The following is a 56,427-nucleotide window of genomic DNA, read 5'->3' on the forward strand; positions in this document are numbered from 1 at the left end:
AGCAGTGCCGGCGGGTGGCTGCCGTTGGCGAGGTGGACGTCGCCGGTCGCGGGGTCGACGCGGGCCAGCAGGACGGTCGCCATGATGTCCGGGTCGAACGGTGTGAGGGCCGCGTTCGCGCGGGCCACGATCGACCCGAGCGCGTGGCCCTCCAGGGCGAGGGTACGCACGGCATGGGTCACGGTCAGGGCGCTGCGGGTACTGCGGACGCCATGGCCGAGGGCGTCGACCACGGTGATGTGGACGGTGCCGTCGGGGAGCATGAACCAGTCGTAGAGGTCACCGCCGGTGGGGGCCTCGGTGTCGGCGGGGGCGTAGTGCACGCCGAGTTCGACGCCGGGCACGTCGAGGACCGGCGGCCGCAGCGCGTCCTCCAGTTCCCGCAGGACCCGGCCGTGGGCGCGGCGCAGTTCCTGGTCGCGCTCGTCGAGCTGGACGTAGAGGGCGAGCACACCGTTGTTGGTCTCGGACAGCTCGTGCTTCAGCAGGCGGTGTTCGGCCTTGAGCGCGTCGATCTGCGCGAGGGCGACGCCGAGTTCCTTCAGGAGCAGGCCGGTCTCGCCCTCGTCCGTGGGGTCCGAGCGCTCCGTCGGCGTCCCCGCGGCGGACTGCCCGAGCTGCACGGTTCGCCCGTCTCGCGCGGAGCGGGGCCGCGGCGCACGACCGGCCGCGACACCCCTCCGGCCGGGCCCCTCGGCCAGGTCAGTCCGCACTGTCCGGTCAGTCTGCTCTGACGGGCCAGCCTGCTCTGACCGGTCGCTCCGGTCGCTCCGGTCGCTCCGGTCCAGGGGGATCCGCCAGGTGACCGTGCGCGGCGAGGTGCTGTGGGCCGCGAGCGGCAGCTCGCCCGCCGCGGGGGCGTCGGCGCCGCAGTCGGGCCGGTCGAGCGTGACGACGAGCACGCTCCGCTGCCCGTCGGGGCACTGCTCCCGGCCGGCGCTGAGGGCCACCGCCCGGTCGGTGCCGATGGCCGGTTCGGCGACGATGGTGGCGGCGAGCGCGAGCCGGGCCCGTACCTCCGTGTCGATGTGGTGATCGGCGGCGAGCATACGCACGGCCTGTCTGAGCGCGGGCAGCGTCCGCAGGTCGGTGGCGATCATCGGGGCCTCTGCAGGGGTTGTCTGGCGACGAGGACGGTCGCGTCGTCGCGGGAGCGGCGGTGTCCGTGGACGAGGGCGGTGGCGAGGAGAGGCGGCGGCAGCCGCAGCAGGAAGGGGTCGGGGGCCCGGGTCCACCGTGCGTCGACACCGTCGGTGTGCAGCACGGCCGTGGTGCCGGGTGGTACGGCGAGGCGGCGGACCTGCGGCGTCGGCATGTTCCAGCCGACGACGCCCGGCTGGCCGGTGAGTTGGCTGCCGACCTCGTCGGCGGACAGCAGTACCGCGCGTACGTTGCCCACACCGCAGTAGAGGACGTCGCCGTCGTGCAGCCGCAGCACCCCGACGGCGGCGCCCCTGGAGTGGCGCAGGGCGCGGTTCGTGGCGCCGAGCAGGGCGGGCAGTTCGGCGTCGGGTGTCCGGTGGAAGCAGCGCAGGGCGAGCTGGGCGGCTTCCTGTGCCTGCGCTCCGTGGCCGAGGCCGTCGACGGCGAAGGCGGTCAGGCCGTGGTCGCTCCTTGCGATGGCGGAGGCGTCGCCGCAGTGTTCCTCGCCTTCGGCGGGCAGCCGCAGCGAGCCCACGGGCCGGTCGGCGGCGCCGCCGGTGGGATCGGACAGGAGCCGGGCGCCGACGAGGGTGCCGTGGTGCTGCCGGGTGCGGATGGTGAACGAGGTGGCGATGCGGCTGACGGCGCCGAGGCCCGCGCCGAGCGAGTTGGTGGTGGTGTAGCCGTCGACCAGACAGCGCTCCAGCTCGCCCATGCCGGGGCCGCGGTCGGCGGCGAGGATCTCGATGCCCTCACCGGCGGTGAGCGGCTGGAAGTAGAGGCTGCCGCCGCTCGCGTGTTTGGCGATGTTGCTGGCGAGTTCGGAGGCGACGACGGCGGCCCGGTCCGGCATGGCGCCGGGCAGCCCGCAGCGCCGGGCGAGGGTGCGGGCCGTGGCGGCTGCGAGGTGCACGGCGCTGAAGTGGTCGATGGGGACGGCCCTGGTGGGCTCCGTGAGGAGGGTGCCCGAGGGGTCGTGGGTCATGGGGCGCGCCTGTTGTTCCAGCGTGTGGCCGTGACGACGGTGCCACGCCCGGCGGTGGAGCTGAGCGTGAACTCGTCCATGAGGCGGCGGGCGCCGCCCAGGCCGTGGCCGAGTCCTGCTCCGGTGGTGAACCCGTCGGTGAAGGCTTCCTCGATGTCCTCGATGCCGGGCCCGTCGTCCTCGACGGTCAGCCGGACGCCGGTGGTGCCGAGCCTGCGGACGATGTCGAGGGTGAGGGTGCCGCCGCCCCCGTGGACGTAGGCGTTGCGGGCCAGTTCGCTAGCGGCGGTGACGACGCGGGTCTGGTCGACGATGCCGAAGCCGGCGTGCAGGGTCGCGGCCCGTACCGCGTGCCGGATGCTCAGCAGATCCTCCTCGCTGGCCACCGGGTGGGTGCTGGATTCGGTGGAGTGGTGCGCAGGCACGACCTTGTCGGCGCGCTGCGGCGCCCGCGTCGTGCCCGCGTGGGATCCGGTCACCGCGCCTCCCCGGCACGCGTGGGGGCGGCCCTGTGCCAGCCGAGTGCGGTCAGGCCCTGTTCGGCGCTGAGGGCCGTCTCGACGCCGGACAGCTCGATGCCGAGCTCGACCAGCGTGATGGCGACGGGCGGCCGCATGCCCGCCACGATGACGCGGGCGCCGAGCAGCCGTGCCGTCGTGGTGAGGTGCGTCAGCATGCGGGCGACGAAGGAGTCGATCAGCTCCAGGCGGGAAATGTCGATCAGTACGCCACGGGCGCCGGTGGAGCTGATGGTCTGGGTGAGCTCCTCGGTGAACGCCATCGCCGACTTGTCGTCGAGCTCGTTCAACAGGCCGCTGATCAGGACGTCCCCGAGCTGCAGGATCGGGACTCCGGCGGAGGGGTGTCCGTTCACCGGCCGTCCGTTCCGTCGGGGCCCGGCGCATCGGTGATCTTGATGGCGGCGGCGAGGGCGTCGGCCAGGGTCGCGCGGGTCAGGATCGTGGACAGGTCGATGCCGAGCTGGGCGATGGTCTGCGCGATGGGCGGCCGGATGCCGCTGATGACGCAGTCGGCGCCCATCAGGCGGACCGCGTTGACGGTCTGCAGCAGATGCTGGGCCACGGCCGTGTCGACGGTGGGGACGCCGGTGATGTCGATGATGGCGACAAGCGCCTCGTCGTCCTGGATGGCCTGCAACAGGTTCTCCATCACGACCTGCGTGCGCGCGGTGTCCAGGGTGCCGATGAGCGGGACGGCGAGAACCTGGCGCCACAGCCGGACGACGGGCGTGGACATCTCCAGGAGCTGGTGGCTCTGGCGGTGAATGATGGCTTCGCGGCCCTCGACGTACACCTCGAAGGAGAGCGCGCCCGCGACGTCCAGGAGCTGGTTGATCAGAACGGCGGCGGCGAGCAGTTCGTCGCTCTCCCGGGTGGCGCCGCGCAAGTGCTCGAGCAGCACCTGCTTCAGGGCGAGAACCGCGAGCGAGGTCACGGTCGGTGAGGCCCCGCCGCGCGCCCGGCGCAGCGAGAGATCGGTCACGATGCGGTTGAGGTCCCGGTCACTGTATGCGAGGCGGCGCACGGGCGCGTCGCCGTCGAGGGCCGCCGCGAGGGCGGCGACCAGTGCGTCAGCCTCCTCGTGCAGCTCGCTCTCCGTCAGGTCGCTGCCCAGTAGGGCCTGTTCCAGTTGGAGCTGCACCCATCGGTCCGCGATGGCGTCGGCGTTCGCACGCAGCACTTCGGTCACGCGTGCCCGCGCCCCGGAGTCGACGGAGTCGCTGGTAATCGCGGTGTCGCTGGTAGTCACAGACCAAACCTCTCGCATCCGGAGGCCCGTCCGAGCAGACCTCGTGTCCTTGCACTGTCACCGTGGACCGGACCGCCGGGAGAAGCACGCAGCGCCTCCAGCGGCCGCCCGGGGGTCTTGTTCGGCACCCGACAGTTTCCGCTCGGCAACTGTATCCATACGGCAACAATCCTGCCCCCACCGCCCCCGCGGTCCGCAAGTGCTCCTGACTCATTGGCACTTACGAGTGGCACGGGAACGGACGATCGAAGACATACGCGTACGGTGAATGCGCCGGGTCACCGGACGACACTCGCCCCGCGCGTTCCCTCACGCCGTTCGGGCAGGCCCTTCCGTATTTCCCGTCACGGACGATGTATGCATCCGCGTGGTGTGCATCTCGTCGGCACAGTCCCGGAAATCGCTCAGGCCCTCGACCAGACAGGCGCGCGCGGGGCCCGACATTCCGGCGATCACGGCCGTCAGCGCCTTCTCGCGCCTACTGCGCAGATCGGCGAGGTACGTACGCCCGGGTCCGGTGAGGTGCAGCGTCAGCTCCCGGCGGCTGATCCGGCTCTGGGTGCGCTCGACGAGGCCCAGCGCCTGCAACCGGTCGCACAACCGGCTCACGGAGGACGGGGCCGCGCCCAGAATGCCACCGAGCGTGCGCAGGTTGATGCCGTCCTCGCGCTCCAGGACGTACAGGACCCGAAGCTGCGACGTCGAGACGGGGGCGGGCGAGACGGAGTCCCGGCCGCGCTCCCACAGCACCTCGAGGAGTTCGATCACCTCACGTGCCGCGGATGCGGCATCCTGGGGACGCCGCTGCGAGGATGCCGGGTTCACGCCCATGTCTTTACTCTCCGTATCGGCCTGGCCGGGCCATGTGGTCCGGACAGGGGGTTGCTCCCTCTCATCCTCGTACTCGAGAAAGCGGTCGGCAGTGGACAGATACGCGGCAGTCGGGCGCGCGTTGCGCGGCGCGGCTCCTCACGAACTTCCGCAGGCGGCCCGCAAGGCGCTGACCGAGCACTTCACCGCGGCGCAGGTCGAACTCCTGATGGCCGACTACTCGATGACCATACTCCAACCGGTCCCCGCTCTCCCATACACCACGGAACGGATTCCCGTCCACGCCAGCGCCCCGGGGCGCGCGTTCGGCGCGCAGGAGCCCTATGCCGAAGACGGTGACGGTTCCGGCGCGGTCGTCGTGCATCTGCCGGTCACCGTGCGGGGCGACCGCCTCGGTGTGCTTTCGGTCACCCTGCCCGCGGAGGCGTACTCGCCGCAGACGCTGCGCGAACTCACGCTGATCGCCGAGGAGCTCGGGCACGAGATCGTCGTCGCCGAACGCGACACGGACCTGTATGTGCAGGCCAGACGCGTGGAGCGGCTGACACTCGCCGCGGAGATGCAGTGGCAGCTCCTGCCTGGCCGCTCCTGCTCGCGCCGCGAGTACGATCTCGGCGGCCACCTGGAGCCCGCCTACGCCGTCTTCGGCGACAACTTCGACTGGTCGGCGTCGGCCGACCACCTCACCCTCACCGTCTCCAACGGCATGGGCCAGGGCATCTCGGCGGCGCTGCTCACCAACCTGACGGTGCACGCCCTGCGCAACGCCCGCCGCGCAGGACTCGGCCTCGCCGACCAGGCGTGCCTCGCGGACCAGGCCGTCTACGGGCAGCACCGGGGCGCCTCGCACGTCTCGGCCCTGCTGCTCCGCTTCGATCTGGCCACCGGCGCGGTCGGGGTCATCGACGCGGGCTCGCCGAAGGTCTGGCGGCTGCGCTCGGGCAAGGTGGAGCAGGTGACAGGCCTGGAGGCACAGTTGCCGCTCGGCATGTTCGAGGACTCCGTCTACACCGAGCAGCCCTTCCGGGTCCTGCCGGGTGACCGGCTGCTGTTCGTCAGCGACGGGGTGTACGACGTGACCTCGCCCGCCGGGGAGCGCTACAGCGACCGTGAGCTCGCCCGGGCGCTGACGAGCACCCGGCTGCTTCCGCCCGCGGAGGTGCCGCGTGCCGTGCTCGGGGAACTGGCCGGGCACCGCGGAGAGGTGCGGGCCGAGGACGACGCGACGGTGGTCTGCCTCGACTGGCACGGACGGCCATGACAGCCATGACGGTTCTGGCGGCCTCGGCAGCCTTGGCGGCTGCGGCCGCCATGCGACAGGCCCGGACCGTGTGGTCCGGGCCTGCTGCGAGAAGGGTGCGGGTGTCGGCGGCACCCGCGGGTGGCGGGGCGGTCAGGCGCCGGCGGGCACCAGGCCCGCGCGCAGGCGTCCGAGGATGCGCTTCAGGAGGCGGGACACCTGCATCTGGGAGACGCCGAGCTGCTCGCCGATCTCGGCCTGCGTCAGCTCCTCGACGAACCGCATGTGAATGATCTCACGGTCGCGGTCGGAGAGTTCTCCGATGAGGGGCGCCAGGCTGTTGAAGTCCTCGACGAGTTCGAAGGCGGCGTCCTCCGCCCCGATGAAGTCGGCGAGCGCGGCCTCGCCCTCGTCGCTGCCGCCGCCCATGGCCAGCGCCGCGTTGAGGGAGGCGGAGGTGTAGCCGTTGGAGGCCTTGCGGGCCTCGATGACCTCCTCCTCGGACAGCGACATCAGCTCGGCGAGCTCGGCGGTCGTCGGGTCCCGGTCGAGGCGGGTCGCCAGCTCCTCGGTCGCCTTGGCCAGCTCGATCCGGGCCTCCTGGAGACGGCGCGGCACATGCACGGCCCAGGAGGTGTCGCGGAAGAACCGCTTGATCTCACCCACGATGTACGGCACGGCGAAGGTGGCGAACTCGACCTCGCGGGACAGGTCGAACCGGTCGATGGCCTTGATCAGGCCGATCGTGCCGACCTGGACAATGTCCTCCATCTCGTCGCCGCGGCCGCGGTAGCGCGACGCCGCGTAGCGGACGAGGGAGAGGTTCATCTCGATCAGGGTGTTGCGTACGTGCTGATAGTCGTGCGTGCCCTCTTCGAGGACGGCGAGCCGGTCGAAGAACTGCTTCGAAAGGACACGTGCGTTGTGCGGCTCGACGCTCGACGGTGCTTCGATCAGCGGCAGCTCCCCCTCCGCACAGGTCTCTGCCTTCGCCGACTGGACCTCGGACACCATCGCGGCAGCCACGCCATCCACCCTTCTCTTGACGACACCCCGTGTCACGTACAGGGGGCTCGACACGCGTTTGCCCCTGCTTCCCGGTCTCACACCTGCTGATCCCGAAACTTTTTCTCATAGCCGTTTCGACGGCGTCCGCCCCTCCCCCGTGATCCGCCCCGCCGCCAGCACGAGGCGGGCCAACTCGTGGTGGAACACGTCGTCGTGCGCCCCCAGGGGCGGCGCCCCACCGCGGACGACGTCCGAGGTGTCGACGTTGACACAGCCCGAGCGGGGCAGCGCGTCCTCGGCGAGGGCCTCGGCGAGGGTGAGCGTCGGGCACCCCTCGACGCCCTGCGCCCCGTCGTACCCGAGCGCCCCCCAGACCCGGCCGACGCCCCCCTCTGGCGGTGACTCGCCGAGCAGGCGGGAGGCCAGCGGGAACAGCAGCCCCAGTTCCAGGTCGTAGTGCGAGTAGCCGCACACCACCGGCCCGCCGACACTCTCCACCACCTCCGCGAGTACGCCGCCCCCGCGCAACTGCTGCGGCTGATGCCCGGCGAACGCGAAGTGCGAGAAGGCGGCCTGGAGCAGTGTCAGGGAGCCCACCCGGTGCGCGCCGCCCGCCAGGCCCCGGGCCGCGTACGCGACGAGGCGGGCGCCCGAGCCATGGCCGACGAGATGGATCCGGGTGTCCGGCAGCCCTTCCGCGATCCGGCCGAGCGCGGGGGCGAGTCCCCTCTCGCCGATCAGTCCGGCGCGCCGCCTGATCGCGTACGACACGGCCTGGCACAGGAGCTGGTGCGCGCCGTCCCACAGCCGGTCGGGGGCTTCACCCACCTCGGACGAGCCGAAGGGCCGGGTCCGCGGCCCGAGCGGTTCCGACCGCTCCAGCCACTCGGTCGGGGAGTCCGGCGGCCGTGGCCCTGCCGACTCCGACTCCGTCAGAGTCCCCGACCTCGACACCTTGGGCGCCTCGGCGCCGGTGCTCGGCTGCTCGATCCGCTCCGGCCGCCGGGCGGTTCGCTCGGCTTCCTCGCCGGCCTGTTCCAGGGCGTGGGCGAACCCTTCACAGACGTGCATGGCGCTGTCGAAGAGCATCGCGGGGTCGGACTGGGGCAACAACCTGTCGCCCGTGTCCAGGGCGTAGGAGTTCACGTCCGAGAGCAGCGGCGCCTCGACGAGACGGCGCAGCATCATGCCCACGTCGTCCACGGCGCCGAAGCGGACCGGCCGCTCCTCCAGGAGGGCGCGCAGGTCCGCGACGAGCTGCTCCGCGCCGGGGAACATACGGTTGAGGGCGGCCTCGGTGGCGTCGGAGAGGCGGGGCTCGGGCGGGAACCGCATGCCCGGCCAGTGCACGCTCACGAAGCCGAGGGCCTCGTCGTCGGTCACGTCGGCGAACAGGGCACGGAAGCGCTCGTCCGTCTCGGCTGCCGTGTCCTCGTCGTTGTGTCCGGTGTGCGCGAGGACCACGAGGTCACGGACGCCCGCGTCGCGTGCGTCCGCCACGATCCGCGTGCACTGCTTCCCGTCCCCCTCGCCGCCCTCCGCGTCGAACGTGATCACCCGGTACGCCTTGTCGCTCGCCCGGGCTTCCCTGGAACTGCGCATGCGCTCCCCCGAACCGGTCGCGGGCACTGTGCACGCAGCATCCTCGGTCCGGGCGGCGGTGACTAGAGGGGCGCACGCCATCGTGCGTGGGGCTCCGGCGTACGACGGCGTGCCGGTCCTGGCGTCCTGACTCCCCCGGCCGTGCGTCCTCACTCCCGCGGGCCGTCCGCCCGCAGGAGCTCGGCCGCCCGCCGGATCATCGTGGTGGCGCGCGGGAAGTCGCGCACCTCGGCGCCCAGGACGTGCAGGGCGTGCAGCAGGGATTCCGTGGGTACGTGGCGGGCCGCGAGGACGGCGTTGGTCCAGGAGGTGAAGGCGGCGAACAGTTCGCAGTCGTCGACGTACAGGGCGGCGGCGAGGAAGGCGACGATGTGGGCGACGTCCTCGGCTGTGTGCTGTTGCTGCGGCGCCGTGTACTCCCGCAGGGCGGGGTAGCGGTCCGCGAGGCCCTTCAGGGTCGCTCCGACCAGTTGCCCGGACGCCCGGCTGACCAGGGTGTACTCCTGGTCGAGCAGGTGCTTGAGCGGTTCGTCCGCCAAGGGGGCGGCGGGGCGCGGCGGCGGGCCCCCGGTGAGCCGGGTTGCCGCCGAGCGGGCGTCGGCGGCCCAGAGGTCGGCGCCGAGCAGCTCGGCGTGGCGGCCGCCAGGTCCGAAGGCGGCGCCGCCCACGAGCACGGGGACGCCCGCGGCCCTGCACGCGGAGATCGCCGCGTGCGCGGCGGGCAGCCGGGTCGCGAGCGAGCCCGAGAGGGCCACCACGTCCGCGCCGGTGTGGTGCAGATGGGCGACGAGATGGGCGGTGGGGACCTGGGCGCCCAGGAAGTCGACGTGCCAGCCGCGCAGCGAGAGGACCTCGGCGAGGAGACGGGCCGGAAAGGCGTGCCACTCACCGTCGACACAGGCAACGGTGATGCGCGGCCGGGCCGACCCGCCGGGGCGCGGGCGCGAGCCGTCGGGGAACGGGCGCGAGCCGCCATCTGATCCGACGAGGTCCGGAGTCGATCCGTCGAGATGCGGATGCGATCCGTCCGGGTACGGCCGTGGGGCTGCCGGGGAGCGCCGAGGAGGTGCGGCCTCGTGTGGGGGCTCCGGCGCGGCCGTCCGGGTCTCGGCGGTGCGCGGGGAGGGAGGGACGGGTGCGGCGGGCGGGGCGCCGGGTCGTGACAGTGCCGCGACGACGCGTTCGCCGATGGCGGTGGCGGCGTGCTCCTGGGCGACGGTGATGCGGTTGTCCGCCCACTCCTGGCCGACGCGGCGCTGCACGGCGCCGATCACGTCCAGGAGTACGGTCTCGGTGTCGAGGCCCGCTCGCAGCGCGGCGAAGGCGGTCCGGGCTGCGGACGGCTCGTCGCCGGCCACCACCGCGCCCCACAGTTCGTCGGCCCAGTGGGCCGCGCGGTCCTCGGGTGCGGTGACCGTCGGTGTCATCGGGTGTACCTCCAGCGTGGGGACTGTGTGCCGGGGCGGCGTGGCTCCGGTGCCGCGGCCGGTCGCCGCGTCAGTCGCAGGGTGCCTTCCAGGTGACGCGTACGGTCTTCCCGCCGGCGTACACGTACACGTCGAGCGTCGTCGTCAGTGAGGCGGCGAGCAGCATGCCCATACCCCCGGTGCCGTCCTGGGTGTCGGGAGCGCGTGGCGCCGGGGGCCGCGCGCTGGCGTCGTCGACGTCCGCGACCAGGCCGTCGTGGTGACCGTGCATCCGCAGCCGCCACCAACCCGTGGCGTGCCGGAAGGAGTTGGTGCACAGCTCCGACACGACGAGCGCGACATCGGTGGCGTCGACGGCGGGACAGCGGAGGGCCGCGTAGGCGCGGGCCGCCCGGCGGGCCACACCGATGCCGGAGTCCGCCGCCTCCACGACCAGGAGCGCGGGCCGGTCCCCGGGCAGGGGCCGCCACCTTCCCCGGACCGCCCCACGGGCACACATCGAGCAGGCCTCGGTGACACCGCGGGCCGCGTCGCGCGCGGCCACGTCCGGGGAGTGCGTCATGGCGCGCACGCCTCCTCCAGGGAGCCGCAGACCTGGAAGTGCCCGAGGGTCCCGCTGACCCGCAGCAGCTCATAAAGCTGTTTCGGGATCGGGCCGAGGAGCCGCATGTCGTGTCTGCGGCAGGTCCGGATGAGGATGTTGAGCATCGTGGAGTCCGCGAACTCCAGTCGGGTCACGTCCAGTACCAGGCGGAGATTCACAGGCCTTGTCTCCAGAGCGAGTTCGATGTCGGGCTCGTACTCGACGTCCATCTCGCCGACCACGGCCACCACGCACACACCACGCCGTTCGTCGACGTGAACCTCCACCGAGCACTGGGCCGCCGCGTCACCCTGCGTCCACTGCATGGTGACAGTGTCGACCCGTCGGGCCCGCCACGCCCCGGCCATCTCCCCATGGGGGAGGCCTCGAATTCACGTCCGGCGGTAGGCGTCCTTCCGCTTGCCGGATCAGGGCTTCGGCAGGGCCTGCCCGGGGTGTCGCACCGCTCCCAGGTAGGCCGCGGTGCCCGTGCGGACGAGCAGCCGGTCGACCTGGGCGGGCCGCTCCCCCAGGGTGAGCCGTGCTCCGTGCGCGTCGGCACGCCGTCTTATCGCGATCAGCGCCGAGACGCCGTCCAGGTCGCACTGCGTCACGCCCGCGCAGCACAGGACCAGCTCCGTCACGTCGGGCCGGTCGGCGAGCGCTTCGGAGACGAGGGCGACGAGAGCGACGAGTTCGTGCGCCGCGGTGTGGTCGAGGAGGCCGCGGAGCCGGACGGTCAGCCGGTGCGGCGGGCCGTCGTCGCAGAGGTGCGCCGCGAGCGCGTCGGGCGGGCACCGCGTCACCGGCCCGCTCCCTGCTGGTGCCCGTCACCGGCGGGACGGGGCGGATGGGTGTCCGGGGTGCGGGACGAGCGGGCGACCGTGCGCGGGGTGTCCGGGGTGCGGGGAGTCCCGGCGTCCGCGTGCGGGGTGTCCGGGGTGCGGGGCGCGGCGATGACCATCAGGGCCATGTCGTCGTGGTGGCGTCCGCCGAGCCAGTCGGCGACGAGCATCTGCACCCGTTCGGCCATCGCCTCCGGCGGCTTCCCCGCGTACTCCGCGAGGGCGGCGCGCAACCGTTCCTCACCGAACCGGTCGGTGCCGAGTGGCCCGCCCTTGGCCTCGGTGACACCGTCCGAGTACAGCAGGCAGGCCTCTCCGGGCCGCAGCGTGGTGTGGTGGGTGTGCGTGGTCACCTCGGGCAGGGCGCCGACCAGGGTGCCGTGCGTCGGGGCCGTGACTACGCCGCCGTCGAGCCGCACGATGAGGGGCGGCGGATGGCCCGCGCTGGTGAGGCGGAGCGCGACGGTGTCGCCGCGGCGCCTCGCGGAGGCGAGGACGAGGGTGGCGAAGCGGCTGTGCCGGGTGCTGAGCAGGGCGGAGTTCAGTACCCGCAGCAGTTGTCCGTGGTCGGGCTCGACGAGGTGCAGGGCGCGCAGGGTGCTGCGGATCTTGCCGGTGAGGACGGCAGCCTCCAGACCTTTGCCGCACACGTCACCGAGGACCACATGGGTCTCACCGCCGTCCTCGGTCGCGGGGCTGATGTCGAAGAAGTCACCGCCCACCTCGAGTTCACCGTGCGCGGGCCGGTGCCCGCCCGCGTACTCGACGCCGTCGACGCGCCGCAGCCCTGGCGGGAGCAGGTCCTGCGTGAGGAGTTCGGCCACGGCCGTGTGCTCGCTGCGGAGCCTGGCGGTCTCCAGGGCGGCGCCCGTACACGTGGCGAAGGCGCGGACGAAGGCCTCTTCGTCCTCGCTGAAGGGTTCCGCGCCCGCCGCGCGCATCAGGACCAGGGCACCGACGGGCCCACCGCCGCCCGGCAGGGACGCGACCATCAAAGCCCCGACGCCACCACCGGCCCTGGCAGCTCCGGCGGCCCCATCAGCCCCTGAAGCCCCACCAGCTCCGGGAGCCCCACCAACTCCGGCAACCCCGGCAGCCCCGGCAGCCTCGACAACCCCGGCAACCCCGTTGGCCCCCGTGCCCCTGGCACCTCCACCGACCCCGGCGGCCTCAACGCCTCCACCAGCCCCCGCCGCCCCTGCGGCTTCCGCGGCTTCGCCCTCCCCCGCCACCCCGACGAACCCTGGCGCCAGCCACCCCGGCACCGCGCCCGGATCCAGCCAGCGCGACGGAACGGGCGGAAACCCCTCCAGCGCCTCCGCGAGGCCCGGTACCTCGGCGGCGTCACCGGCGAGCCGCCCGTGCGTGACCTCCCCGTCGCGCACGGCGGCGGCGAAGGGCCGCCGCGTGCCCCGGGCCGCCCCGACGACCACGGCGGCGTCCGCGAGGTGCCTGGCGGCGAGCAGTGCCGCGTTCGCCCTGCATCCGCGCAGGTCGAAGGAGCCGGACAACTGACGGGAGGCATCGGCGAGCAGGCGCGCCCGCTCCCGTTCCGTGCGCAGCGCCCGGCGCACGGGACCCGGCCCGGTGTCGTCGTGCAGCCACCACAGCACGTCGTCCCGCTCACCGGCGGCGGCCTCTGCGCGCACGGTCCGGCCCGCCACATTGCCCGCCGCCGCACTGTCGCGGCGGGCGTGGGCCTCCGCCAGCCACAGCGGGGCGTGCCGCGCCAGTTCGGTACCGGCCGACACACCGGGGAACAAGGCCCTCGCCGCGGGGTTGGCCCACCGGACGCGGCCGTCGGCGCCCGCGAGCAGGAGGGGCCAGGGCGCGGACTGCAGGGCGGAGCTCACCGCCTGTGTGGTGCGCTGCCCGGACTGCATGCTGGTGACTCGCCTCACATGCCGGAACGCCATGCCTCCCGGCACGGATCCCTTCACCCTCTCGCTGCTCGGACGGTCCTCGCGCCCGCTGCCCGGATTCGGCCCCGCGCGCGTGCGCCGTGCACGCCCGACCATCCTCCTGACGGCGGCTCCGCACAACGCGCGGAGCGGGCTTCGCGGAACTCACCAGGCACGGCCCCACCGAAACCAGCTATTCGGACGACGAGTCGAACCCTTCTTCGAAAGCAAGCACGTCACCAGGGCAAAGGGTTGTACGCGACACACGTGGTGATCAACACAATGATGAAGATGCCGTGAAGACGTAAGGTCAACGCGTTCACATCACTTGCCGGGCAGCACTTCTGACCCGGTGTCATCCCGTGGGGGGATCCATGCACCACCGCACCCGCATCGCCGTACTCGGCTCGGCACTGGCCGTGGCCGTGGCGGGCTTCGCCGCCCCCGTCGCCCTCGCCGCCCCGGCCGAGGACATCACCATCGACAAGGTCACCGCGAACGGCGGCAAGCCGGTCGCGCTCGGCACCACCGCCGGGAAGACCTTCAGCGTCTCCGTGACCACGTCGGACGACTCGGGCATCAAGAGTGCCGACATCACACTGTTCGGCCCCAACTCCAGCATGGCCACGCCGACGGGCAACGTGAAGTGCGTGCCGGCCGGCACGACGTCGACGTGCACCGCGAAGTTCACGCTCGACCCGGACACGGACTTCTACGACAACAGCCCGGCCGGCACGTGGTACGTCGACGCCCTGGTGACGGCGAACGACGACGACACCAAGTGGGCTGAGAAGTCCGGCAAGTTCAAGGTGCAGCGCCAGTCCAAGCTCACGGTGAACGCCTCTCCGGAGCCCATCAAGAAGGGCAAGACGCTCACCGTCACCGGCGCGCTGACCCGCGCCAACTGGGAGACGCACAAGTACGCGGGCTACACCAGCCAGTCCGTGAAGCTGGAGTTCAAGAAGAAGGGCGCCCCGTCCTACGCCGCCGTGAAGACGGTGAAGAGCGACAACAAGGGCAACCTGAAGACCACGGTCAAGGCCTCCACCGACGGCACCTACCGCTGGGCCTTCGCCGAGAACTCCACGACCTCCGGAGTCAACGCGACCGGCGACTTCGTCGACGTGCGCTGAATCACGAACCCGAGCGCGAACGTCACTACGCAAGTGCGGGCTGAACCACGCTCAGCCGCACGGGCAGTAACCCTCTTCGGGCAGTGAGCCCCTTTCGTAAGACTTCGTAAGACTTCATACGACTTCGTACGACGCGGCGCCGGTCGGGCCTTCGGGCATCCGACCGGCGCCGCTCCCGCGTCGCCTGGAAGCAGCCCCGTCCCCGGCATCTGTAACCTGCGTCACATGGGCACCGTGGTGCCTCGTGGGGGGCGCATCGGTCGCGGGGCGCGGCGCGACCTGGCAGATCGTCATTTGAGATGGGGTGGCCGAGAACTACGCCGGGCATCAATCAACACGTGAACAGGGGTAGTTGGCCGGGTGAAATCCGCGCAACGATGACCCCATGACCGCGGCACAACGCGCCATGACCGCACTCGCGGCGTGGCCGAACCTGGTAAGCGGCGCCCCTCGGTGCGCTGTCGGACGTTCCTTCGGCATCGCAGGGGCGCCCGAGGCCATGGCTTACGAACTTGTCCACTTCCACTCCGACGGCGCGGCGGACGTGTGCCTGACCCGGGCCACCGTGGACCGGCTGCGCCCGCAGCTCGCCGGAAGCACGGCGATCCGCATGCGCCCCGGCGCGTCCTGGATCACCGTGCTGCTCGACTGCGACGTCGATGTCGCGCTCCTGCTCACCCTCGTCAGCGTCGGGCTCAAGGCCCATGACGACGCCTGCTCCGCGGCGTTCCGGGCGGACCGCGACAGCGCGTTCGCCCGGCGCCCGGCCCCGCCCTGCGACTGGGAACCGGCCGCCCTGCGCCTCCCGGCACCGAAGATCCCCGCCCCCGCCGGGCCGCCCGCCGCGGAACGCCGCGGCTTCCTCGCGGCGGTCGGGCGGCTGATGCCGCACGGCCACTGAACGTGGGCCGGGGGCGGCACCCCCCGGCCCACGGATGGAGCATCGACTTCCCGCCATCCGAGCCGCCCGCGCCTTCGCGTCGGCCCCCTGCACGACGGCTCCCAGGTCAACCGGACAGCGGAATTCCCCGTTCGTATGATCGCCGGTGCCCTTTTGATCTGCTCGGCCGTTGGGCCCGGAGAGCGCCATGGGCGCACGTCGGAGCGAGATCAAGGAGCGGGCGATGAAGAGCAGTTGGAAACGTCGGACCATCCGTACGGCGCTGACGGCGGCGGTGTGTGCCGTGCCCTTCGCCCTGTCGGCCGGCGTGGCCCACGCCGACGAGACCCACCACAGCGGCTCGCACACAGGGCCGGTCGTGGCCCTGATCAACACCGGTCAGATCGACGACCCGCTGGAGGACGTCCTGGAGCACACCCTCCTGTTCGGCGACGGATACCGCTGGGGCTGAGTCACTTCCAGCCGCGTCGCCTCTCGCTGCATCATTTCCAGCCGTACGCGTACGCCGTGACCCAGGTGACCTCAAGCTGCGCACTGCTGCCCGGCGCGGCCGTCGGGCCCTCCAGGGCGCTCTCGTTCTGCAGGACCCAGGACAGGGGACGGTCCGGCACTTCGCGGGTGTCGTGGCCGACCTGGCGGCCGTCGACGAAGAACCGGACCTGCCCGGGGGTCCACTCCGTCGACACGGTGTGCCACTGGGTCCAGTCGTCGGCGCCGTGGAACGAGCCCTGCTCACCGCCGCCGCACGGATGGTGGAAGGCGCTGAGGGAGCCCGTCCACTCGCCCTCGGGGTGGTCCATCTCGCAGCCGCCGCCGTAGTGCAGCCAGGCCGATTTGTAGCCGGGCGACGCATCGGTGACCTTGATGCGAGCGCTGTACTTGCCGTACTTCATCTGCATCACGGCGCGCGGTACGACGGCGGCCGCGTGCACGGGCCCGCCGTCGTCGGGCCGCCACATCCGGATGCGCATCCGGCCGTCGCCGTTCGCCGCAGGCCCGACGCTCACCGTGTCCTCCGGGTGATAGACACCCACGACGGAACGGCCCCGGTCGTTGGCGGTGTCGCGCCACCCCGTCGGGTACGCCCACCAGTTGTCGCGGTACGAGCCGCGCAGCCCGGCGCAGTACGCGGCGGACGTGTCGACATGGTGATCGCAGTCGCTGAACGAGCCGAGCGGCACCCGGTCGCCGTCGAAGTCCTCGGCCAGGACCTGCCAGAACGGGCCGCAGTCGCCACGCGGCAGAGCGGTGGCCGCGGTGCGGCAGGCATCGGCCGAGCGCGGGGCGCCGTCGGCCCGCGGGATGCCGAACAGGGCCCCCAGCAGGGTGGCGCCCAGAGCGGCGAACAGTGTGGGTCTGCGGGTGCGCGGAGCTGCGTGTGTGCCCATCGTGGTGCCTTCACTCCCGTCAGGCGGCGGTGCGGCAAGGCGCACCGAGGGACTGGGCATCCTCGCCGTGCGGGAGGGAAGATCGCCATACCTCCGCGGCCCTCGCTGCGGATGGGGCCTGTCCGTTCGTGGCGCGAGGCGCTCGGTCCGGGGCGCTCCGTCCAAGGTGCTCGGTCCAAGGTGCTCGGTCCAAGGTGCTTGGTCCAAGGTGCTTGGCCGGAAGCGCTTGGCCGGAGGCCCCCGGAGTCGGCCTCGCGGTGCCGCCTATTCTGAGCCCGTGATCGATCTGCCGCTCTCCGCCCTGGAGATCTCCATCGTCGAAGCAGGCACGGCACCGGCCGCCGCCCTCGGCAACTGCCGGCGCACGGCGCAGGAGTTGGACCGGCTCGGCTACCACCGGCTGTGGTTCGCCGAGCACCACCACTCGCCCGCCATCGGCGCCTTCCCGCCCGCGCTCCTCACTGCGCACACCGCCGCGGCCACCTCCGGCCTCAGGCTCGGCCCGGGTGGTGTCCTCGCCCCGAACCACGCCCCGATCACCGTCGCCGAGCAGTTCGCCACCCTCGCCGCGCTGCACCCCGGGCGCATCGACCTCGGCATCGGCCGGGGCCCCGGCACCTTCCACGAACCCACGGCCCGTGCCCTGCGCCGGGGCGCGGACCCCGCCACCGACGACGAGTACCGCCGTGACGTCGCCGCCACCCTGGACTTCCTGCTCGACGTCTCCTTCGGTGAGCTCCCCGAGCCGTGGCTGCTCGCGTCCAGCAACGCGGGCGCCGAACTGGCCGCGTCCCTCGGCCTGCCGGTCGCGTACGCGCACCACATCCGCCCCGACAACACCATTCAGGCGCTCGAGCGCTACCGCGCTGCGTTCCGGCCCTCGCCCTGGAGTGCGGTGCCGCGCGTCCTGGTGTGCGTGGAGACGGTGTGCGCGGACACCGAGGAGCGGGCCGCGGAGCTTGCCAGGCCCATGGACATCATCAAGGCGGGCCTGCTCGCCGGCCGCGGCGAGACCGCCTTCCCCACCCCCGCTGACGCGGCCCGTCCCCGGTTGGCGAAGCGGAGCGGGAAGCCCTCGCGGCCTTCGTCGGCCGGCAGGCCCGCGGCACCGCCGACACGGTCGCGGGCCGTCTCCACCGCCTCGCCGAGTCCACCGGCGCCGACGAACTGATGCTCGTCACCCCGGTGTACGACACCGCCGAGCGCATCCGCTCCTTCACTCTCGTACGCGACATCACGGGCCCGCACAAGGCGCTTTCGGACAACCTCCCGCGGCGATCCTCCCTCGTCGGGACCGCCGGGTATGGATGCCGCCATGGAGACGATGGTGCGGGTCGACGGCGGCGAGGTGTGGGCGCGGGACGAGGGCGAACGGGAGGGGCGCCGGCCACCGCTCGTGCTGCTGCACCCGGGGGTCGGTGACTCCCGGATCTGGGACGACGTGGTGCCCGCTCTCGCAGCCCGGCACCGGGTCATCCGCTACGACGCCCGCGGTTTCGGGCAGTCGCCGCAGCCGACCACCCGCTACTCCCAGCTTGGCGACGCGCGCGCGGTCCTCGACCACTTCGGGGTCGGGCGTGCCGTCCTCGCGGGTTCCAGCATGGGCGGCGCCACCTCGCTGAGCCTCGCGCTCGCCGAGCCCGACCGGGTCGCAGGTCTCGCGCTGTTCGCGCCCGGCGTGACGGGGGCGCCGGGCCTCGATGTGCCCGAGGTCCGTGCCGACATCGAGCGGCTCGCCGAGGCGGGCGACATGGACGGCCTGGTGGCGCTCGGACTGCGCCTGTGGGGAGCGGTCGGTCCCGAACCCGACGGGGAGGCGGCACGGCAGTTGCGGGCCGCCATCCCCGCCTGGTTCACGACCTACCCGCACGCCGTCGCCGACCCGCCCGTCTTCCCTCACCTCGGCGGGATCGCCGCGCCGTGCGTACTGGCTCTGTGCGAGCACGACCAGCCGGAAGTGATCGCGGTCAACGAGGACATGGCCGACCGCATCCCGGGCTGCCGCCTGGTCCGGCTCGCGGGCTCCGACCACTTCCCCACCCTCCGGGAACCGGAGACGGTGGCACGCCTGATCCTCGACCTGTGCGAGCGGGCGGCTTGAGCAAGCGGGCCGCCTGAGCGGGCGGGTTCAGACCGCGCGCCACAACGACGGTGCCGACGACGGTTCCCAGCCTGGCTGGGCCGTGTGGGCCTGGAGGCAGACGTAGGCCCTGCCGCCGTGGGTGACGCGGTCGCCGGCGCTGTACCCGGTGCCGACGGCCCAGGTGCCGCCCGGGGGCTGGGTCGGCGGGTCGGTGGGCGAGGGCGACTGCGGCACGTTCAGGACGAAGTCGAAGACGGCCTCCTTGGTGTTGCCGACGTCCCGTACGTTCATGAGCAGACGGGCGTCGAAGATCGGGTCGGTGTTGTTGCGCGGCTCGTTGGGGAAGTACAACTGGGTGGTGAGGATCGGACGGCCGGGCGCCTGCACCTTGACGTGCAGGTGGCGGGTGCGGCCCGGGTAGAGTCCGGGGAAGATCGTGGTCAGCTTGAAGGCGCCGTTGGCGTCGGTGAACTGGTGACCGCGCAGCCGGTAGCCGACGTTGTCGTACGCGCCGCGGGCGTCCGCCTGCCAGAAGTCCAGGAGCACCTGGGAGATCGGCTTGCAGGCCAGGCCGAACACATAGCCCGAGACGGTGAGCCGGGTGCCCTGCATGCCGGACTCGATGAGCGAGGAGCGCCGCGGGGAGTTGGGTTTGAAGTAGGGGCCCTCCATCTGCGGCGGTGTCGGGTCGTCACCGTCGTCACAGGACGGGGTGACCTCGGGGGCCTGGCCGGTGCCCGCGTTGGTACGCGCCAGGGCGGGCACGCCCATCATCGCCACCGGCACCGAGACACCCGCGGCGAGGGCGGCCCTGAGCACCGTCTTACGGCTCGGCCCCCGGTGCGCCGCGGGGGCTGCCGGGTCCATGGACTCGTCGGCCGGACCGGCGGGCTCGGTGCCGTGGCCGTTGACGTTCGTTTCGCCGTCCATCGCTCCTCCTGGGTGCGGGGGGTGGGGGATCGGCTAAGAAGCTATGCGGCGGGCCCGGGGGGAGCGATGGACGCAATGCGGTGGTCGTGGTGAATATCGCCACCGCCGCGGCGGAAGTCGCCGGGGGTGGCACCGGTCTCGCGCCGGAAGAAGCGGCAGAAGTACGCGGGGTCGTTGAACCCCGCCCTGTCCGCGATCTGACGCACCGTCAGTTCGGTGCAGGCGAGCAGCCGTTTGGCCTCGCTCACCCGGGCCTCGCGGAGGAGTTCGCCGGGGGTGCGGCCCATCGCGGACTTCACCGCCTCGTTCAGATAGCTCACCGAGACCCCGAGGTGTCCGGCGCACTCGCGCACCGACCACGACAGCGTCCCCGGCGCGCTCACCAGGGCCACGAACCGGGTGGCCATCGACGCGGGCCGGGCGGCGGATCCGGGGGCCGGCGGGGGCTGCCTGAGCGGGCGGCCCGGGGCGGGCAGGCGCGCGGCGCGGACCACGAGGATGTGGAGCAGCGCCCGCAGGACGCCGCCGAACCCCTCGGCCCCGGTGCGGTACTCGTGGTCCATCTCGGCGACGAGCCGCGCCGCCCAGGCCGCGTCCCGGTCCGGCAGTTCGAGCCAGGGCCTGCGGCCGAGGCGGCGCAACAGGGCGCGGTCGGAGGGGTGTTCGAGCAGGAAGTCGTCCGTGAACACGACGACGCGGCCCTCCAGGCCCCTGACCCCGTCCCAGTAGTGCACCTGCCCGGGTGCGATGAAGCACAGATGGGGCGGGCGCAGGGTGAACCGGTTCAGGTCGACGACGTGGCTGCCGGTGCCGCCCGTGACGTACACGATCTCGTGGAACGTGTGCCGGTGCGGGAAGGAGGCCCGGGACATCGGGCCGATGGTGTCGAAGGTGCCGACGGCGAAGGGCAGTGTGTTGGGCATGGGCACCTCGAGGCGGTGGATCGGCAGCCCGCCCAGGCCCGCTTCGCTGCCGTTCCCAGAACTCGTACCGGGCAAGACCGTCGTCCCGCGCATGCGTAGGCTCCCCTCCCCGACCCCGCGCACGGTGCGCCGCCGAGCGGGGCGGGCACCGTCGCCCTTTGTCAGGTCCAGACCATTTGATGGCTCAACGATGACATGGAAGCGGAGGGCGACCTATGGGTTCTTTGGCCAAGTTCGGCGGCGCCCGAGGCCTTCGGCGGACGGCGGGCGGCGCGCGGTTCGTCCTGTCGACAGGATCTCGCCGTTTGGCATATGCGAAGGACACGTACCGGAGTTCATGGCCGGAAAGCCCGTCGCCGCCGGGCCGGCCCGCGTGCCGGGCAGCGGAAGGACGCCGGCCAACGGCCAGGAGCCGCCGGCCCGTGTGTACGGGCGGCGGCTCCTGAGGGGTCGTGCGCGAGCGGCGTCGGGACAGGGACCGGTCGGCTCGGATCTCTCCCGTGCTTCTCGTTCGTCAAGTCTGTCGTTACCGCACTCGCACTCCGCTCATCAGGCATGAGCGGTCACGCTGTTCACACCTCTACTTCGAGGCACACCAGCCGCTTGTCCTTCCGTGCTGTGAGCGCGGCCTCCCACATGGGCTTGACGAAGGGCGCGATGAGCGACGCGTCGATCCGCTCCGGGGAGGCGAAGCGGTACTCGCCCGCGCCGTCCTCCCGCAACGTGATCTCCTGCCGCTGTTCGGCGCTGATCTCCCCGGCATCGAAGATGTAGTAGACACGCGGCATCCAGCCGTCGGAGTCGACCCAGGCGACCACGAGCAGGTCCCCCATCTCGACGTCCAGACCGAGTTCCGCGCGGATCTCCCGGGCGCAGGCGGCGCTCGGGCTCTCCCCCGCGTCGACATGACCCCCGGGCAGATTCCAGTAGGCCGTGTACATCGGGTTCACCATCAGTACATCGCCGTGCTCATCGGCGATGATCGCCCCTGCCGAGGCGGCGAGGGACGTAGCAGTAGCATCCATGGCATCTTCCTGAATTAGCCCCGTCTTGAGGTGAGCACGGCTCATCAGGATCGGGCGGCTGGGCGAGCGGGGTCCCCACCCCCGCCCAGTGGGAACGAGGACGGGCGTCACTCGCTCCCGGCAGCGGCGGTGTCCTCCCGGTCGAGGCGCCCCCGCGCCTCGAAGAAGACTCCGACCACTGTCTTTCCATGGGCCGCACCACCAAGGAGCGTGTAGTGCCGAGAGATGTCGCCACCTGCTCTTCGCTCCTCCCCGCCCCATCACGGCCCGGTCGCACGGCCGCGATGGTCCTGGCATCACCTGACGAAACGCTCGTTCCATTCGCAGGGGCCGACCAATCCCCGGGGACACCGCAGCAGTTGGGCGGGCGAGCCCATCTCTGCTGTGGCGCGGCAGCCTCACCGTCCGGGGTATGAGCAGGACCGATGACCGCATGCCGAGTGTCCCCCGCCCCCACGCGGGAACCCGTCAACAGGTCATACGGACGAATGGAACATCCGGGCAGGTTAACGTTCCGCCGTCAGAGTCGACCTGCCCCCCGGCTCTGGCGTGAGACAGATCCTGATGCACTATCACAGGCGGTGTCAACGATTGAGAACGACGCATGTCATGGGCATAGGGTGCGAATGAACCCACGGACTGCCCGAATCGGCGTCCTTCATGCACCGCAACGCGCGTAGCGCACCTCTCTCACGGGCGCTCCCGCCCGCCCTCCTGAGCCCCTCCTGATTGCTTTCCCTGGATCACCTTGACCAGCTCGTCGAGAGCCGGGAGCAGGTCCCGCAAGGTGTCGATCTGCGCCCCGTCGGCGGTGCTGCGCAAGGCGACCGAGCGCGCGCCGAGCTCCTGGAGCACCGCCCGCGTCGCCAGCTTGGGCAGGTCCTCGTTGACCATCCGGCGCAGATACGCGATCAGCGCCGCGCCCTCGGTGCGCGAGCAGAAGCCCTCCGGGACCCGGAAGAAGACTTCGAGCCGGGCCGCGTGGTCGTGGTTGGCGCCCCGCTCCCCGTTGAGCAGGTTCGACACGTGCTGCGCGGAGATGCCCGTCGCGCGCGAGATCTCCCGGAGCCCGTACGGCTCCCTGCCCGCGAACGTCTCCTTGAGCCGGGTGCGCTGCAGGAAGCGCAGCCGCTCCTTGAACAGCGCCTTGCGGAAGAGTTCGCGCGCGTTCTTCTCCCGCGGCTCCTCCTCCGGGGGTTCACCGGCGAGCAGGCCGCGCACGCGTTCGGGCTCGATGCCGGTCGCGTGGGAGATGAGGCCGACGTCAAGGAGGCGGGCGCGCGAGGTGCCGAGCCGGGCGGCGTAGGCATCGACGTCGTCGAGGAGACGGGCGATCTCGTGTCCGGGCGCCGGTTGGTGGTCGGCTGGGTTCACCTGAAGATCTCCATGGGCCACGGAACTCGTTGGGCGCCCGTAGGGTATCCGCAAGGACCGTCCCCGGCCAGCGTCGTCCTCAATCGTTGACACAGACCCGTCCGTACACTGTTCGGATTCCGGTCGGGTCGCGGCCGGGTCGCGGCCGGGTCGCGGCCGGATTCGACGCCCCGTCAGCGCACCGGGCCAAGCGGCGGCGCGCACCCGGCCGTTGGACGACGACGCGCGCCTGGTCCCGCCGGGTAACACCGCCGAATCGTTACTTCCTCTGCCTGATACTGTCCCTGCGCAGGTCAGCGGGCACCCGCCCGCCACGTCGGGTAACGGGGAGCGTGCACGACCTATGAGTGACGTCGACGCGTGGGCACGGGTCCCGTGTCCCACCGGCCACCGCGAGGGCGCCGGGACGAGGGCGAGCACGGCCGGGCGAAGAGCGGGCCCGCGGCGAAAGGGCGCACCCGCGTCGCCGGTCGGGCGCCGAGGGCCTGGCTCCGGCCCCCGCCGGGAGCACTGACCCGTGCCGTCCGTGGACGCCCCGGCCGAGTGGCTCACCACCGGCCGGGCGCGTGTCACCGGTGCCTCGACCCGTATCCGCTCCGCCGTGCGCAGACGCCGTGCCTGGGTCAGGGCGCGCCGCCGCGCCGTCCGCATCATCCACGAGGACCTCGGCCTGCGGCCGGGAGCGGGTCTTGCGGACCTGGTCGACGCCGTCGCCCGCGAACGCGGCAGGCCCCTCACCGTCCTGCGGCTGACTCTCCCCACGCACGTCAGCGGGTTCTGCGTGCAGGGCGACGCGGAGGACACCGTCGTCATCACCGCCCACACCAGTGAACGCCAGGGGCTGCACGTCCTGTTGCACGAGCTGTACCACCTGCTGAGCACCGGCCGGGAGGCGGACGCGTACGCCGTCACCGCGTGCGAACCGGCGGACCCGGGCGCGTTCGCGGAGCAGTTGCCCTCCCTGCCCCCGGACGTGGTGCACGAGGTCCTCGCCCGGCCCGCCCAGGCCCGTACCGGCCGGGCGGAGGACGAGGAGTGGGCCGCCGAGGTCTTCGCCACCGTCGGCCTCCTGCTCCTTTCCCTCGACGGCGCCGAGGGCCGCACCGGCGACGGCGCCGAGTGCCCTACCGGACCGCTCGCCGCCTCCTTCGGCAACCGGCGCGTCGACATCTAATGGGGCACGCGCTGCTGACCGGGGCCGATCTGGTCGCCGCCGTGATCGCCCTGGCCCTGGCCACTGGGAAGGCGATCGCCGCCCGGCGTGATCCGTCCCTCGCGCTGAAGCTCACCGCCTCCGCGCTGTTCCATGTGAGCGCCCTGCTGTTCCTCGCCACACCGGCGGTGTACCGCGCCGTCGACACGTCGTGCGGCGCCCCTCATCTGTCCGCCCTGCTCATCCAGTGCCTGTGGCTGCTGTGCGTCGGTCACGCCCAGCTCCTGAGCGTGCTGTGGCAACCGGGGCACCGTGCCCCGGGAGTGCTGCGCGGCACGGTTCTACGCTGGGCTCCGCTCTACGCAGGCACCGTCCTCACCATGGCGGCCCTCTATGTCCTCGCCGATGTGAGGGGTGCGGCCCGGCCGTTGCTGTTCGCCACCGACCATGTGCGCGACCCCCTGGTGGTGGCGTTCCACCTGGTGTTCTTCGCGGCGCTCGGTGCCGTCGCCGTCTCCACGCTGCTGCGCTGCCGTGCGCTGCTCGCACTGCGCGATCCCGTGCTGCCTTCGGACCTGCGGCGGAGCGTACGGGAGTTCGCGCTGGCCATCGGCCTCGACCTCGCCCATGTGGCCTGCGCCCTCACGGCGATGATCGGCGCGGCGGGCGGCCGCGGGGTCGACGGCGTCGCCGAGGGCGCCTGGCTGATCACCGCCGGCAGTGGTTTCGTCGCCCACTACAGCCTCGTCCGTATATCGCTCGCCGCCCGCCGGCGGGAGCTGCGAGACCACCGGGTCCTGCGCCCGCTGTGGCAGACCGTCGTCCGCGCCTCCTCCCAGCTCGTCCTCGCCCCCGGTCTGCTGTGGGGCGGCTGGGACACCCGGATCGCCCTGTCCCGCAGGCTCGTCGAGATCCGGGACGGCGCCCGGAGTCTGAGCCCCTGGATGGTCGGCGGCCCGGCCCTGGCCGTGGCGCGGCTCGCCCGGCGCGGGCACGCCGGGTGCGACCTCGTGGCCGCGCAGGCCGCCGCGACCCTGCTGCACGCAGCCGACGCACGCGCCAGGGGCCTGCCGCCCGCCGCACCCCACGAGCGGCTCACGGCACTGCCCGGCGAGGACGTGCCCGCCGCGGCGGAGCGCGAGCATCTGGTCCTTGTCGCCCGCCATCTCGACCATCCGGTGGTGCGGGAGGCCCTGGCACTCGTCCGGGCCGAGGGCCCGCCGCCGCTCACCGTTCCTTCGGGTGCCCGCTCACCGCTTCTCGACCGCCGCGTCAAGGAGCGGTCCGAGCTCCTGTGACACCGCCGTCAGGGCGCGTACGTCACGCTCGGCGCGGGCGACGAGCAATGCACCCTCCACCGCGCTGATCATCAACGTTGCGAGCGCCTCGGCGCGGGCGGACGGCACACCCATGTCGGTGAGCGCCTGGGCCACCGCGGCGGCCCAGGCGGTGAACGCCGCCGCGGCGGCCGTCCGTGTGGTCTCGCTTGTGTCCGCGCAGTCCACGACCGCCGCGGCCACCGGGCAGCCGGACGTGGCGTCCCGCGCGGCGAGGTCGTCCGTCCACTGGCGCACCATCGCGGTGAACAGCGCGCTCGGCGTCGGCTCGGGCAGCCCCGCCACGAACCGTGCGACGCGCCGCGCCGCGTACCGGCCCGCCCACTCCACGGCCTCGGTGACCAACTCCTCCTTGCCGCCGGGGAAGTAGTGCTGGAGCGAGCCGCGCGGCGCCCGCGCGTGCGCGACGACGTCCCGCATGCCGGTGGCACCGACCCCGCGCCCGCGGATCAACTGGGCCGCGCTGAAGACCATCCGCTCCCGCGGCCCACGCCCCGACACCTCACCTGCCGCCACGTCGTGGCCTCCCTCCCCCGCGGCGCACACCGCACGCACCCGTGCGGATTCCTATGCCGCGCACCGCCCCCGCCGCTACTATGACACCGGTCATAATCGCGGAGTTGACGGCCGACGAAACGGCCTCAGCCGCCGGGCACGGGGGTGCGAGATGGACGTGGGGTTCATGGGCCTTGGCGTCATGGGGCAGCCGATGGCTCTCCGCCTTGCGCGCTCGGGCGCGGAGTTGACGGTCTGGAACCGCACCGCCGCCAGGTGCGATCCGCTGCGCGCGGCCGGGGCACGACAGGCTTCGAGCGTCGACGAACTCTTCGCGAAGGCCCCCGTCGTCATCCTGATGCTGGCCGACGGCGCCGCGATCGACGCGGCACTCGGCCGGGGCACGCCCGCCTTCGCGGCCCGCGTCGCGGGGCGCACGGTCGTCCCCATGGGAACGACGTCCCCCGACTACTCGCGCGGCCTCGGAGTTGACGTACGGGCGGCGGGCGGGCGGTACGTGGAGGCGCCGGTGTCGGGGTCGCGGGAGCCCGCCGAGACGGGGCGCCTGGTGGGGATGCTTGCGGGGGAGCCGGACGACGTGGCCCGGGTGCGGCCCTTCGTGAGCGCCATGTGCCGGGAGACGTTCCTGTGCGGCGAGGTGCCGGGGGCGCTCCTGATGAAGCTGGCGGTGAACCTGTTCCTGATCACCACGGTCACCGGCCTCGCGGAGTCCTTCCACTTCGCCGAGCGGCAGGGCCTGGACACGAAGCTGTTCCTCGACGTGCTCGGCGCCGGGCCGATGGCGAGCGACGTCTCCCGCATGAAGGCGCCCAAGCTGCTGTCCGGTGACTTCGGCGTCCAGGCCGCGGCGCGCGACGTCCTCATGAACAACCGCCTCGTCGCGGACGCGGCACGGGCGTCCGGCGTGGCCTCGCCGCTCCTCGACGTGTGTCACGCCCTGTTCGCCGACACCGTGCGCCTCGGCCACGGCGACCTGGACATGGTGGCGGTCCTGCGGGCCTTGGAGGCCCGCACCGAGGTACTGGGCCCGGTGCCGCGGGGGCCCGGCGCGTGACCCGGCGAAGGCCGGACGCCCTGCGGTCCGGTCACCCGAAGGTGCCGGACCGCAGGGCGTCACGGCCGGTCAGACCCCGACGCGCTCGGGGGTCTCGGACTCCGCGACCTTCTTGAGCACCGGCGTACGCGGCCCGTGCACCGCCTTCAGGCCGAGGAGGGAGACGGCGACGACGAGCAAGAACGCCGCGCCCGCGATGCCGAAGCTCAGGGTGAACTGGCTCTCCTCGGGCAGCGCGGGCATGCCCGCGGGAAGCTGGATGGTCTTCGAGGCGAGGAGCGAGGTGATCACCGCGCTGGCGATGGCACTGCCGACGGAGCGGGAGATGGAGTTGATGCCGTTGGCGATGCCGGTCTGGTGGGCCGGGACGCCGGCGACGATGAGGGCCGGCATGGCGGCGTACCCGAAGCTGATCGCCAGGCCGACGACCATGCCCGCCCCGATCACCGAGGCACTGGTGTCGTGCGCCAGGGTCAGCCAGGCGAAGCCGAGCACACCGAAGCAGGCTCCGACGGCCAGCGTGGCGCGCGCCCCGATCCGGCGGACCAGGACGCCGCCGAACTGGGCGCCCACCAGGGAGACGAGCGTGGTCGGCAGGAGATACACGACCGACGCGTCGAGCACGGAGGCACCGAAGCCGTACCCGGCCAGGGACTCGGGCATCTGCACCAGGTAGGAGACGCCGATGAACTGGGCGAACATCGCGAAGCCGAGCAGCAGACCGGCCGCGTTGGTGAAGAGCACGGGACGGTGCGTGAACATCTTCATGTCCACCATCGGCTCGCGGACCCGCTGCTCGGTCAGGACCCACACCCCGGCCATGACGACCGCGGCGGCGAAGCTGCCGAGCGTGCGCCCGGAGGTCCAGCCCCACTCGTGGCCCTGCGAGATCGGCAGGAGCAGCAGGACCAGGAGCAGCGCCAGGGTGAGCGCGCCGAGCCAGTCGGTCCGCCCGCCCGTCTTCGTACGCGAGGCGGGCACGACGAGAAGGACACCGACGAGGGCGATCACGGCAAGGACCACCGCGAGCCAGAAGACCCGGTGGTAGTCCGGGTCCGAGCCCTGGGTGAGGAGGCCCGCGCCGACCAGGGCGAGGCCGCTGCCGAACGCCAGCGTGCCACTGACCAGGGCCATCGCACCGTGCAGCTTCTCCGGCTTGACCTCCTCGCGCAGCACGGAGAGCGCGAGGGGGAAGATCGCGGTCGCCGCGCCCTGCAGCACGCGGCCGACGATGAGCCAGGTCAGCGAGGTCGTGGTGGCGGCGAGCACCGAGCCCGCGATCATCACGAGCAGCACCCCGACGAGGGTCGGCTTCTTGCCGTGCTGGTCACCGAAGCGGCCGAGCAGCGGGGTGAAGACGGCGGCGGACAGCAGCGTCGCCGTCGTCACCCAGCTTACGTTCGCGGTGGTGGCGTCCAGTTCGCTCTGGATGATCCCGAGGATCGGGACGACCAGCGTCTGCATCATCGAGACGACCATGGCGGCGAGCCCGAGCACCAGGACGACCGAGGTCGAACCCGAGGCCCGCGTGGACGCCGTGTGCTGTGCGTGAGACACGGAAAACTCTTTCCCAACTACTTAAGAACCTAGAAGCTTGAAGACCTCAAGTAATATCTTACGGTAGAGGTCAATATTTGAGATGGTCAAGTTTCAGGGCGTAAGGTCGATCACATGACAGGATCCGCACCCGTCGACACGGGCCGGCTCATGGAGCAGCTCTCGATGGCGCTCGGCACCTACTACGGCGATTTCACCGCCGCGGCGGCGCGCGAGAACCTCACGGCGAGCCAGGCCAAGACGCTGACCGTGCTGCGCCGCGGCCCCGCGGCGATGCGCGTCCTGGCCGAGACCCTCGCCTGCGACGCCTCGAACATGACGGGCATCATCGACCGCCTGGAGAAGCGCGCCCTGGTCCGCCGCGAGCCGAGCCCCGGCGACCGCCGCGTCAAGAACGTCGTCATCACCCCGGCCGGTGAGCAGGCCATCGACACCATCCGCGCCGGTATGCACACCACCCTCGCGGGCCTGGCCACACTCGACGACGGGGAGCGGGCGACCCTGCACACCCTCCTCGATCGCGCCTTCGCGGCGCGGCCCGCGACGGGCTGACGGACTGACGGGCCGGCCTACCGGGCGGCGCCCCGGTGGCCCAGGCGCGCGGAGAGGTCCGCCGCCCCCTTGACGGCGAGGTCGGCCAGTTCGGTCTCGCGCTCCTCGGTCCAGCGGATCATGGGCACCGAGACGGACAGGGCGGCGACGACGTGCCTCGCGCCGTCCCGGACGGGGGCGGCGACGCAGCCGACGTCGGGGTTGGACTCGCGGTGTTCGGTGGCCACACCCCGCTCGCGGACGCCGTCGAGGGCGGCCCGGAGCGCGTCGGGGTCCGTGATGCTGTGCCCGGTCATCGCGACGAGGTCACCCGCCCCTTCGACACGGACGGCGAGTTCGTCCGGCGGCAGCGAGGCGAGCAGCATCTTGCCCACCGCGGTGCAGTGGGCCGGGAGCCTGCGGCCCGCGGCCGAGACCATGCGGACGGCGTGGGTGGAGTCGACCTTGGCGATGTAGATGACGTCCAGGTCCTCCAGGATCGCGACGTGCACCGTCTCACCGCAGGTCTCCGCGACCTGCCGGGCCACCTGCTGCCCCTCGGCGGCGAGGTCGAGCTGCTCCGCGTAGCGGCTGCCGAGCTGGTAGGCGCGCACACCGAGGCGGTAGCGGCCCGGCTGTTCCGGCACGGACACCAGATAGGAGCGGGCCGCGAGAGTGGTGACCAGTTCGTGCACCGTGGTGCGCGGCAGTTGCAGCTTGCGGGTGATGTCCGGCGCCGAGAGCATGCCCTCGCCCTCAAGGAACAGTTCGAGTATGTCCAGCGCCCTGGTCACCGCGGGGACGAGACGTCCCATGCTTCCCACCCACCCTTGCCGTTCGAAATTCCGGTCGCTGACCGATATCGCGAACGCAGCCTAGCCACAGGCTTGTTCAGCAGGCAATGATCCCGCCGAACCCGGTACCGCACGATCCGTTGACACCCTCAGCGCGGCCTGATTACGGTCACGCCAACATTTCGAACGCGGGTCGAAATCTCGAACAGACTCAAGGGGCCAACTGCCGTGCGCATCACGGGAATCAGCACTCACGTCGTCGGGACCCCCTGGCGCAACCTCACCTATGTGCTCGTCCACACCGACGAGGGGCTCACCGGGGTCGGCGAGACCCGGATGCTGGGCCGCACCGACGCGCTCGTCGGCTATCTGCGCGAGGCGGAGGCCCACCACATCGCCGGTTCCGACCCGTTCGCGGTCGAGGACCTCGTACGCAGGATGAAGTACGGCGACTACGGGCGGGCCGGCGAGATCGTCATGTCCGGCATCGCCGTCGTCGAGATGGCGTGCTGGGACATCAAGGGCAAGGCGCTCGGCGTGCCGGTGTGGCAACTGCTCGGCGGGCAGGTGACCGACCGGGTCAAGGCCTACGCCAACGGCTGGTACACCACCGAGCGGACCCCGGAGGCGTACCACGAGGCGGCGCGCGCGGTGCTGGCGCGCGGCTACCGGGCCCTGAAGATCGACCCGTTCGGGACCGGGCACCTCGAACTCGACCACGAGCAGTCCGCGTACGCCGTGTCGCTGATCGAGGCGGTACGGGACGCGATCGGGCCCGACGCCGAGCTGATGCTGGAGATGCACGGCCGGTTCAGCCCGGCCACGGCGGTGCGCCTGGCCCGGGAGATGGCGCCGTTCCGGCCCGCCTGGCTGGAGGAGCCGGTGCCGCCGGAGAACCTCAAGGCCCTCAAGAAGGTGGCGGACAAGGTGGAGCTGCCGGTCGCGACCGGCGAGCGGATCCACGACCGCATCGAGTTCCGCGAACTGTTCGAGTCGGGGGCCGCCGACATCATCCAGCCCGACATCGGCCACATCGGCGGCATCCTGGAGACCCGCAAGCTGGCCGCCACCGCCGAGACGCACTATCTGCTGGTGGCCCCGCACAACGTGGGCGGCTCGGTGCTCACCGCGGCCTCGCTGCAACTGGCCGCGTGCACCCAGAACTTCAAGGTTCTCGAACACTTCAACGACTTCGCGGACGCGGAGATCAAGAAGGTGGTGCACGGCGCTCCGCGGGTCGACCCGGAGACGGGCTGCTTCGAGGTCTCGCACTCCCCCGGCCTCGGCGTCGAGTTCGACGTCGACGCGGCGGCCGAGTTCCCGCAGCAGCAGGCGCGGTTCGACCTGTGGGCCGAGGGCTGGGAGCGGAGGGCGCCGAAGTGAGCCGGGTCCGCGAGGACGAGGGGGACGCGGCGGGCCCGTCGGCACGGAGCCGCTCCCTCGTCGTGGAGCGGCCGGGCACACACCGCCTGGTCCACCGTGACGTACCCGCCCCCGGCCCCGGCGAGGTCCTGGTCCGGGTCGCCGCCGCCGGGATCTGCGGGAGCGACCGCGAGGTGTACGACGGGCACCGTGACGCTGCCTATGTCCGCTACCCCGTCGTCCCCGGCCACGAGTGGTCCGGGATCGTCGAGGCGGTCGGCGGCGGAGCGGACCCCGATCTCCTCGGGCGCAGGACCGTCGCCGAGGGGTTCCGGGCGTGCCAGGTGTGCGAGCGGTGCCGGTGCGGCGAGACCAGTCTGTGCACCGGCGGGTACGCCGAGACCGGGTTCACCGAACCGGGTGCGTTCGCCGACCATCTCGTCGTGCCCGCGCGCCTGTTGCACCTGCTGCCCGCCGACGCCGATCTGCGGGCCGCGGCCCTGCTCGAACCGGCCGCCGTGGTCGCCGCCGCGGTGCGCGTCGGCCGGCCGCGGGCCGGTGAGCGGGTCGCGGTGGTCGGCGCCGGCACGCTCGGGCTGCTCGCGGTCCAGCTCCTTGCCGCGTCGAGCCCGGCGGAGCTGGTCGTGATCGACCCGCGGGCCGCGCGCGGTGAGCAGGGGCTTGTGTTCGGCGGGAGCGCGTACTGCTCGCCCGAGGAGGCGGACGGGGGCCTGCGAAACCGGTTCGATCTGGTGGTGGAGACCGCGGGGGCACCGTCCACGGCCGCTTCCTCGTGCCTGCTCGCGTGCCGGGGCGGCCGGGTCGTGCTCACCGGGATGTTCGCCCCGGGTGCGACCGGGATCGATCCGGTGCATCTGTCGCTGAGCCAACTGGAGCTGCGCAGTGTCTTCGGCGCGCCGTCGTCGGCCTGGACGGACGCGGTCCGCGCCTTCCGCCTCGGGCTGCTCGACCCCGCGCCGCTCATCACGCACGAGTTTCCGCTCGAACGGTTCGCCGAGGCGGTCGCGCTTGTCGGCGGGGGTGACCCGGGGGCCGGGAAGGTCCTCTTGCGCCCCTAGAACCGGGCGGTTCCCGGCTTCGGGCACGCGGTGCGATTCCGTGCCGCCCGTCCCTCGTGCCGCCGATCGCCCTGCGGGCTCGTCCGCAAACGCCGGACGGGCTGTACTGCGCGGGCCGGGCCACGGTTTTGCCCGCACCTCCGAACGGCGTCCGATATATCGAACATCAGGAGGCTTTCCTTGACCGCCCCACCCATGCCCCGGCGCCCCGGCGCCGACGCGCTCGCCCGCCTCGGTCAGGCCGTGCCACCGGTCGACCCGGCCGACGCCTCGCCGCACACGTTCCCCGACGGCGGTGCCTGGCGTACCGAGATCCCCTCCGTGGAGGGCCCGGAGGCGCTGTCCGCCGTTCTGAAGGAGAGCACGCGGCTCGACCTGCCCGTCCACCGCATCAGTCAGGGCAGTGGCGTGTGGATGCTCACCGACGACGAGATCACCGAGATGGTCGACGCCTGCGCCGCGCTCCACATCGAGCTGTGCCTGTTCACCGGACCGCGCGGCACCTGGGACATCGGCGGCTCCACCCGTACCGAATCCGGTGGCGCCGGCCTGCGGGCGCGCGGCCACGACGCGCTCGCCGGGTGCGTCGAGGACGCCCTGCGCGCCGCCGGACTCGGGGTGCGCTGCCTGCTCGTCGCGGACGAGGGCGTGCTCTGGACCCTGCACCGGCTGCGCGGCGCGGGACTGCTGCCCGCCGACACCACGCTGAAGCTGTCCGCGCTCACCGGGCCCGTCAACCCCGCCTCGTACACCGTGTACGAGGGCCTCGGCGCCGACTCCCTCAATGTGCCGTCCGATCTGACCGCGCACCACCTCACGGAGATCCGCCGCGTCAGCCGGGCCCCGATGGACATGTACATCGAGGCACCCGACGACCTCGGCGGCTACGTCCGGATGTACGAGACGGCCGAGCTGATCCGGCGCGGTGCCCCGCTCTATCTGAAGTTCGGCCTCAGCAAGTCGCCCGGCGTCTACCCCTACGGCGCCCAGTTGCGCGAGCACACCCTCGCCGGCGCCCGCGAGCGGGTGCGGCGCGGACGGCTCGTCCTCGATCTGCTCGCCCGGCACGGCGCGGACGGCGGTATGTCGCCGCTCGGCTCCCGGCTGCCGGGCGAGCTGCGCCGCTTCCCCCTCCCGGAAGGCAACTGACCGATGCGCACCCGCACACTCCTCATCACGGTGAGCACCGCGCTGCTCACCGCCGGGCTCGCCGCCTGCGGCCAGGAGGCCAGGGGCGGCAGCCGCTACGAGCCGGACACCGGCAAGGGCGCCACCATCGGCCTCGCCATGCCCACCAAGTCCTCCGAGCGGTGGATAGCCGACGGCGAGAACATGGCGAAGCAGTTCGAGAAGGCCGGTTACCGGACCGATCTGCAGTACGGCGACAACAAGGTCGAGAACCAGATCGCCCAGCTCGAAAACATGATCACCAAGGGGCACGGCCTCTTGGTGGTCGCCGCGATCGACGGCTCCGCGCTGACCGAGGTCATGCGGCGCGCCCACGACGCGCACATCCCCGTGATCAGCTACGACCGGCTCATCCTCGGCACCGAGCACGTCGACTACTACGCGTCGTTCGACAACGAGCGGGTGGGCCGCCTCGAAGCCGAGTACATCGTCAAGAAGCTCAAACTCGGCAAGCCGGACAAGGGCGGCGACCCGCACACCATCGAGCTGTTCGCGGGCTCACCGGACGACAACAACACCCGGTACTTCTGGAGCGGTGCCATGAGGGTGCTCAAGCCGTACTTCACGAGCGGGCAACTCACCGTGCGCTCCGGGCAGAGAAGGATGAACCAGGCCACCACGCTGCGCTGGGACGGTGGCACCGCGCAGAAGCGCATGGACGACCTGATCAGCAAGAACTACGGTTCCGCGCGGGTCGACGCGGTGCTCTCCCCGTACGACGGGATCTCGATCGGCGTCATCTCCGCGCTGAAGAGCGCGGGGTACGGTTCCAAGGACCGGCCGCTGCCGGTGATCACCGGACAGGACGCCGAGCTGGCGTCGGTGAAGTCCATCATCCGCGGCGAGCAGACGCAGACGGTGTTCAAGGACACCAGGAAGCTGGCCGCGCGGACGGTGGCGATGGGCGACGCGGTCCTGAACGGCAGGAAGCCGAAGGTCAACAACACCACGGACTACGACAACGGCAAGAAGGTCGTGCCGTCCTTCCTGCTCGACCCGGTCAGCGTCGACAAGTACAACACCCGGCTCCTCGTGGACGAGGGCTACTTCACGGCCGGACAGCTCTCGTGAGCGGCCCCGTGCTCGAGATGCGCGGGATCACCAAGACGTTCCCCGGCGTCAAGGCGCTCTGCGATGTGCGTCTGACCGTGGGCGCCGGGGAGATCCACGCGATCTGCGGCGAGAACGGCGCGGGCAAGTCGACGCTGATGAAGATCCTCAGCGGCGTTCACCAGCACGGTAGTTACGACGGCGAGATCCGCTTCGAGGGCCGCAGGGCCGCCTTCAAGGACATCCGTGACGGCGAACGGCACGGCATCGTCATCATCCATCAGGAGCTGGCACTCGTCCCGTACCTCTCCATCGCCGAGAACATCTTCCTGGGCAACGAACGGAGCAGCCGGGGCTTCATCGACTGGAACGACACGCTGCGCAGGGCGAGCGCGCTCCTGAAGCGGGTCGGCCTGCGCGAGAAGCCGGGGACCGCGGTGGCCGACATCGGCGTGGGCAAGCAGCAGTTGGTGGAGATCGCCAAGGCTCTGGCGAAGGAGGTGAAGCTGCTCATCCTCGACGAGCCGACGGCCGCCCTCAACGACGAGGACAGCGCAGGGCTCCTCGACCTCATCCTGGAGCTGCGCGACCAGGGCATCGCCTGCATCATGATTTCGCACAAGCTGAACGAGATCAGGGCCGTCGCCGACTCGGTGACGATCCTGCGCGACGGGCGGACCATCGAGACCCTGACGGTCCGTCAGACTCCGTCGTCAACGCCGCGGTTGTCGGAGGACCGCATCATCCGCGGCATGGTCGGCCGCGACCTCGACCGCCGCTTCCCCGAGCGCACGCCCTACGAGGGCGAGGACGCGGGCTCCCTCGCCCTGTCCGTGCGGGGCTGGACGGTGCGGCATCCGGTCGACCACCAGCGCAAGGTCGTCGACGATGTGTCACTGACCGTGCGGCGCGGTGAGATCGTGGGCATCGCGGGCCTGATGGGCGCGGGCCGAACGGAGCTCGCGATGTCCGTCTTCGGGCGTTCGTACGGTCAGTACGTGGCGGGGACCGTGGCCGTCGGCGGACGCGAAGTCTCCACGAAGACGGTGCCCGCGGCCGTGGCCGCCGGTATCGCGTACGTCACCGAGGACCGCAAGCGGTACGGCCTGAACCTCATCGACGACATCAACCGCAATATCTCCCTGCCGTCCCTGCCGGGCATGCGGCGCGGAGGCACCGGCTTGTTCGGCGGCTTCGGCGGCCTCGCCGGCTTCGTCGACGCGCACCACGAGCGGGCCGTCGCCGAGCGCTACCGCAGGACGATGAACATCAAGGCGCCCACCGTCTTCGAGCAGGTGGGACGGCTCTCCGGCGGCAACCAGCAGAAGGTCGTCCTGAGCAAGTGGATCCACGCCGACCCCGAGGTGCTGATCCTCGACGAGCCGACGCGCGGCATCGACGTCGGCGCCAAGTACGAGATCTACACCGTCATCGACCGGCTCGCCGCCGCGGGCAAGGCGGTCCTCTTCATCTCCTCCGAGCTGCCCGAGCTGCTCGGGATGTGCGACCGGATCTACACGATGGCCGAGGGCCGGCTGACCGGTGAGGTCGACCGCGCGGACGCCACCCAGGAACTCCTGATGCGCCACATGACCCGGAACAGAAGCTGAGGCCCCCGCCATGACCACCACGACCACTCCCCCCTCGGGAGCACCCGCCGCGCCGTCCGCCGAGGAGAGCACCGGCGCCCTGCTGCTGCGGGGCATGCGCACCAACATGCGCCAGTACGGCATGCTCGTCGCGCTGGCCTTCCTCGTCGTCCTCTTCCAGATCTGGAGCGACGGCACACTGCTCCTGCCGAGCAACGTCTCCAACCTGATCCAGCAGAACGGCTACATCCTCATCCTGGCCATCGGCATGATGATCGTCATCATCGCGGGCCACATCGACCTGTCCGTCGGCTCGCTGGTGGCCTTCGTCGGCGCCATGTCGGCGGTGATGATGGTCAGGCACGACCTGCCCTGGGTGCTCGCCCTCGTCCTCTCGCTGCTCATCGGCGCGGTCGCGGGCGCGTGGCAGGGCTTCTTCATCGCGTACGTCGGCATCCCGTCGTTCATCGTGACGCTGGCGGGCATGCTGCTCTTCCGCGGCCTCACCCAGATCGTCCTGGAGGGCCAGTCGCTCTCGCCGTTCCCCGACGGCTTCCAGAACATCGCCAAGGGCTTCGTCCCGGAGATGGGCCCGTACACGCAGTACCACAACCCGACTCTGGTCATCGGTCTCGCGACGGTCGCGTTCCTGGTCCTCCGTGAGTGGCGCGGCCGCAAGCAGCAGTTGGCGTACGACCTCGATGTGCCACCGACGGGCCTGTGGGTGGCCAAGCTGGTGGCCGTGGGTGCCGCTGTGATCGCCTTCACCCTTACGCTCGCCAGCTTCCACGGCGTGCCGGTGGTGCTGCTCATCATGTGCGGCCTGCTCATCGGCCTCGGCTATGTGATGCGCCACGCGGTCGTCGGACGGCATGTGTACGCGCTCGGCGGCAACAAGGCCGCTGCGAAGCTGTCCGGCGTCAAGGACAAGCGCGTCACCTTCCTGATCTTCGTCAACATGGGGGTGCTCGCGGCACTCGCGGGCTGTGTGTACGCGGCACGCCTGAACGCGGGCACCCCGCAGGCCGGCCTCAACTTCGAACTGGAGGCGATCGCGGCCTCCTTCATCGGCGGCGCCTCCATGAGCGGGGGCGTCGGCACGGTGATGGGCGCCGTGATCGGCGGCCTGGTGCTCGGCGTCCTCAACAACGGCATGTCCCTGGTGAACATCGGCACCGACTACCAGCAGGTCATCAAGGGGCTCGTGCTGCTCGCGGCGGTCGGGTTCGACGTCTGGAACAAACGCAGGGTCGGACGCTGAGCCCGGGCCCCGCCGACGGCCGCTCAAGCCGGGGCGGGGCCCGTACTGGCGCGTACCGTCAGCTCGGGCGCGAGCAGGGTGACGTCATCGGAGGGGTCACCGCCCACTTTGGCGACGACGCGTTCCACGGCCCGCCGCCCCATCTCCTTCGCGGGTACGGAGACGGAGGTGAGGCGGACGGAAGCGCCGAGCGCCACCTGGTCGGGGCACACGGCCACCACCGAGACGTCCTCGGGGACCGCGCGGCCCCGGCCGCGCAGCACGGCGAGCAGCGGCTCGACGGCCGACTCGTTCTGGACGACGAAGCCCGTCGTCGCCGGGCGCTCGTCGAAGATCCGGGCGAGGGTGGCCGCCACCGCCGCGTGCCCGGCTTCGCAGGGCCGGTGCAGCAGCCCGACGCCGAGTTCACGCGCCTCGGCGCGGACGCCGTCGAGGGTGCGCTCGGCGAAGCCCGCGTGCCGCTCGTACATCGTGGGCGCCTCCCCGATGACGGCGAGCTCGCGGTGGCCGAGGCGGGCCAGGTGCTCGACACACCGGGCTCCGGCGGCGCCGAAGTCGAGGTCCACGCAGGACAGTCCCGCGGTGTCGGCGGGAAGGCCGATCAGGACGGCGGAGCTGTCGCTCGCGCGCAGCAGGGGCAGCCGCTCGTCGTCGAGTTCCACGTCCATGAGGATCATGGCGTCGGCGAGCCCGCTGCCGGTGACCCTGCGCACGGCCGCGGGCCCCTCCTCGCCGGTCAGGAGCAGGACGTCGTAGCCGTGGGTCCGGGCCGTGGTGGTGACGGCGACAGCGATCTCCATCATCACCGGGATGTACATGTCCGTGCGCAGCGGCACCATCAGGGCGATGATGTCGGACCTGCTGCTCGCCAGGGCGCGGGCCCCGGCGTGGGGGTGGTAGCCCAGCTCCCGGATGCTGCGGCGGACCCGCTCGCAGGTGCCCGTGGAGATGGAGCGCTTGCCGCTGAGCACATAGCTGACCGTGCTGGCCGCCACTCCGGCGTGCCTGGCGACCTCGGCGAGGGTGACCATGCGTCTCTCCTGGGGGCGCTCCGGGGCGACGGGACGCGAACCGCTTCGACGGGCGCGCGAGGGTTGCCTTGGACGGACGGGTGCAGGTGAGGTCACTGAACCTAGTTGGGGCCGGTGGGTGACGTCCAGAGTGCGTCGAAGCGCTTCGACCGACCGCAGGGGCGGGCCGGGAGGTGGATGTTCGGCCCGCCCCTGGTCGCCGGCGCTACAGCGCCGGGTGCGCGTTCTTCATCAGTTCCTGGAACTGGGCCGAGAACCAGTGTCCGGACAGCGGCGCGTCCGGCAGTGCCCCGGACTTGTTGTGGCCGTTGCGCGGATTTCCCTCGTAAGTGGGATCACACATGCGGTCGAAGCCCTTGCCCTCGTTGTTGGGGATCTCCTTGCTGGAGCCGTCGGACTCGCCCGGCGGCTTCATCCACACATAGGCGTCGATGCCCGCGGCCGGTGCCGCCTGCGGGCGTTCGCCTAGGCCCGCGCCCGACTGGTTGCACCAGTTGCCGATGTGGACGCGCCGGTCGATGCGGCCGCCGTTCACATAGGAGTCGACGTCGGTGCCCGCCCCCGGCCCGGCGGGCCGCCCCGCGCCGCCCCAGCCGTTGCGCGAGGTGTCGATCAGCATGCCGATCCTGGAGTCGAAGCCGACGGAGACGAGCTTGTCGCGGAAGGCCTGGGCGAAGGTCAGCTCGTCGGTGTAGCGGTTCCAGTCGACCCACTTGGACTCGCGCACCGACCTGCCCGCCACCGTGTCGCCGATCCTGAAGTGCTCCTCCTTGAGGGCGCTGTAGTTGGCGGTGTTGGCGATGAAGCCGTGCACGTCGGCGACGGTGGCGCCCTCGGCGGTCGCCGCCTGCTCGAACACGTCGGCCGACGGTCCGAAGTTGTCGTCCCAGCCGATCCAGCCGTGGTGGCCCGCGTCGACGTAGTTGTAGACGTTGGGTACGTCGCCGAGCTTGTTCAGGGCGTAGCCGACGCCCTTGACGTAGTTGCCGTTGGCCTTCATCACGTCGCACTGCGGGGTGGCCGTCGGGCGCCCGCCGGTGTTGGTGACGAGGTTCGGCAGGGAGTCGATCTCGACCGTGGTGACGATGCGCAGGCCCGCGTACTTGGAGTCGGCGAGGATCGTCTTGATCGGGTCGATGTACCGCGTCTTGTACGTGTCGATCTCGGTCGGGCCCAGCTCGCCGTTGGAGGCCAGGGCGGCGCAGTCGCGTCCCGGCAGGTTGTAGATGACGAGCTGGACGACGAGTTCACCGCTGCCCTTCTGCCTGAGTGCCTCGTCCAGATGGTCGCGCAGGCCCATCCCGCCGTTCACGCCGTTGATGGCGGCCGTGCGGTCCAGCCAGACGCCGGTGGGCTGCCGGGCGATGCGGCCGCCGCCCGGCTCGGCGGCGGCCTTCCTCGACCACTCGGGGTTCACATACACCTTGGCACCGGCGTACGGGTTGTCCACGCGGCTGCCCTGCCCGGGCGGGTCCGTGGGGCCGCCGGGGTCGCCGCCGCCGTCGTCGACGTCGCAGGTCACCCCGTTCAGGGTGAAGGCGGTGGGCAGCGCGTTGGGGCCGCTGTGCGAGGCGTTGAAGCCGAAGCCGACCGACGCGCCGGTCGCCAGGGACCCGTTGTACGCCTCACTGGCGGCGGTGACGGTGGCACCGTTCTGGGTGATGCCCGCGTTCCAGCCCTGGGTGACCTTCTGGTTCCCCGCGTACGACCACTTCACGGTCCAGCCGGTCTTGGCGGGGCCGTGGTTGGTGACCGTGACGGCGGCGGTGAAGCCGGTGCTCCACTGGTTCTGCAGCTTGTAGTCGACGCTGCAGGGGACGGCGGCGGTTCCCGCGTCCCCGGCGGTCACCGCGGTCGCGGTCCCGGTGGCCGCGGCGACCAGGGCGATGGCGGCCAGTAAGGCACTTCTCCTGCGGTTCATGAGCGGCTCCTTGCAGATCGGGCACGCCACACGGGCGTGCCGACTGATGAAATCGCTCCCACTGGTGGTGAAGAAGGTAGCGGCAAGCGGCACGGACGAACAGGGGCGGCGGCAGGTTCAGAGGTGTCGAACAACTTCGACTCTTGAAGAGCCTTGACCCCTCTCGTCACTCTGCCCATGATGGGAGCGCTCCCACTGGTTCACAGCTTGTCCGCACAGCCAACCGCCCCGATTCTTCGGGGGAACCGGAGGTGAACCGGACGGACCCCGCTCCCCGCGACGCGTCGGTGCCGGGCGTACGCGTATAACGGGGACATGAGCGATCACTCTCCCGGAGCCCCCGGAGCCCTCCGGCGCCTGCTGCGCACGCTGGACCACACCGCGTTCGACAAGGTCGCGACCCGGTCGTGGCCGGGCGCCGAACCCGTGCTGCCCCGGCTCAGCCGGAGCGCCAACCACGGGCTGCTGTGGTTCGGCATCGCCGCGGGCATGTGGGCGGTCGGCGGCACCCGGGAGCGGCGGGCCGCCGTGCGCGGTGCGGCCTCACTGGCCCTGGCCTCGGCAACCGTCAACACCCTCGGCAAGCGGGCGGTGCGCCGCTCGCGTCCGGCGCTCGACACGGTGCCGGTGATACGGCATCTGACGCGGCAGCCGGTGACCAGTTCCTTCCCGTCCGGGCACGCCGCGTCCGCCGTCGCGTTCACGGTGGGCGCCGCCCTTGAGTCGCGCCGCTGGGGAGCCGCGATCGCGCCCGTCGCTGCGTCGGTCGCCTTCTCCCGCGTCTACACGGGGGTGCACTATCCGAGCGATGTCCTGGTCGGCGCGAGTCTCGGCGCGGGTGCCGCCTTCGCCGTACGCGGTCTCGTCCCCTCGCGCTCCCAGTTGCCGCCCCCGGCCAGGCCCCGGGTCGACGCCCCTGCCCTGCCCGAGGGCGAGGGCCTGTTCGTGGTGGTCAACCCCTCCTCCGGAGCGCAGCCGCAACTGGCCGACCCCGTAAGACAGTTGAAGATCGCCCTGCCACGTGCGGAAGTGATCATCTACGAGCCGGACGCGGGGCCGCTGCCCGACGTGATCGCGGAGGCGGCGCGGGACGCGGCGCGCTGCGGCGGCGTCCTCGGCATCTGCGGCGGCGACGGCACCGTGAACGCGGCCGTGGCGCCCGCCCTGGCGTACGACGTGCCGCTGATGGTGCTGCCCGGCGGCACCTTCAACCACTTCGCCGCCGACCTCGGCACGGAGACCATCACCGAGGCCTGCGCGGCCGTCGCGCGCGGTACCGCCGTCCGTGTGGACGTCGGCCGCATCTCGGCGGTCGCCACGCCCCACTCCCCCGCGCCCGCGGACGCGGAGGCCACCTACTTCCTCAACACCTTCAGCCTCGGCTCCTATCCCGAACTCGTCCGGCTGCGGGAGCACTGGTCGCCGCGGATCGGCGGCCCCGCCGCCACGGTGCTGTCCGCCGGCCGGATCCTGCGTACGAACGAGCCCCTGCGCGCCGTCGTGAACGGCCGGCGCCGCGCGATGTGGCTGCTGTTCGCGGGCAACGGCGCCTACCGCAACGTGGGCATCGCCCCGGTGCGCAGGCACGATCTCGCCGACGGCCTGCTCGACGTCCGGATCGCCCACGGCGGCCGCTTCGCCCGCACCCGCCTGCTCGCCACCGCCCTGGCCGGCGGACTCGCACGGACCCGCCTGTACGCGTCGGCGCACTCCCGGCGCCTCCTCGTGACGGGGCTGCCCGAGGGGACGCAGATGGCGTACGACGGGGAGGTGCGGGACGCGCCCGCGGCGCTGCGCGTCGACAAGCTTCTGGAGGCCCTGACGGTGTACCGGCCGCTGGAGGAGCGGCCTACGCTGGACCACTGAGCAGGTCGCCGAGGATCGCCACCCCCTCCCGGGCCGCCGTGGGCGTGCTCGCCGCATAGCCGAGTACGAGGCCGGGCCGCCCGGGACGCTGGGTGTGCCAGGACAGCGGCTGGACCTTGACGCCGCGCTCGAGGGCCGCCGCGGCCAGGGCGGTGTCGTCGTGGCCGGGCGGGAGGGTCACCATCAGGTGCAGCCCCGCGGCGGCTCCGTGGACGACCGCTTCCGGCATCGAATCCGCGATGGCCGCGATCATGGCGTCGCGCCGGACGCGGTGGCGTCTGCGCAGGAACCGCAACTGGCGTTCGAGGGCGCCGGACTCCATCAACTGGGCCAGGACCAACTGGGGCAGCGCCGCGTTGCCGAGGTCGGCGAAGCGCTTGGCGTCGACCAGTGCGTCGCGGTAGCGGCGGGGTGCGAGCAGCCAGCCCACCCGCAGCGCCGGGGCGAGCAGCTTGGACACGCTGCCCGCGTAGGCGACATGCTCGGTGAGCGTGGCGCGCAGCGCGGGCACCGGCGGCCGGTCGTAGCGGTGTTCGGCGTCGTAGTCGTCCTCGATGATCAGGCCGCCGTCCCGGGCCCAGGCCGCCAGTTCACGGCGTCGGGCACCGTCGAGGACCACGCCCGTCGGGAACTGGTGGGCGGGGGTGAGCAGCGCGACACGGGCACCGGTGGCGCGCAGCGCGTCCACGCGGACGCCCCGCGCGTCGACGGGCACGGGCGGTGACTCCAGGCCGGAGTTGTGCAGGTGCTGCCGGATGCCCAGGGAACTGGGGTCCTCCAGGGCGACGCGGGTGACTCCCTCGTCCCTGAGCACCAGGGCGAGCAGTCCGAGGGCCTGTGCGGTGCCCGCGACGATGAGGACCTCGTCGGGGTCGGCGGCGATCCCGCGGTTCACGGCGAGCCAGCGCGCGACGGCGCGGCGCAGCGCCGGGGTGCCGCGCGGGTCCCCGTACCCGAAGTCCGCGGGCACCAGTCCGGCGAGCACCGTCCGCTCGGCGCGCAGCCAGGCCGTACGGGGGAACGAGGCGAGGTCGGGGAGGCCCGGCGACAGGTCGATGCGGGCGGGGGCGGCCCGCAGCGCGTCGAAGACGCCCGTGCCGGGCGGCACCGCGAAGAGCATGCCTGTTCCTGGTGGGCCGGAGGTTCTGGGCACGCCGGGGGCCCGGGGGGTGCCGAGCGCTCCGGTCACGCCCGACCCTCCGGACACCCCGGCATCGGCGTCCGGGGTGGCGGGGGCAGCAGGTGTGGCGGGGGTGAGCGGGGTGTTCGGGGGGCCGGGTGCGTGCGGTGCGTCCGGTGCGGTCGTCGGGCGGGCGAGGGGGGCCGACAGGACGATCGTTCCCGCCCTGCCGTGCCCGGCGACGTGGCCGTCCTCGGTGAGGCGTCGGTAGGCCTCCGTCACGACGCCGCGGGAGACGCCGAGTTCATCCGCCAGGACGCGCGTCGCCGGCAGCCTGCTCCCGGCGGGCAGCAACCCCTCGGCGACCGCGCGCCGGATCTCCCGCGCCAGCCAGTCCGACATGCCGCCCCGGGGAGCCTCGGCGGGGTTGAGCTGAAGGAAGTCGGACGCGGCCACGGCACGGCCCTGTCGCGTTATGGACCAGTCAGAAGGTGATCCATTGGACCTGTTCATGGATCCATTGTGCCGCCAGAGTCAAGGCATGGAGTTCCTGCTCACCTCATTCGTGCTCACCGTGACGCCGGGCACCGGAGTGCTGTTCACCGTGGCCGCCGGTCTCTCGCGCGGCACCCGCGCCGGCGTGGTGGCGGCCGTCGGCTGCACCCTGGGCATCGTCCCGCACATGCTGGCAGCGATCACGGGGCTCGCCGCACTCCTGCACACCAGCGCACTCGCGTTCCAGACACTCAAGTACCTGGGCGTGGCCTACCTCCTCTTCATGGCGTGGAAGACGCTGCGCGACACGAGCTCCCTGGCCGCCGAGCAGGACGGTTCACCACGCTCGGCCCGTGACGTGATCCTGTCCGCCGTCCTGATCAACCTCCTCAACCCGAAACTGACGCTGTTCTTCTTCGCGTTCCTGCCCCAGTTCGTCGACGACAGTGAGCCCTACGCCTTCCTGCGCATGGCCGAACTCAGCGCGTACTTCATGCTGGTGTCCCTGGTCGTGTTCGCCCTCTACGCGATGTTCGCCGCGGCCGTGCGCGACCACGTCATCGGCCGGCCCCGGGTCATGGCCTGGCTGCGGCGCGTCTTCGCGGGCGCCTTCGCCGTGCTCGGCGCCAAACTCGCCCTCCTCTGATTCCGGCCGCACCCGCGTCCCCTGTCGCCGACCGCCTTCTCACTGGTCCCACTGATCCCACTGATCCCACTGGTCCCACTGGTCCCACTGGTCCCACTGATCCCTCACTGATCGGAAACACCGTGCACTTCCAGCATGCGAACGACCTCTGGCAGGACTTCCCCCAGTTGGTCGCCGGAGCGATCTCCGCCCGGGGCATCACCTGTGACGCCTCCGTCGACAGGCCCGTGGCCGCGTTCGGCGCCACGGCCGCCGAGCGCCTTGCCGTGACCCCGGAGAGCGCCCTGCCCGAAGTGCAGGCCTGGCGGCGCGCGTTCACCACCATGGGCCTGAAGCCGACGCAGTACCGCTGTGCCTCGGAGTCCCTCCTGCGCCGCTTCCGCAAGGAAGGCGCCCTGCCCCGCATCCACCCCCTGATCGACCTGTGCAACGCCGCGTCCCTCGCGTACGGCATCCCGGTGGGCGTCTTCGACATCTCCCGCATCGGCGGGAACCTCGAGGTCCGGTACGCCGACGGGGACGAGGCCTACGAGACGTTCTCCGGCGAGGTGGAGCGGCCGGCGCCGCGGGAGGTCGTCTTCGCCGACGACCACCGCAGGGCCCATGCCCGGCGCTGGACCAACCGCCAGAGCGGCCACTCGGCCGTCCGCGACACCACGTCGGACATCCTCATCGTCGTGGAGGGCCTGCACGAATCCGCCCCCGCGGACGTGGCGAAGCTGATCGGGGCGCTCGCGGACGAGCTGCGCGCCGTCTGGGGGGTCGACCCCGTGTCGGCGGTCCTTTCCTCGACTGCGCCCCGCTTCACGCTCACGCGCTGACTTCCGCTCACGCGGTGACTTCACGTACTGCGGTTACGTACCGGGACGACCGCTCGCGCGGTGACGACGGCTCTCCTCATCCCCCGTACTCCACCAGGCCGGTGGGCATCACCACCCGTCGCCACGCACCCGCAGGACCGCCCCGCCGTTCCCGCACCCGCCGCATCAGAAGCCGACCCGCCGTACGCCCCAACTCGTCGCTGTTGTAGCGGACGAGAGTGAGCGGCAGGCCGAGGGCGTCCCGGGCCGGGGGCGTCGCCGGATGCTCCGTCCCCCGCCCGCGCCTACACCAGCCTCCTCGGCGTCACGCTGCTCAACCCCACCACTGTCATCTACTTCGCCGCGCTCGTCGTGGGCAACCGGACCGACGTGCAGCCCGACCGGCTCGGGCAGGCGGTGTTCACGCTGGCCGCCTTCGCCGCGTCCGCGAGCTGGCAACTGCTGCTCGCCGGGGGCGGGGCGCTCCTCGGCCGCGCCCTCACCGGCCGTCGCGGACAACTGTGCACGGCCCTGGCATCCAGCGCCCTCGTCGTGGGCCTCGCCGTCCACATGGTGGCGTCGGCTTGAGGCCGCGGAACCGGACCTCCGGCACCGGCGGAACCGGCCCCGCCGCCCCTGCGTCCCTCCGTACACGACCAAGATCACGGTGCGTCCGGTGGCCTGCGGGCACCGTCCGCCCGTGCGCCGAGCACCGAACCGCACCGCCGCGCCACAGGGCGCCACGCCGCACCGCACCGCACCGCACCGCACCGCACCGCACCGCACCGCATCGCACCGAGGAGTACCGCTCATGACCGGATCGGCCGCCCGCTATCTCTACCTCGCCCGCCACGGCGAAGCCACGCCGGACGAGTCGGAGCTGACCGAGCGCGGCCGTCGGCAGGCCGTGCTGCTCGGTGAACGTCTGCGCGGCACCCCGCTCGCCGAGGTCACCCACGGTCCGCTGCCGCGCGCCGAGCAGACCGCGCGTCTCGTGCACACCCAGGTCACCCAGGGCGCCCAGGGCAAGGGCGTGGCACTGACGTCGTGCGACGCGGCCGGGGACTACCTCCCCCATGTGCCGGCGCGCGCCGAGCTGCCGCCGGATGCGGCCGACACCGTGCTCGACCGCCTCTCCGCCTTCCCCGCGCCCGAACGGGAGCGGGGCCCAGGCCTCGCGCGAGCCGCTCTCGACCGCTTCACGGGCCCGGTCCGAGGCGACGAGCCGCGCCACGAGCTGGTCGTCACGCACAACTTCCTCATCGGCTGGCTGGTCCGCGCCGCCCTCGACGCGCCCCCGTGGCGGTGGATCGGCCTCAACCACACCAACGCGGGCCTCACAGTGATCCGTTACGCACCCGACAGGCCCGCGTCCCTGCTGCTCTACAACGACACCGGCCATCTGCCGCCCGAGCTCCGCTGGACCGGCATGCCACCGGAACTGCACGTCTGAGAGCCCGGTGGCGGTGAGCCGGACGCCTGCGCCCGCGTCAGTGCGGGTGCGGCTCGCTGCGGTGCCTCGGGCCGTGGCCGCCCGCGCAGTGGGGTGCCGCCGCGGCCGGGCCGGGGCCTGCGGTGGCGGCCGGGTGCGGTGCGTGGTCCTCGTGGTCGATCTGGAGGGTGGTGTGCGTGAGCCCGTACGTCTCGGCGAGGAACTGGTCGAGGTCGCGGCGTACGGCGTGGCAGTCGCCGCCGGGGTGGACCATGACGTGGGCGGACAGGGCGGGTTCGCCGGAGGTGATGGTCCAGATGTGCAGGTCGTGGACCTCCGCGACGTCGGGCGACGCGGCGAGGCGGTCGCCTATGGCGTCGGGGTCGAGGCCCGCGGGCGCTGCTTCGAGCAGGATGCGGCCCGAGTCGCGCAGCAGCCCGCAGCCCGCCTTGACCATGAGGGCGACGACGAAGAGCGTGGCGATGGTGTCGGCGCGGGCGAAGCCCGTGGTCATGACGACGACACCGGCCACGGCGGTGCCGATGAACGCGAACAGGTCGTTGAGGATGTGCTGGTAGGCCCCCTCGACGTTCAGCGAGGTCCGGTTGGCCTTGGACAGGCACCAGGTCGCCCCGAGGTTGACGGCTACGCCGGTGAGCGCGGTGGCGAGGACCATCCAGCCGGTGACCTCCGGCGGGTGCAGGAGCCGTACCACGGCCTCGTAGCCGAGCCAGACCGCCGCGAGCAGCAGGGTGAGGCCGTTGGCCTGCGCGGACAGTATCTCGACGCGTTTGAGTCCGAAGGTGTACGTGCCCTTGGCGGGCCGTTGGGCGAGCCGCATCGCGATGAGAGCGAGAATGATGGAGAAGGCGTCCGTGAGCATATGGACGGCGTCGGAGAGCAACGCGAGGGACCCGGCCGCGAAGGCAATCACGGTCTCCACCGAAATGAAAACGCCAATCAATACGAGCGCCAGCGAAAGCCAGCGCCGATCGGCGTCGGCGGACACACCATGGCTGTGTCCACCGTGGCCACCCGCCTGGTGGTCATGGTCATGGTGCGGGTGAGCGTGCCCCACGTGCCCCACAGGAAATTCCCCCCAGAAATAATGGCATCCGACGCGCGGCAGTCAATCGCACTGTGCTGCCGCCACGCAAAGGCTGCATCGGTGACCGTTTTCAATTCCGGAAATAAATCCCGCCGAGACCGTTCCGAATCGACGGGAATCGCCACACGGGAGAATGTCCGGTTATTGACGTTTCAGAGCGACGCCCGCGAAGAGGTCGGGGCGCGGGCACCGTGTCCTCGAAGGTGATGCCCGCCTCGCGGTGGGCGGCGTCGCGGGGTATCCGGCAGGGCCGCCGTGCCGGTCCGACACCCCTCGATCTGACCAGTCGCGTCAGCAGGTCAGATGACCACTTGCCGGTGAATGAAGGTGATACGGCCCCACCGGGCCGTAAACCTTCGACGCGGACGTGGACAACCCTCAACTAGGCGTCACTCATGCGTAGTTGCCCGTACGCGTGTCCGACTCCTCTGGCTACACTTCGCTTGACCAGCCGGGCGGCGACGCTGCGCCGCGGCGAGGCGAGGCGAGCGAGGCGGCGACGTGAACGAGAGGACGGCATGGAGACCGACGCACCGGGGACCGTGCTCAAGCGGGAGCGGGTGCGCGACTACGTCCTGGAACTGATCGAGTCGCGGCGCGCCGGGGACGGCATCCCGTCCGAGCGCACCCTGTGCGCCCACCTCGGCGTGTCCCGGCCGACGCTGCGGGCCGCGGTCGACGAACTCGTCGCGGCGGGCCTGCTCGTACGCCAGCACGGCCGCGGCATGTTCGTCGCACCCGCGAAGATCACCCAGGAACTCGTCTCCGAGCGGGCCACGCTGACGGTCCCGCAGGCCGCGGGCGCCTGGTCGAGCAGGCTCCTGGAGTTCACCACGGTGGCCGCCGGGGCCCGCGTGGGCCGCAAACTGCGGATGTCGCCGTCCGGGCGGATCGTGTACGTGGCACGGCTGCGGCTCGTCGACGGCACCCCGATGGCCGTGGAGCACCTGCACCTGCGGGCCGACCTCGTGCCGGGCCTGACCGCGCGCGAACTGGAGACCGGTGACCTGTACGCGCATCTGCGCGAGCGGCACGGCGTACGGGTGCACGAGGCGACGCAGACGATCGAGCCGACCGTCGTCACCCGCTCCGAGGCCCGGCTCCTGGACGTCCCCGACCTGTCCCCCGCCCTGCTCTTCGAACGCCTCACCACGGACACGGCGGGCCGCCCCGTGGAGTACGTCCACTCCCTGTACCGCGGCGACCGGTACCGCATCGTCTCCCGCCTCACCCTCGGCCCCGCGGCCACGCCCGACTCCGCGCCCGACCCCGCGCCCGGCCACCACCCCGGCATCCCGCCCTGCGACTTCACCCGCGGCGACCCGGTGGCCGCTGCCTCCCTGGGCGGTGACGTACAGGACACCCCGGACCCTCAGGAGCCGTGAAACCGGGGCCCCGGCGGACACGGCCGCAAGCACTGCCGGTCCGGGTGCCTCACATCGGCGGGGTCGCGGGGGCCGGGCCCAGGGTCGTGGTGCCGGGGGCCGCGCGGTGGCCGAGGCCCGTGCGGTAGGCGTCCATGGCGGCCTCCACCCGGCCCGTGCGGCGCAGCAGATCGCCCAGGAGGCGGCACAGGTCCGCCACGTCGCCCGCAGCGCTGGAGCGTTCCAGGAGGGACAGCGCGGCGCAGTAGTGCTCCTCGGCGCCCTCGGTGTCGCCGCGTTCCTCGGCGATGAGGCCGAGCAGCCGGTGGGCGCCGCCCGCGTGCACCGCGCCGCGCTCGGCGCCCAGGGCACCGGTGGCCCCGCCGGAGGTCAGCAGGGGGCGTAGCAGCGCCTCCGCCTCCTCGGGCCTGCCGCGCCGCCGCAGCACGTCGGCGAGTTCGACCTCCACCTGCTCGGTGAAGAGCGCGGCGCGCTTGGAGGCGAGCATGTCGCGGGCCGTGCGCAGCTCGCTCTCGGCGCGCTCCAGATCCCCGTCCTGGGCATGGACGTAGCCGCGCATCCAGTGGCAGTGGGCCAGCTCGGTGCGGATGTGCAGATGCCGGTAGAGCTCCTGGGCCTTGGCGAGGGAGGCGTCGGCCTCCGCGGTGCGGCCCTCGGCGATCAGGGTGCGGGCGACCCCGCGGTGCATATGGGCGACGAGGGCGGGATCGCTGACGCTCGGCGCGAGGGCGAGCGCGAGTTCGGCGGCCTGGGCGGCACGGGCGTGCGCTCCCATGTCCATGTACGGGGCGATGGACGCCGTGTACAGGAGCAGCAGGGCGTCCGGGTCGTGCAGGCCCGCGGCGTTCAGCTCGTCGAGGGTGGACTCCAGGAGGTAGCAGGAGTACCGCAGCTCCCCGGTGAGCAGATGGGCGGTGGCGCGGCCGCGGATGGCGGGAACGCGCCGGGGCAGGGGCTGGTCGGCGAGGAGGCCTTCGACGGCGGCGAAGCAGTCGCGGGCGTCGGTGAGTTCGCCGGACTCGAGCAGACAGTCGCCGAGGCCTTGCAGGGCCGAGGCCTGTTCGTCGGTCAGGCCGTGCGCCACGGCCTCCTCGTGCAGTGCGCGGAAGAGCGCGGCGGCGTCCTCGGGGGCGCCGGTGGCGAGGGCCCGCCGTGCGTCGGTCAGGCGCAGGCGCAGGTCCGTGGCCAGGCGGGCGGGGCGGCCCGTGGCCAGTTCCTCGTAGTCGACGCCGAGCCGTCCCGCGAGGTGGCGCAGCGCCGCCTCGGAGGGCCGCACCTTGCCGGACTCGAGCGTGGACACGTACGCGGCCGTGTAGGCGGGCTCGGCGAGCTGCCGTTGGGTGAGTCCCCTTTCGGTACGCAGCCGCAGCACGCGCCGGCCGATCTCGACGGGGTCCACGGCACCGTCGGGACGCGCACCCCCGGGACGCGCACCCCCGGCATTGTTCTCCGCCACCTCTCCCCTTTCCTGGGTTTCCCTGGGTTTCCCTGGGTTTCCCTGGGTTTCCCTGGGTCGGCCCCCGAGCTAAGTCGAAGTCGACGGTGGTGCATAGATGCCGGGGGGAACTCCCACGCCCGCAGCCCCGTGCGACGGGTCGGGAGAGGGCGTGCGGGTGCTCCGGTGCGCCGTGCGCGCGGGTGTGCGCCCTGGCGTGAACTCAACTGTGTCATCAGCGCCTTGTGCCTCACCATTGCCTCGCACCCCCGGGAGCCTCTACCTTGAGCGGCGCCTTAAGCAGGCTTAACTCGCCATTTACACGGCGGATTTCGGAAGGACCCCCACCATGCGCAGACGCAAGTCCGGCATAGCCAGACGTACACCGCTGAAGGTCGCCGCGGCCGCGGGGATCGCCCTGTCGGCGACGCTCGCCGCCACGGCGGGCGCCACCGCCGAACCCGGCCCCACCCGGTCCGGCGACCGGGCCACCCAGCACGTCGAGTACTTCACGGGCCCCGGCGGCCACCCCCGGCACACCGAGGTCCCGGCGCCCGAGCCGCTCTCCGCCCGGGAGCGCAGGACCGTCGCCGACGACGGGACCGTCGTCCCGATCGTGCAGAACGGCCCCACCGGGTCCAAGGCGGACGTCGTCTTCATCGGTGACGGCTACACCGCCGCCCAGCAGGAGGACTTCCACGCCGACGTGCGGAAGAAGTGGGCGGAGGTCGCAGCCGTCCAGCCGTACGCCTCGTACAAGAACCTCTTCAACGTCTGGGCGGTGGACGCGCACTCGCGCCAGTCGGGCGTCTCGGGCGACCCGACGAGCAACGTCCGCAAGGACACCGCGCTCGGCTCGGCCTTCTTCTGCGACGGCATCGAGCGGCTGCTGTGTGTCGACACCAACAAGGTGGAGGCGTACGCGAAGAAGGCCGCCGACCCCGACCTGGTGATCGTCCTGTCGAACTCCGCGAAGTACGGCGGCGCGGGCTACAACGACATCACCTCACCGTCCGGTTACGACGGCATCGCCACCGCCTCCTCCGACCACGCGCAGTCCTCGCAGGTCGTCGTGCACGAGACGGGGCACTCGCTCGGCAAGCTGGCGGACGAGTACTGGTACGACGAGTACGGCACGTACACCGGTGCCGAGCCGTGGGAGTCAAACACCAGCAAGCTCACCGCCGCGCAGCTCACCGCGCAGAAGAAGAAGTGGTACCGCTGGATCGGCCAGGCCTCGCCCGACGGCGGCACCGTCGGCACGTACGAGGGGGGCGGCTACTACCCGCGCGGCCTGTACCGGCCCACGGACAACTCGATCATGCGTACGCTCGGCCGGGAGTTCAACTCGCCGGGGCGGGAGGCGATGATCACCGGCTTCCACCGGCACGCGTCCGTCGTGTCGGCACGCACGCCCACGGACACCGTGGTGCGCCGGGGGCAGCGCGTGAAGGTGCAGGCGGCCAAGGGCGTCCGGCTGCGCTGGTCCGTGGACGGGCGGTCCGTGAAGGAGAGCGCCGACGCGCGGTCCGTCACCCCGCGGGCCCTCGGCGTGCCGGCGGACGGTCGCACGCACAAGGTCACGGTGCGGGCCACCGACCCGACGCGCGCGGTACGTGACCCGGAGCTTCGGAAGCTGCTCAGCGGGTCGCTGACCTGGCGGGTCTCGCGCTGACGCAGACATCGTGACCGCATCGGCGCCCCCGCCCTGCTCGGGGCGGGGGCGCCGACACGTCAGCATCGGTGGACGTCACATCGGTGGACGTCAGGGGTCAGGGGTAAGGCGTCAGACGACCGCGCCCGTCCCCCGCTGCCGCCGTGCTTCCAGCGGGCTGGTGGCGGGCGTCCTGCGGCCGCGCTCCCCGGTGGCGGGGCGGCGCGGCGGCGCGGGCCTGCGGTGTTCCAGGAGGACCGCGACGGGTACCGCGACCGACACCGTCGACAGCACGCCGAGGACGACGCCCGCGATGAGCGCCACCGAGAAGTCCGCGAGCGAGTCACCGCCGAGCACGGCCAGTGCGGCGAGCACGAACAGGGCGCCCATGCCCGTGTTCACGGTGCGTGGCAGTGTCCGTACGACGGCCTTGTCGGCGGTGGCCGCGAGCGCCGCCATCGGATCGCGGCGGCGTGCCTCACGGATGCGGTCGAAGACGACGACCGTGTCGTTGACCGAGTAGCCGACCACGGTGAGGACGGCGGCCAAAAAGACGCTGTCGACCGTCTTGCCGAGCCACGCGAACAGGCCCACCACCAGGAGCACGTCGTGCACCAGGGCGACGACGGCGGCGGAGGCAAAGGTCCAGCGGAACCGGGCGGTCAGATAGAGCAGTTGGGCGGCCACGGCGATCCCGAGGGCGATGAGCGCCTTGTGGCGCAGTTCGTCCCCGAGGCTCGGGCCGATCTGTTCGTCGCGTTCGACCGTGACCCGGCCGCCGCCGTGCTCGGCGAGCGCCTCCTTGATCTGCTGCTGTTCCGCGTCGCTGAGTTCACCGGTGCGTACGCTGATGTCGCCCACGCCGGACTCCTGCACCACCGCGCGCGGGAAACCGGCGTCGGCGACGGCCTCGCGTGCGGTGTCGGCGTCCACCTGCTTGCTGGTGGAGTACTCGACGAGCCGCCCCCCGGTGAACTCCACTCCCAGGTCGAGCCCGCGGACGACGATGCCCGCGACGGCCAGCGCGACAAGGAGTGTGCTCGCGCCGAGCCAGCGGCGCCGGTGCCGCACGATGCCGGGTTCGCGGCGCGCGAGCAGGGCGCGGACCCGGCCGGTGGCGGCGAGTCCGGTGAGACGGGGGCGGCGGCGCACGAAGCCGCGGCGCACCGCGGTCTCGGCGAGCACGCGCGAGACGACGAACGCCGAGAACATCGACACCAGGACGCCGATGGACAGCGTCACTCCGAAGCCCTTCACGGGGCCGGTGGCGAAGGTGAAGAGCAGTCCCGCGGCGAGCAGCGTGGTGACGTTGGAGTCGAGCACGGCGCTCCAGGCCTTGCGGTAGCCGGTGTGCAGGGACTTGGGGAGGCTCCCGGTGCCGCGCGCGCCGAGGTACTCCTCCCTGGCGCGTTCGAAGACCAGCACGTTGGCGTCGACCGCCATGCCGATCGCGAGCACGAACCCGGCGAGACCCGGCAGCGTCAGCGTGGCACCGATCGCCACCAGGACCGCGTACGACATGAGCCCGTACAGCGCGAGCGCGACGGTGGCGATGGCGCCGAGCAGGCGGTAGACGACGGTGATGAACAGCGCGGTCAGGGCAAGGCCGATGAGGGCGGCCTGGGTGCTCGCCGCGATGGCGTCGGCGCCGAGCGTGGGGCCGACGGTGCGCTGCTCGACGACGTCGACGGGCACGGGCAGGGCGCCGCCCTTGACGAGCGCGGCCAGGTCGCGGGCCTCGTCCTCGTCGAAGCCGCCGGTGATCTGGGTGGTGCCGCCGGTGATGCCGGTCCCGCACGCCACGTCGGCGTTCACCCCGGGCGCCGAGACGACCTTGCCGTCGAGCACGATGGCGACCCGGCGCTCGGGCGAACCCTGCGGTGCGCACGCCGCCTCGCCGGTGACGTCGGCCCAGTCGCCGCCCGCCTTGCCGCGGAAGTCGAGCGTCACGTACCAGCCGTTCAGGGACTGCTGGTCGAGGACCGCGTCGGCGTTCTTGACGCCGTCGCCGGTGAGCACGGTCGGCCCGAGCACCAGGTGCCCGCCGGGGCGGTCGGGGTCGGGCAGGGTGCGGGAGCCGTCGGCCGCGGGCCGTGCGGGGCCCTCACGGTCGGTCTCGTCCCGCACCGGGTGCACCGTGAGCTGCGCGGTACGGCCGATCACTTCGGAGGCCTCCTTGGGGTCCCGCACCCCCGGCAGCTCCACGATGATCCTGCGGTCACCGGCCTGCGCGAGGCTCGGTTCGGACACGCCGAGGGCGTCGACGCGCTGCCGCAGGACCTCCACGGCCCTGCGGGTGGCGTCGGCGTCGGCATCGACGGTGGGTGAGTCCTTGGTCTCCAGCACGATCTGGGTGCCGCCCCGCAGGTCGAGGCCCAGGCGGGGCGACTGGGTGAGGGCGATGTACAGCGCGGCGGCGACGGCGACGAGCGCGACGAGCGCCCGCCACAGAGGTGCGCGGGGCATGGGAGTTCTCCACATCCACGAGTTCCACGAAGCAATGACATTCACGTCATTCGCGACCTTCACGAAGAAGGCATGACGAAGGCGGACGGCGCGCGAAGGTCGGTGGCGGCGTCCGGTGAGGTGGGATCAGCTCCGTCGGAACGGGGGGCCGCGCGGCTCGGGAGCGGCGTCCGCGAACCGTGTGGACGGCGTGGTGAGGTGGAGTCGGGCGTCGGGGCCACCGAGGGAGCGGTGCGGCACGTGGTGCGCGCCGGTGCCCGCGGTGCCGGGGCCCGGGGGGTGCGGGATCTGGAGGAGGAGCGGGTGCGCGGCGGTCGCGTGGACCGCGCGGTGCCCGTCCTTGCCGTACGAGGTGTGCGGGCCGTGGGCCGTCTGCCGCTGCCCGCCAGGGGCCCCTGTCGTGGGGGCGGCGCCGCTGTGCCGGTCGGCTGTCGCGGCCGCCCAGGTGTGGGCTGCCGTGGGACCGGCGGTGGCCGTGGTCGCCGCGCGGGAGGGCACGGCGAACGCGAGGACGGCGACGACGGCCGAGAGCAGGGACGCGGCCAGGCGTGCCGACCGGGTGCCGTGCTGCACGCGGGCCTCCTGGTCGGGTCGGGTACGCCGTCCCCGTACGAGGGCGCCGGGGGCGCCGGTGCGCCAACCGCTTCAACGTGCGGGGGAATCGAAGAGGTTCCCCACCCGGGGGTTTCCGCCCCGGGGGTTTCCGCCCCGGGGGTTTTCGCCCCGGGAGTTTCCGCCTCGGGAGTTTCCGCCCCGAGGGGGGCGCGCGGGTTCCGATCCGCCGTCGGCAGAACGCGCTACGCCGTCGGCAGAACGCCGACCACGCAGCGATCACCGCTCCTATTCTGAAGCGGTGAGCAGCCACGCGACGAACCCGAGCCCTGCCGAGGCCGAGCCCACGGACCTTCCGCCCACGGGAGGCCGGGCCGCCCGCGTCATCCCTCTGCGACCGGCCCCGCGGGCCTCCGCGCCGGCGGCGGCCCCGGCCACCGCGCCCGCTCCCAGACAGCCCCTCTGGCGTGACCTCGTCGGGAACGTCCTGCGGCGTGAACGCCGCGCCCAGGAGCGGACGCTGAAGGACGTCGCGGACGCCGCGCGGATCTCGGTGCCGTATCTCTCCGAGGTCGAGCGCGGCCGCAAGGAGGCGTCCTCGGAGGTGCTCGCCGCGGCGGCCGCCGCACTCGGCCTCGATCTCGCGGACCTGCTGGCGCTTGCCCACGGTGACCTGCTGCTCGCCCTGCGCCGCCCGCGCGCCCGCGGTGCCGCGGCGGCGCCCGCCACGCCGGTGCGACAGCGCGCGGTGTCGACGGTCACCACTCCCCTCGCCGCCGCGCCCCTCACACCGTCGCGCTCCGCCACGGGCCGGGGCGGAGCACACCGGGCCCAACTGCGGCTCGCCGCCTAGGTGGTCCCGCCCGGCACCTCTGGGCGGGACCCGTGCCTGTCCGGTGCCTCCGAGCGGGCAAGGGGTACGCCCGGCGCCTCCGAGCGGGACCCCTGCCCGC

General features: G+C 72.2%; 51 protein-coding genes and 2 pseudogenes (1 of these 53 cut by a window edge). 24 read left to right on the forward strand and 29 right to left on the reverse strand.

The window, feature by feature from the left end:
- The 6 genes from IG78_RS0112010 to IG78_RS0112035 all read right to left on the reverse strand — a co-directional run.
- Nucleotides 1-1,100, reverse strand: the 5' portion of a protein-coding gene (locus tag IG78_RS0112010) for a PP2C family protein-serine/threonine phosphatase (protein ID WP_030562064.1). It extends 349 nt beyond the left edge of the window; the window shows 1,100 of its 1,449 coding nt (coding positions 1-1,100); the start codon lies at nucleotides 1,098-1,100; its stop codon lies beyond the left edge, outside the window.
- Nucleotides 1,097-2,128 carry a SpoIIE family protein phosphatase gene (locus IG78_RS0112015; protein WP_030562066.1) on the reverse strand — a complete coding sequence of 344 codons (1,032 nt, stop codon included), beginning with the start codon at nucleotides 2,126-2,128 and terminating at the stop codon, nucleotides 1,097-1,099. The genes IG78_RS0112010 and IG78_RS0112015 overlap by 4 nt, the downstream gene beginning before the upstream one ends.
- Entirely contained in the window at nucleotides 2,125-2,607 is a 483-nt protein-coding gene (locus IG78_RS47920; protein WP_199813236.1) for an anti-sigma regulatory factor, read from the reverse strand. Before IG78_RS47920 ends, IG78_RS0112015 begins: the two co-directional genes overlap by 4 nt.
- Entirely contained in the window at nucleotides 2,604-3,002 is a 399-nt protein-coding gene (locus IG78_RS47925) for an STAS domain-containing protein (RefSeq protein WP_030562070.1), read from the reverse strand. The genes IG78_RS47920 and IG78_RS47925 overlap by 4 nt, the downstream gene beginning before the upstream one ends.
- Nucleotides 2,999-3,898: an STAS domain-containing protein gene (locus tag IG78_RS0112030; protein ID WP_430739009.1), complete on the reverse strand. Its 900-nt coding sequence runs from the start codon at nucleotides 3,896-3,898 to the stop codon at nucleotides 2,999-3,001. Before IG78_RS0112030 ends, IG78_RS47925 begins: the two co-directional genes overlap by 4 nt.
- A gap of 309 nt (nucleotides 3,899-4,207) precedes the next feature.
- Entirely contained in the window at nucleotides 4,208-4,729 is a 522-nt protein-coding gene (locus IG78_RS0112035) for a MarR family winged helix-turn-helix transcriptional regulator (RefSeq protein WP_078964900.1), read from the reverse strand.
- A gap of 91 nt (nucleotides 4,730-4,820) precedes the next feature.
- Between IG78_RS0112035 and IG78_RS0112040 the strand changes: the two genes are divergently transcribed.
- Nucleotides 4,821-5,990: a PP2C family protein-serine/threonine phosphatase gene (locus IG78_RS0112040; protein ID WP_030562076.1), complete on the forward strand. Its 1,170-nt coding sequence runs from the start codon at nucleotides 4,821-4,823 to the stop codon at nucleotides 5,988-5,990.
- 132 nt (nucleotides 5,991-6,122) lie between these two features.
- On the opposite strand, the gene IG78_RS0112045 is transcribed toward IG78_RS0112040, so the two are convergent.
- The 7 genes from IG78_RS0112045 to IG78_RS51240 form a co-directional block, all read right to left on the reverse strand.
- Entirely contained in the window at nucleotides 6,123-6,983 is an 861-nt protein-coding gene (locus IG78_RS0112045) for an RNA polymerase sigma factor SigF (protein WP_030562077.1), read from the reverse strand.
- 117 nt (nucleotides 6,984-7,100) lie between these two features.
- Nucleotides 7,101-8,579 carry a hypothetical protein gene (locus IG78_RS0112050; RefSeq protein WP_051915527.1) on the reverse strand — a complete coding sequence of 493 codons (1,479 nt, stop codon included), beginning with the start codon at nucleotides 8,577-8,579 and terminating at the stop codon, nucleotides 7,101-7,103.
- Between the two features lie 149 nt (nucleotides 8,580-8,728).
- Entirely contained in the window at nucleotides 8,729-10,006 is a 1,278-nt protein-coding gene (locus IG78_RS45645; RefSeq protein WP_051852556.1) for a cobalamin B12-binding domain-containing protein, read from the reverse strand.
- 70 nt (nucleotides 10,007-10,076) lie between these two features.
- Complete coding sequence (locus IG78_RS43985) at nucleotides 10,077-10,568, reverse strand: ATP-binding protein (protein WP_157855782.1); 492 nt, start codon at nucleotides 10,566-10,568, stop codon at nucleotides 10,077-10,079.
- The gene (locus tag IG78_RS0112070) at nucleotides 10,565-10,915 is read right to left on the reverse strand and encodes an STAS domain-containing protein (RefSeq protein ID WP_063760741.1); all 351 of its coding nucleotides are present in this window, start codon (nucleotides 10,913-10,915) and stop codon (nucleotides 10,565-10,567) included. The genes IG78_RS43985 and IG78_RS0112070 overlap by 4 nt, the downstream gene beginning before the upstream one ends.
- Before the next feature lie 102 nt (nucleotides 10,916-11,017).
- Nucleotides 11,018-11,395 (reverse strand): STAS domain-containing protein, encoded by a 378-nt coding sequence (locus IG78_RS0112075; RefSeq protein ID WP_030562085.1) that lies wholly within the window; start codon nucleotides 11,393-11,395, stop codon nucleotides 11,018-11,020.
- A complete protein-coding gene (locus IG78_RS51240; protein WP_051852559.1) occupies nucleotides 11,392-13,317 on the reverse strand; it encodes a SpoIIE family protein phosphatase in 1,926 nt (641 codons plus the stop codon). The genes IG78_RS0112075 and IG78_RS51240 overlap by 4 nt, the downstream gene beginning before the upstream one ends.
- 392 nt (nucleotides 13,318-13,709) lie before the next feature.
- On the opposite strand from IG78_RS51240, the gene IG78_RS0112085 reads away from it, so the two are divergent.
- From IG78_RS0112085 to IG78_RS0112095, 3 genes are all read left to right on the forward strand, one after another.
- A complete protein-coding gene (locus IG78_RS0112085; protein ID WP_030562090.1) occupies nucleotides 13,710-14,468 on the forward strand; it encodes a hypothetical protein in 759 nt (252 codons plus the stop codon).
- Between the two features lie 499 nt (nucleotides 14,469-14,967).
- A complete protein-coding gene (locus IG78_RS49140) occupies nucleotides 14,968-15,369 on the forward strand; it encodes a luciferase domain-containing protein (protein WP_455430821.1) in 402 nt (133 codons plus the stop codon).
- A 223-nt stretch (nucleotides 15,370-15,592) separates the two neighbouring features.
- Nucleotides 15,593-15,820, forward strand: coding sequence for a hypothetical protein (locus IG78_RS0112095; RefSeq protein ID WP_404827679.1), 228 nt, complete (start codon nucleotides 15,593-15,595; stop codon nucleotides 15,818-15,820).
- A 31-nt stretch (nucleotides 15,821-15,851) separates the two neighbouring features.
- On the opposite strand, the gene IG78_RS0112100 is transcribed toward IG78_RS0112095, so the two are convergent.
- Nucleotides 15,852-16,757, reverse strand: a complete 906-nt coding sequence (locus IG78_RS0112100; protein WP_030562096.1) for a glycoside hydrolase family 16 protein — start codon at nucleotides 16,755-16,757, stop codon at nucleotides 15,852-15,854.
- Between the two features lie 277 nt (nucleotides 16,758-17,034).
- Between IG78_RS0112100 and IG78_RS42015 the strand changes: the two are divergent.
- Both IG78_RS42015 and IG78_RS0112110 read left to right on the forward strand, forming a co-directional pair.
- Nucleotides 17,035-17,990: pseudogene (locus tag IG78_RS42015) on the forward strand (MsnO8 family LLM class oxidoreductase); the annotation flags it as partial.
- 82 nt (nucleotides 17,991-18,072) lie between these two features.
- A complete protein-coding gene (locus IG78_RS0112110; RefSeq protein ID WP_031128534.1) occupies nucleotides 18,073-18,858 on the forward strand; it encodes an alpha/beta fold hydrolase in 786 nt (261 codons plus the stop codon).
- Between the two features lie 27 nt (nucleotides 18,859-18,885).
- On the opposite strand, the gene IG78_RS0112115 is transcribed toward IG78_RS0112110, so the two are convergent.
- The 4 genes from IG78_RS0112115 to IG78_RS0112130 form a co-directional block, all read right to left on the reverse strand.
- A complete protein-coding gene (locus IG78_RS0112115; RefSeq protein WP_078964898.1) occupies nucleotides 18,886-19,770 on the reverse strand; it encodes a dioxygenase family protein in 885 nt (294 codons plus the stop codon).
- A 41-nt stretch (nucleotides 19,771-19,811) separates the two neighbouring features.
- Nucleotides 19,812-20,786 carry a helix-turn-helix transcriptional regulator gene (locus IG78_RS0112120; protein ID WP_030562102.1) on the reverse strand — a complete coding sequence of 325 codons (975 nt, stop codon included), beginning with the start codon at nucleotides 20,784-20,786 and terminating at the stop codon, nucleotides 19,812-19,814.
- Between the two features lie 479 nt (nucleotides 20,787-21,265).
- A complete protein-coding gene (locus IG78_RS47930; protein WP_030562104.1) occupies nucleotides 21,266-21,718 on the reverse strand; it encodes an NUDIX domain-containing protein in 453 nt (150 codons plus the stop codon).
- A gap of 690 nt (nucleotides 21,719-22,408) precedes the next feature.
- Nucleotides 22,409-23,092, reverse strand: a complete 684-nt coding sequence (locus IG78_RS0112130) for a helix-turn-helix transcriptional regulator (RefSeq protein WP_030562106.1) — start codon at nucleotides 23,090-23,092, stop codon at nucleotides 22,409-22,411.
- 517 nt (nucleotides 23,093-23,609) lie between these two features.
- Between IG78_RS0112130 and IG78_RS49145 the strand changes: the two genes are divergently transcribed.
- Both IG78_RS49145 and IG78_RS0112140 read left to right on the forward strand, forming a co-directional pair.
- On the forward strand, nucleotides 23,610-24,266 hold the full coding sequence (locus IG78_RS49145) for a hypothetical protein (protein WP_030562107.1): 657 nt from the start codon (nucleotides 23,610-23,612) through the stop codon (nucleotides 24,264-24,266).
- Nucleotides 24,266-25,543: an MAB_1171c family putative transporter gene (locus IG78_RS0112140; protein ID WP_030562109.1), complete on the forward strand. Its 1,278-nt coding sequence runs from the start codon at nucleotides 24,266-24,268 to the stop codon at nucleotides 25,541-25,543. Before IG78_RS49145 ends, IG78_RS0112140 begins: the two co-directional genes overlap by 1 nt.
- Here the strand turns inward: IG78_RS0112140 and IG78_RS0112145 are convergent.
- Nucleotides 25,496-26,056, reverse strand: coding sequence for a TetR/AcrR family transcriptional regulator (locus IG78_RS0112145; protein ID WP_037685192.1), 561 nt, complete (start codon nucleotides 26,054-26,056; stop codon nucleotides 25,496-25,498). The genes IG78_RS0112140 and IG78_RS0112145 overlap by 48 nt on opposite strands.
- Before the next feature lie 193 nt (nucleotides 26,057-26,249).
- Here IG78_RS0112145 and IG78_RS0112150 point away from each other — a divergent pair, with 193 nt between their 5' ends.
- Entirely contained in the window at nucleotides 26,250-27,152 is a 903-nt protein-coding gene (locus tag IG78_RS0112150; RefSeq protein WP_030562111.1) for an NAD(P)-dependent oxidoreductase, read from the forward strand.
- 69 nt (nucleotides 27,153-27,221) lie between these two features.
- On the opposite strand, the gene IG78_RS0112155 is transcribed toward IG78_RS0112150, so the two are convergent.
- The gene (locus tag IG78_RS0112155; RefSeq protein ID WP_030562112.1) at nucleotides 27,222-28,709 is read right to left on the reverse strand and encodes an MFS transporter; all 1,488 of its coding nucleotides are present in this window, start codon (nucleotides 28,707-28,709) and stop codon (nucleotides 27,222-27,224) included.
- 114 nt (nucleotides 28,710-28,823) lie between these two features.
- On the opposite strand from IG78_RS0112155, the gene IG78_RS0112160 reads away from it, so the two are divergent.
- On the forward strand, nucleotides 28,824-29,261 hold the full coding sequence (locus IG78_RS0112160; protein WP_030562113.1) for a MarR family winged helix-turn-helix transcriptional regulator: 438 nt from the start codon (nucleotides 28,824-28,826) through the stop codon (nucleotides 29,259-29,261).
- Between the two features lie 17 nt (nucleotides 29,262-29,278).
- Here IG78_RS0112160 and IG78_RS0112165 read toward each other — a convergent pair whose 3' ends face one another.
- Nucleotides 29,279-30,055 carry an IclR family transcriptional regulator gene (locus IG78_RS0112165; RefSeq protein WP_030562114.1) on the reverse strand — a complete coding sequence of 259 codons (777 nt, stop codon included), beginning with the start codon at nucleotides 30,053-30,055 and terminating at the stop codon, nucleotides 29,279-29,281.
- 207 nt (nucleotides 30,056-30,262) lie between these two features.
- Between IG78_RS0112165 and IG78_RS0112170 the strand changes: the two genes are divergently transcribed.
- The 6 genes from IG78_RS0112170 (at nucleotide 30,263) to mmsB (ending at nucleotide 37,563) form a co-directional block, all read left to right on the forward strand.
- Nucleotides 30,263-31,417 (forward strand): mandelate racemase/muconate lactonizing enzyme family protein, encoded by a 1,155-nt coding sequence (locus IG78_RS0112170; protein ID WP_030562115.1) that lies wholly within the window; start codon nucleotides 30,263-30,265, stop codon nucleotides 31,415-31,417.
- The gene (locus IG78_RS0112175; protein ID WP_051852560.1) at nucleotides 31,414-32,475 is read left to right on the forward strand and encodes a zinc-dependent alcohol dehydrogenase; all 1,062 of its coding nucleotides are present in this window, start codon (nucleotides 31,414-31,416) and stop codon (nucleotides 32,473-32,475) included. Before IG78_RS0112170 ends, IG78_RS0112175 begins: the two co-directional genes overlap by 4 nt.
- Before the next feature lie 195 nt (nucleotides 32,476-32,670).
- Nucleotides 32,671-33,624, forward strand: coding sequence for a hypothetical protein (locus IG78_RS0112180; RefSeq protein WP_030562117.1), 954 nt, complete (start codon nucleotides 32,671-32,673; stop codon nucleotides 33,622-33,624).
- Between the two features lie 3 nt (nucleotides 33,625-33,627).
- Nucleotides 33,628-34,734 (forward strand): multiple monosaccharide ABC transporter substrate-binding protein, encoded by a 1,107-nt coding sequence (gene chvE, locus IG78_RS0112185; protein WP_030562118.1) that lies wholly within the window; start codon nucleotides 33,628-33,630, stop codon nucleotides 34,732-34,734.
- A gap of 17 nt (nucleotides 34,735-34,751) precedes the next feature.
- A complete protein-coding gene (mmsA, locus tag IG78_RS0112190) occupies nucleotides 34,752-36,323 on the forward strand; it encodes a multiple monosaccharide ABC transporter ATP-binding protein (protein ID WP_037685237.1) in 1,572 nt (523 codons plus the stop codon).
- 10 nt (nucleotides 36,324-36,333) lie between these two features.
- Nucleotides 36,334-37,563 (forward strand): multiple monosaccharide ABC transporter permease, encoded by a 1,230-nt coding sequence (gene mmsB / locus IG78_RS0112195; protein ID WP_030562120.1) that lies wholly within the window; start codon nucleotides 36,334-36,336, stop codon nucleotides 37,561-37,563.
- Between the two features lie 23 nt (nucleotides 37,564-37,586).
- Here mmsB and IG78_RS0112200 read toward each other — a convergent pair whose 3' ends face one another.
- Complete coding sequence (locus IG78_RS0112200; protein WP_030562121.1) at nucleotides 37,587-38,594, reverse strand: LacI family DNA-binding transcriptional regulator; 1,008 nt, start codon at nucleotides 38,592-38,594, stop codon at nucleotides 37,587-37,589.
- A gap of 205 nt (nucleotides 38,595-38,799) precedes the next feature.
- Nucleotides 38,800-40,515 carry a glycoside hydrolase family 6 protein gene (locus tag IG78_RS0112205; protein WP_030562122.1) on the reverse strand — a complete coding sequence of 572 codons (1,716 nt, stop codon included), beginning with the start codon at nucleotides 40,513-40,515 and terminating at the stop codon, nucleotides 38,800-38,802.
- Between the two features lie 315 nt (nucleotides 40,516-40,830).
- Between IG78_RS0112205 and IG78_RS0112210 the strand changes: the two genes are divergently transcribed.
- On the forward strand, nucleotides 40,831-42,381 hold the full coding sequence (locus IG78_RS0112210; protein WP_030562123.1) for a bifunctional phosphatase PAP2/diacylglycerol kinase family protein: 1,551 nt from the start codon (nucleotides 40,831-40,833) through the stop codon (nucleotides 42,379-42,381).
- Here IG78_RS0112210 and IG78_RS0112215 read toward each other — a convergent pair.
- Entirely contained in the window at nucleotides 42,365-44,014 is a 1,650-nt protein-coding gene (locus IG78_RS0112215) for an aminotransferase-like domain-containing protein (RefSeq protein ID WP_030562124.1), read from the reverse strand. The genes IG78_RS0112210 and IG78_RS0112215 overlap by 17 nt on opposite strands.
- Nucleotides 44,015-44,042: 28 nt before the next feature.
- Here IG78_RS0112215 and IG78_RS0112220 point away from each other — a divergent pair, with 28 nt between their 5' ends.
- The 4 genes and pseudogenes from IG78_RS0112220 (at nucleotide 44,043) to IG78_RS0112235 (ending at nucleotide 46,895) form a co-directional block, all read left to right on the forward strand.
- Entirely contained in the window at nucleotides 44,043-44,642 is a 600-nt protein-coding gene (locus IG78_RS0112220; RefSeq protein WP_030562125.1) for a LysE family translocator, read from the forward strand.
- 122 nt (nucleotides 44,643-44,764) lie between these two features.
- Nucleotides 44,765-45,463 (forward strand): B3/B4 domain-containing protein, encoded by a 699-nt coding sequence (locus IG78_RS0112225; protein WP_030562126.1) that lies wholly within the window; start codon nucleotides 44,765-44,767, stop codon nucleotides 45,461-45,463.
- A 258-nt stretch (nucleotides 45,464-45,721) separates the two neighbouring features.
- Nucleotides 45,722-46,030: pseudogene (locus IG78_RS0112230) on the forward strand (LysE family transporter); the annotation flags it as partial.
- A gap of 223 nt (nucleotides 46,031-46,253) precedes the next feature.
- A complete protein-coding gene (locus tag IG78_RS0112235) occupies nucleotides 46,254-46,895 on the forward strand; it encodes a histidine phosphatase family protein (protein WP_030562128.1) in 642 nt (213 codons plus the stop codon).
- Nucleotides 46,896-46,932: 37 nt separating this feature from the next.
- On the opposite strand, the gene IG78_RS0112240 is transcribed toward IG78_RS0112235, so the two are convergent.
- Nucleotides 46,933-47,817, reverse strand: coding sequence for a cation diffusion facilitator family transporter (locus IG78_RS0112240; protein ID WP_318657854.1), 885 nt, complete (start codon nucleotides 47,815-47,817; stop codon nucleotides 46,933-46,935).
- A gap of 17 nt (nucleotides 47,818-47,834) precedes the next feature.
- A complete protein-coding gene (locus IG78_RS51245; RefSeq protein WP_225882014.1) occupies nucleotides 47,835-48,107 on the reverse strand; it encodes a hypothetical protein in 273 nt (90 codons plus the stop codon).
- A gap of 393 nt (nucleotides 48,108-48,500) precedes the next feature.
- Between IG78_RS51245 and IG78_RS0112245 the strand changes: the two genes are divergently transcribed.
- Nucleotides 48,501-49,367, forward strand: a complete 867-nt coding sequence (locus IG78_RS0112245; RefSeq protein ID WP_030562130.1) for a GntR family transcriptional regulator — start codon at nucleotides 48,501-48,503, stop codon at nucleotides 49,365-49,367.
- A 49-nt stretch (nucleotides 49,368-49,416) separates the two neighbouring features.
- Here the strand turns inward: IG78_RS0112245 and IG78_RS0112250 are convergent, their stop codons facing one another.
- Nucleotides 49,417-50,823 (reverse strand): helix-turn-helix domain-containing protein, encoded by a 1,407-nt coding sequence (locus IG78_RS0112250; RefSeq protein ID WP_404827673.1) that lies wholly within the window; start codon nucleotides 50,821-50,823, stop codon nucleotides 49,417-49,419.
- A 328-nt stretch (nucleotides 50,824-51,151) separates the two neighbouring features.
- Here IG78_RS0112250 and IG78_RS0112255 point away from each other — a divergent pair, with 328 nt between their 5' ends.
- Nucleotides 51,152-52,477 (forward strand): M64 family metallopeptidase, encoded by a 1,326-nt coding sequence (locus IG78_RS0112255; protein WP_030562132.1) that lies wholly within the window; start codon nucleotides 51,152-51,154, stop codon nucleotides 52,475-52,477.
- A gap of 111 nt (nucleotides 52,478-52,588) precedes the next feature.
- On the opposite strand, the gene secD is transcribed toward IG78_RS0112255, so the two are convergent.
- Together secD and IG78_RS0112265 are read right to left on the reverse strand one after the other, a co-directional pair.
- Nucleotides 52,589-54,922 (reverse strand): protein translocase subunit SecD, encoded by a 2,334-nt coding sequence (gene secD, locus IG78_RS0112260; RefSeq protein WP_037685189.1) that lies wholly within the window; start codon nucleotides 54,920-54,922, stop codon nucleotides 52,589-52,591.
- Between the two features lie 126 nt (nucleotides 54,923-55,048).
- Nucleotides 55,049-55,495 (reverse strand): hypothetical protein, encoded by a 447-nt coding sequence (locus tag IG78_RS0112265; RefSeq protein ID WP_030562134.1) that lies wholly within the window; start codon nucleotides 55,493-55,495, stop codon nucleotides 55,049-55,051.
- A gap of 364 nt (nucleotides 55,496-55,859) precedes the next feature.
- Here IG78_RS0112265 and IG78_RS45665 point away from each other — a divergent pair, with 364 nt between their 5' ends.
- Nucleotides 55,860-56,327, forward strand: coding sequence for a helix-turn-helix domain-containing protein (locus tag IG78_RS45665; RefSeq protein WP_404827678.1), 468 nt, complete (start codon nucleotides 55,860-55,862; stop codon nucleotides 56,325-56,327).
- Nucleotides 56,328-56,427: the final 100 nt, after the last annotated feature.

It is taken from the genome of Streptomyces aureocirculatus (genome assembly GCF_000720475.1).
GTDB lineage: Bacteria > Actinomycetota > Actinomycetes > Streptomycetales > Streptomycetaceae > Streptomyces > Streptomyces aureocirculatus.

Coding starts and splice junctions, on each gene's coding strand:
- IG78_RS0112035 (WP_078964900.1), bottom strand. CDS start 4,729: ATGGGCGTGAACCCGGCATCCTCGCAGCGGCGTCCCCAGGATGCCGCA.
- IG78_RS0112070 (WP_063760741.1), bottom strand. CDS start 10,915: ATGCAGTGGACGCAGGGTGACGCGGCGGCCCAGTGCTCGGTGGAGGTT.
- mmsA (WP_037685237.1), top strand. CDS start 34,752: ATGCGCGGGATCACCAAGACGTTCCCCGGCGTCAAGGCGCTCTGCGAT.
- IG78_RS49140 (WP_455430821.1), top strand. CDS start 14,968: ATGGCTTACGAACTTGTCCACTTCCACTCCGACGGCGCGGCGGACGTG.
- IG78_RS0112085 (WP_030562090.1), top strand. CDS start 13,710: ATGCACCACCGCACCCGCATCGCCGTACTCGGCTCGGCACTGGCCGTG.
- IG78_RS0112015 (WP_030562066.1), bottom strand. CDS start 2,128: ATGACCCACGACCCCTCGGGCACCCTCCTCACGGAGCCCACCAGGGCC.
- IG78_RS0112095 (WP_404827679.1), top strand. CDS start 15,593: ATGAAGAGCAGTTGGAAACGTCGGACCATCCGTACGGCGCTGACGGCG.
- mmsB (WP_030562120.1), top strand. CDS start 36,334: ATGACCACCACGACCACTCCCCCCTCGGGAGCACCCGCCGCGCCGTCC.
- IG78_RS0112120 (WP_030562102.1), bottom strand. CDS start 20,786: ATGCGCGGGACGACGGTCTTGCCCGGTACGAGTTCTGGGAACGGCAGC.
- IG78_RS0112145 (WP_037685192.1), bottom strand. CDS start 26,056: ATGGTCTTCAGCGCGGCCCAGTTGATCCGCGGGCGCGGGGTCGGTGCC.
- IG78_RS0112110 (WP_031128534.1), top strand. CDS start 18,073: ATGGAGACGATGGTGCGGGTCGACGGCGGCGAGGTGTGGGCGCGGGAC.
- IG78_RS0112215 (WP_030562124.1), bottom strand. CDS start 44,014: ATGAACAGGTCCAATGGATCACCTTCTGACTGGTCCATAACGCGACAG.
- IG78_RS0112050 (WP_051915527.1), bottom strand. CDS start 8,579: ATGCGCAGTTCCAGGGAAGCCCGGGCGAGCGACAAGGCGTACCGGGTG.
- IG78_RS0112255 (WP_030562132.1), top strand. CDS start 51,152: ATGCGCAGACGCAAGTCCGGCATAGCCAGACGTACACCGCTGAAGGTC.
- IG78_RS0112115 (WP_078964898.1), bottom strand. CDS start 19,770: ATGGACGGCGAAACGAACGTCAACGGCCACGGCACCGAGCCCGCCGGT.
- IG78_RS0112160 (WP_030562113.1), top strand. CDS start 28,824: ATGACAGGATCCGCACCCGTCGACACGGGCCGGCTCATGGAGCAGCTC.
- chvE (WP_030562118.1), top strand. CDS start 33,628: ATGCGCACCCGCACACTCCTCATCACGGTGAGCACCGCGCTGCTCACC.
- IG78_RS0112150 (WP_030562111.1), top strand. CDS start 26,250: ATGGACGTGGGGTTCATGGGCCTTGGCGTCATGGGGCAGCCGATGGCT.
- IG78_RS0112180 (WP_030562117.1), top strand. CDS start 32,671: ATGCCCCGGCGCCCCGGCGCCGACGCGCTCGCCCGCCTCGGTCAGGCC.
- IG78_RS0112245 (WP_030562130.1), top strand. CDS start 48,501: ATGGAGACCGACGCACCGGGGACCGTGCTCAAGCGGGAGCGGGTGCGC.
- IG78_RS0112210 (WP_030562123.1), top strand. CDS start 40,831: ATGAGCGATCACTCTCCCGGAGCCCCCGGAGCCCTCCGGCGCCTGCTG.
- IG78_RS0112200 (WP_030562121.1), bottom strand. CDS start 38,594: ATGGTCACCCTCGCCGAGGTCGCCAGGCACGCCGGAGTGGCGGCCAGC.
- IG78_RS51240 (WP_051852559.1), bottom strand. CDS start 13,317: ATGCAGTCCGGGCAGCGCACCACACAGGCGGTGAGCTCCGCCCTGCAG.
- IG78_RS0112100 (WP_030562096.1), bottom strand. CDS start 16,757: ATGGGCACACACGCAGCTCCGCGCACCCGCAGACCCACACTGTTCGCC.
- IG78_RS45645 (WP_051852556.1), bottom strand. CDS start 10,006: ATGACACCGACGGTCACCGCACCCGAGGACCGCGCGGCCCACTGGGCC.
- IG78_RS0112205 (WP_030562122.1), bottom strand. CDS start 40,515: ATGAACCGCAGGAGAAGTGCCTTACTGGCCGCCATCGCCCTGGTCGCC.
- secD (WP_037685189.1), bottom strand. CDS start 54,922: ATGCCCCGCGCACCTCTGTGGCGGGCGCTCGTCGCGCTCGTCGCCGTC.
- IG78_RS0112220 (WP_030562125.1), top strand. CDS start 44,043: ATGGAGTTCCTGCTCACCTCATTCGTGCTCACCGTGACGCCGGGCACC.
- IG78_RS0112045 (WP_030562077.1), bottom strand. CDS start 6,983: ATGGTGTCCGAGGTCCAGTCGGCGAAGGCAGAGACCTGTGCGGAGGGG.
- IG78_RS0112165 (WP_030562114.1), bottom strand. CDS start 30,055: ATGGGACGTCTCGTCCCCGCGGTGACCAGGGCGCTGGACATACTCGAA.
- IG78_RS0112235 (WP_030562128.1), top strand. CDS start 46,254: ATGACCGGATCGGCCGCCCGCTATCTCTACCTCGCCCGCCACGGCGAA.
- IG78_RS43985 (WP_157855782.1), bottom strand. CDS start 10,568: ATGACGCACTCCCCGGACGTGGCCGCGCGCGACGCGGCCCGCGGTGTC.
- IG78_RS0112140 (WP_030562109.1), top strand. CDS start 24,266: ATGGGGCACGCGCTGCTGACCGGGGCCGATCTGGTCGCCGCCGTGATC.
- IG78_RS47930 (WP_030562104.1), bottom strand. CDS start 21,718: ATGGATGCTACTGCTACGTCCCTCGCCGCCTCGGCAGGGGCGATCATC.